The following is a 57464-nucleotide window of genomic DNA, read 5'->3' as shown; positions in this document are numbered from 1 at the left end:
TTTCTGATCATCCGCTCGGGGGTCCTCTGGCCATCTACGGCGCGCCCGCGGCCAAGCGCGAGGCCGGGGCGCTCGGCCGCCCCGAAACCACGCCACCGGCTGCGTAGCGGGCGCATGTTCCGTGATACTGGCCGGGCCAGGCGTGAACGAACAATGAAAATCCACAATGCGACACACGACAATCCGGCCAGCGTGGCGCAATTGCCAAGCCCGGCAAGGGCCCGGTGGCTTCCCCTAGCTGCCGGCTTCCGCCTTGAGGATCGCGGCGACCAGCTTTTGCGGGCGATAACCCTCGCGGCCCGGCGTCAGGCCCATGCGCACCACGACCGTATCGGCCGCGGGGATCACGGTGACGGTCTGGCCGTCATGCCCTTCCATCCAGTAGGTGCCTTCGGGCAACCCGTATTCGCGCTGGTCGCTTCCCGCCTTCATGTCGCCGTGGGGCCCGGCAAGCCAGAGCATCCCCTTGGAATAGACCGGATCGGCCGCCGAGGGCGTCACCATCGTCCGCACGAATCCCGCCGGCAGGATCTGCTGACCGTCCCAGACCCCGTCCTGCAACAGGAACTGCCCGAAGCGGGCCCAGTCGCGCGCGGTGGCGTACAGATAGGACCCGCCGACGAAGGTGCCGGCCGCGTCGGTTTCAAGCACCGCGCTGCCCATGCCGAGCGGCCCGAACAGCTTCTTGCGCGGCCAGGCCAGCGACGCGGCCTCGGACCCGACCGCGTTCTGCCAGATCCGCGACAGGATCACCGCGGTGCCGGTGGAATAGCTGAAATGCGTCCCCGGCGGGTGGTCAAGCGGCTGACCGGCCGCGAATTTAGCCATGTCGGGTTCCAGGAACAGCATCCGCGTCACGTCCGAGACATCGCCGTAATCCTCGTTGAAATGCAGCCCGCTGGACATCGACAGCAGATCCTCGACGGTGATCTTCGCGCGCCCGTCGCCGGCCCATTGCGGCAGCAGATGATCCTGGTCGAGACGCAGCTTGCCGGCCTTGATCACCGTCCCGGTCAGGGCGGCGGTCACCGATTTGGTCATCGACCATCCCAGCAGCGGCACCCTCGGGCCGAACCCCTTGCCATAACGTTCCGCCACGATGCGGCCATGGCGGACCACGACGATCGCGCGCATCCCCGGCCCGGCCAGCGCGTCATCGGCCAGGACCGCGGCCAGTTTCGCCTGCCCCGCCAGATCCACGGCGCTGCCTGCGGGCCAAAGCGCCGTGCTGGCCGAGGGGCCGGGGGCCGGCGGCGCCGATTGGTCGGCGGCGCGGGCGAGGTTGCCGTCAGGCGCCACCGCGCAGCCCAGCCCCGGGCGGCGCACCGATTCCACCGGCGCGATGAAGCGCAGGAACTCGGCATGGACCCGATCGCGCGCGCGATCGGTCTGGACATCGAGCAAACGAAGCAGGGGATTGCCGGGCGCCTGGACATCGGTTTCCAGCACCGTTTCCGGCCCCCGCCCGGACAGGAACGTGGACGAGCAGACGATCTTCGATGCATAGCCGTCGCCGACGCGCAGCAAGGTGGGCGGCACGACCATCATGTAGGCGTAGCCCGCGACCACAGCCACCACGACCAGCCCGGCCAGCACCCCGAGCCCGCGCCAGACGATCCGCATGTCACCCTCCCTGCCTTCGGCGGGCATGTCCCGCGGGGCCAAGTCTTCACAAGCCGCGCGCGCTTGCAAAGGCAATTTCGGGTGACGCGGGGTCATTGCGCTTGCCGCCCCGCCCCCCGCGGCGATCGCGGACAGGCGCCCGTGACGGCCGGGCCGCGTCAAACGCTGTCACGATCAGGCGAGACGGATGGACCGGAAGCGACGCGAATTCCCTGCCAAACGCCCGTGACGATGCACTTGTCGGGGTGCCCGCCGCTCACGCCGGGCGGGGCGTTCGGCGAACCGCCCGGTGTCCATCGGCCGCCCGCCCCCTAAATGGCCCCGCGGCGGGAACGAAACCTCTTGCCCCGCGTTCGACTAGAGAGATCCGCGCCAGCGCCCCATGGCAAGGACAAAAGACAGAACTGACGCCTTCGGAATTGCCCGACAGGCAGACCGACTGCCGATCCTGCCGTCCGCGCACCCGCGTGCCGCGCCTCATCAACTTGGAGCCGTGGCCCGGTCCTGAGGAAACGACAGATGACGACATCCGACTTTTCCGCCTTCATTTCCCGGCTTGATTTCGCCTGGATCACCTCCTTCCACATCATCTATCCGCCGCTGACGATCGGCCTGGCCGCGATGCTGTTCATCGCCGAATGGCGCTGGGTGGCGACCGAGGATCCGGGCTGGTACAGGCTGTGCCGCTTCTTCGAGAAGCTTTTCGTGGTGAACTTCGGCGCCGGCGTGGCCACCGGCGTGACGATGGAAATGGCCTTCGGCATCCTCTACGGGCCCTTCTCGCAGGCGGCGGGGCCGTTCTTCGGGCAGGTGCTGGGCTATGAAACGATCACCGCCTTCATGTACGAAGCCGGCTTTATCGGGCTGATGCTGTTCGGTTGGGGCAAGATCAGCCGCGGGATGCATCTGTTCGCCACCTTCAACGTGGCCTTCGCATCAGCGCTGTCGGCGTTCTGGATCATGGATGCGAATTCCTGGATGCAGACGCCCAGCGGCGTCGAATTGAAGGACGGGGTCTTTCAGATCACCGATTGGACGAAGGCGATCCTCAATCCCGATTTCCTTTACGCGATGCCGCATATGGTGGTGGCCTCGATCGAGTTGTCGCTGTGCTTCGTTGCTGCGGTGTCGGCCTGGTACGTCCTCGGGGGGCGCCATGTCGCGCTGTTTCGTCGCGCGCTCCTGTGGTCGGTACTGACACTGATCGTCGTCGCGCCGCTGCAGATCTGGCTGGGCGACGGGCTGGGAAGGACCGTGGCCCGCGACCAGCCGGCCGCCCTGGCGGCGATCGAGGGACATTACGACACCCTCACCCCCTCGGGTCGGCCCAACACCGGCTGGCATGTGGTGGCCTGGCCCAACGCGAAGGGCGACGGCACGGCATGGGCGATCACCATCCCGCATGTGCTGAGCCTGCTGGAAACCCACAGCTGGAACGGCACAGTGCCCGGCCTGAACGACTTCCCCAAGGATCAGCACCCGCCCGTGGTGATCCCTTTCTATGCCTTCCGCGCGATGGTCGCGGTCGGCGGGCTGCTGTTCCTGGTCGCGCTCTGGGCGGCTTGGCTGGCGGTCCGCGGCCGGCTGTCGGTGGCGCGCATCGCCTCGAACCGCTGGTTCCTGCGTGCCCTGATCGTGTCGGGCTTCCTGCCTTATCTGGCGATCTGGACCGGCTGGTGGACGCGCGAGATCGCGCGTCAGCCCTGGATCGTCTATGGCCTGATGCGCACCCGAGATGGTGTCAGCAACATGTCCGCCGCCACCGCGATCTTCTGGCTGGTCGGCTTCATGCTGTTCGAACTGATGGTCTGGGGCGGCGCCTGGTATTTCTTCGCCAAGGTGATCCGGCGCGGACCCGACATGGACAGCCCGATCCCCGCCCCGGGGAACGAATCCCTGGGACATCTGGAAACCAACCCCGAGGAGGCCGAGGATTCCGGCTACGTCCGCCCGGTCTGACCACCGGCGACCGGATGGCCCGGGAACAAGGAGATCCGAAGATGGACATGCTTTCCCGTACCCAGGACATGCTGGCCTTCGCCTGGTGGATCGCGCTCAGCGTCAGCGTCCTGTTCTACATCATGCTTGACGGCGCCGACCTGGGCGCGGGGATCCTGACCCTGTTCCTGGGGGACGAAGACGAACGCGGCGCGGTGATGGCGGCAATGGCCGGCACCTGGGACGCGAACGAGACCTGGCTGGTGGTCGCGGGCGGGGTGCTGTTCGGCACTTTCCCCTTCGTCTACGGCTCGGCCTTCAGCTATCTGATGGTGCCGCTGACGCTGGTGCTTTGGGGGATCATGACGCGCGCGGTGGCGCTGGAATTCCGCCACCTGGCCGAACCGAGATGGCGCCGCTTCTCGGACTGGGCCTTCGGCCTGTCGAGCCTGGCCACCACCTTCTTCGGTGGCATCGCCGTGGGCGCGGTGCTGGAAGGCTTTCCGCTGACCCATCCGGCGCACGGCATCCCCACCTATGTGGGTGGCGCGCTGCGCTTTCTCAGCCCGTTCAGCCTGTGGACCGGGGCCGCGGCGGTGCTGGCGGTGATGCTGGCGGGGGGCCTTTTCATCCGCGCCCGGTTCAAGCGCGGAGAACCGATCCGCGATCACGTCGCGCGCTGGACCGACCCTGCCTTCTATGCCGCGCTCGGCTGCGTGGCGATCACCCTGGGCTGGAGCGCGCTGATCTTCCCCTGGGCCGCGCAGAAATGGTTCGGCGCCCATTTCTGGATCTGGGGCCTGCTGCTGGTCGCCGCGCTTTTCTCGACCGCGAAGATGCGCCGTGCCACCCGCGGCGAACGGGACCTGGCCGCGATCTTGTGGTTCAACCTGACCGTCGCGATCCTGGGGGTGGCGATGATCGCCACGATGTATCCCTGGCTCGTGCCGAACACCTGGACAATCTATTCCGGCGCCAGCCCGCAGGTATCGCTGATCACCTTCACCTTGGCGATGGCCGGCTTCTTCCCGGTGATGGTGATGTACAACTGGTATCAGATCTGGGTCTTCCGCGCGCGGATTTCCAAGCTGGTGCGCTACCACGAATAGGGGCGCGGCGATGACGACCTTCTCGGCCCGGGCCCCCGACCGCGACACCGCCAGCGCGTCGGAGCGCTGGCTGCGTGCCCGCGCGCATTCGGTACGCGCGCCGATCGCGAGCGCTGCCCTTGCCGGGACGGCGGCGGCGGCGCTGCTGATCGGCCAGGCCTGGCTGCTGGCGCGGATCATCGACGGGGTCGTCATCCGCCATCACGATCTGGGCCAGATCCTGCCGCTTGTGCCGCCGCTTCTGGGCGTGATCGCGGCGCGGGCGCTGGTTTCGGGGCTGGTGCCCGTCGCGGCCTTTGCCGCCGGCGCCCGCATCCGCCGCGATCTGCGCCACCACTTGCAGACCCATATCACGGCGCTCGGCCCCGCCTGGGCCGGCACGGAACGGTCGGGCGATCTGGCGAACACCCTGGTCGACGGGGTCGACGAGGTGGAAAGATACTACGCCGATTACCTGCCGCAACGCTATCTGACAGCCCTGATCCCGCTGGCGATGCTGGCCGCGGTGGTGCCGTCGGATTGGGTGTCGGGGCTGATCCTGTGCCTCACCGCGCCGCTGATCCCGGCCTTCATGATCCTGATCGGCAAGGGCACCGAGGCGCTGAACCAGCGCCAGTGGCGGACGCTTGCGCGGATGAGCGCCCATGTCTTCGACGCGATCGAGGGTCTGACGACGCTGAAGCTGTTCAACGCCAGCCGGCAAGAGGCCGCCACGGTCGCACGGATCTCGGACGCCTACCGCCGCGCCACGATGCAGGTGCTGCGGGTGGCCTTCCTGTCGTCACTGATGCTGGAATTCCTTGCCACGCTGGCGATCGCACTGGTCGCCGTGTTCATCGGGTTTCGCCTTTACTACGCGCAGATGCATTTCCTGCCGGGTTTCTTCGTGCTGCTTCTGGCGCCCGAATTCTTCCGCCCGCTGCGCGACATGGGCAGCCAGTACCACGCAAGGATGGCCGCGATCGGCGCGGCCGAGCGGATCGTCGGCTGCCTGGAAACCCCGGCCCCCGACACCAGGGGGACCGCCCGACTTCAACAGGTCACCCTGATCACGTTCGACAGGGTCGGCTTCGCGCATGAAACGGGGGGCCAGGGCCTGTCTGGGATCACCCTCACCCTGGCCCGCGGGGAATGCCTGGCGGTGACGGGGGCGTCGGGGGCGGGCAAGACGACACTTGCCCATCTGGCGTTGGGCTTTCTGACACCTCAATCCGGCGCGCTGCGCATCGACGGCGCGGATCTGGGCTCGGTCGCGCTGGACGACTGGCTGGGCCATGTCGCCTGGCTGCCGCAATCGCCCACGCTGTTTCACGGCACGATCGCGGAAAACATCCGTCTGGGTTGGCCCGAAGCCCCGCCCGAGGCCGTCGAGGCCGCCGCCCGCGCGGCCGTGGCGCATGACTTCATCGCAACCCTTCCCGAAGGCTACGCCACGCGGCTTGGCGACGGCGGCGAAGGGCTATCGGGGGGTGAGCGGCGGCGGATCGCATTGGCGCGGGCGTTGCTGAAACCGGCCGAGGTGCTGATCCTCGACGAACCCACGGCGTCTCTTGATCAAGGCACCGCCGCGCGGGTCATCGCCACGATCCGCGACCGCGCCGCCCACCAGGCCGTGCTGCTGATCACCCATGATCCCGCCGCTGCCCGGGCCGCGGGCCGGATCCTGCGCCTTGACCGCGGCCGCCCGGTCCCCCCACCGCCGGCGGGAGAGGCCGCATGAAGGATCTGCGCCGCCTCTGGGCGCTGTACCGCCCCTACCGGTCCTGGATCGCGCTGGGCATCGCGTTGACGACCGCGACGGCGCTGTCGAATGTCGCGCTTCTGGCGCTGTCGGGCTGGTTCATCGCCTCGATGGCGCTGGCGGGCCTGGGCACCCAGTCGTTCAACTACTTCACCCCGGCGGCGGCCATCCGCGGGCTGGCCATCCTGCGCAGCCTGGCGCGCTACCTGGAGCGTCTGGTCACCCACGAAGCCACCTTGCGGCTTCTGTCCGAACTCAGGACCTGGTTCTACGAGCGGCTGGAGCCGCTGGCGCCCGCCGGGCTGCGCGCGCATCGCCGCGGCGATCTGCTCGGCCGGATCCGCGCCGATATCGACAGCCTCGACAATTTCTACCTGCGGGTGCTGGTGCCCGGCGCCTCGGCCACGATCAACCTTGTGCTGCTGACCGGGTTTCTGGCGACCTTTTCCCTGCCGGTCGCCGCGGTCACGGCGGTGGGGCTGTCGATCGCGGGCGTCGCGCTTCCCCTGCTGATGTTGCGCCTCGGGCGCGCGGCGGGGGCCCGGGCCGTGGCGATCCGCGGGGCGTTGCGGGCGGCGGTGACGGATGGCATCCGCGGCGCGGCCGAGTTGCGCGCGCTTGGCGCCAGCACCCGCCAGACAGCCCGCATCGATGGGCTCAGCGACGCGTTGATCGCCCAGCAGCGGCATCTTGCGCGTCTGAAGGCACTGTCTGTCGTGCTTTCGGGGCTGACCGCGCCGCTGGCCATGGTCGCGGCGCTTGTGCTGGCGATCCCGTTGGTCGGACAGGGCCGCCTTTCCCCTGCCGATACGGCGATGATCGCGCTGTTCGTGCTGGCCGCGTTCGAGGCCGTGGCGACCCTGCCCCCGGCGTTCCAGGCGATGGGGGAAACCCTGGCCGCCGCCCGCCGGATCTACGAGATCGCCGACACCCCCGCGCCGGTCGCCGACCCGGCCGTCCCGGCGCCCATGCCGCGGCGCCACGATATCAGGGCCGAGAACCTTTGCCTGCGCTACCACCCGCAGGATGCACCGGCGCTGGACCATCTGTCCTTTCATCTGCGCCAGGGCGAGGTGCTGGCGCTGAAGGGCGCGACGGGGGCGGGAAAGACAAGCCTTGTCAACGCGATCCTGCGCTTCCACGGCTACCAATCCGGCCAATTGACGATCGGCGGCACCGAGGTTCGCGCGCTCGGCGGCGCACAGGTCCGCAGCCTGTGCGCGGTGGTCGACCAGCATGCGCATCTGTTCAACGCGACGATCCGCGACAACCTGCGTCTCGCGCGCCCCGAGGCCGACGATGCGGCCCTGCGGCGCGTACTGGAGGACGCCGCGCTCTGGGATGAGGTGAGCACCTTTCCCCGCGGTCTGGAAACCTTCGTGGGAGAGGCCGGGGCACGGCTTTCGGGGGGGCAGGCGCGGCGACTGATCATCGCGCGGGCGCTGCTGAAGGACGCGCCGATCCTGCTGCTGGACGAGCCCACGGAAAACCTCGACGCCGCCGCCGAGGACCACGTCATCGCAGCGCTGCGCCGTCTGGTGGCCGGGCGCACGGTGCTGCTGATCAGCCATCGGCCGCGGACCCTGGCCCTGGCCGACCGGGTCGTGACGATCGAGAACGGGCGCGCCATACCGTCACCGCCATCCGCGCCCTGCCCGAAGTACGCCACCCGCGTCTAGCCGCACCGCCGCCGCCATGAAGCGGGTCGCCAGCGGCCGGGCGCCGCATCGTGCCGGCCATTGCACCCGGCTCTGCGCCGGCGCCGCGCTGCCGGCGCGGATCAGGCCGCGGCGCCGCGCATCTCGACCATGCGGGCGAAGAACGAGGCACCCACCGGCAGCGCCGCGTCGTCGAAGACGTAGCCGGGGTTGTGCAGCGGGACATTCCCGCCATGGCCCAGCGTGCAATAGGCACCTGGCACGACGCGCAGCATGTCGGCCATATCCTCGGATCCCATCACCAGATCGGTCTTGAGACGGGCGTTCTCGTCCCCCACCACGTTGCGCGCCGCCTCCAGCAGATCCTCGGCGCGCTGATCGTCGTTCATCAGCACGTCGAAGACATTGCGCAGATCAAGCTCGATCTGGCAGTCATGCGCCACCGCCAGGCCGCTGCACAACGCCCGCAGGCGCTTTTCCACCCGCGCCATGTCCTCGGGGTCGAAATAGCGCACGGTGCCAGCCATCGTGGCGGTTTCCGGGATCACGTTATAGGCGGTGCCGGCGTGGAACTGGGTGATCGAGACCACGACCGGATGGGTCGGCGCCAGGTTGCGCGACACGATCGACTGGATCTCGGACACCAGGCCCGCGCCGATCACCACCGGATCCTTGGATTCCTCGGGCCGCGCCGCATGGCTGCCCTGGCCGGTGATGGTGATGTCGAAGAAGCTTGCCCCCGCCATCGCCGGGCCCTTCTTCACGCCGAATTCGCCGGGCCCGTGGGACGGAGAATTGTGCAGGCCGTAAAGTTCGTCGCAAGGAAAGCGGTCGAACAGCCCGTCGGCGATCATCGCCCGCGCGCCGCCCAGGCCCTCTTCCGCAGGCTGGAAGATGAACACCGCGGTGCCGGCGAAATCGCGGGTTTCCGCCAGGTAGCGCGCGGCGCCCAGCAGCATCGTGGTGTGGCTGTCATGGCCGCAGGCATGCATGATGCCGGGGTTTTTCGACGCATAGGGCAGGTTCGTCTGCTCATGTATCGGCAGCGCGTCCATATCGGCGCGCAGCCCGATCGTGCGCCCCGGGCGATCGCCCTTCAGCACCCCCACCACGCCGGTCTTGCCGATGCCGCGGGTCACCTCGATCCCCCAGCCTTCCAGCATCTGGGCGACCTTGGCGGCGGTGCGGACCTCTTGAAACCCCAGTTCGGGATGTTCGTGGAAATCGCGGCGGATCGCGGTCAGATCGTCGGCAAAGGCTTCGATGCGGTCAAGCGTGGGCATGTGGGATCTCCGTGGATGTGCAGGCGCGGGTGTGGCTGGGCGGCACGGTCACCGGGTTCGGGCACCGGGCACGGATCGGCGGGGCGTTGCGCCACGATGGTCGGGCCGCGGCCGAGTCGCAAGCGCCGCGCCGGATCACAGCCGCGTCACCTCGACCAGGCAGCTTTGCGCGGCCGAACCCTGCGCCAGCCCCGACGTGCCGCGATCGGCGGTCAGCACATTGGGGTTGCCCGCCAGATCGCGGTCGCCCTCGGGGCGGAACCAGGCGCCGGTGGCCAGCCGCACGGTGCCCGCCATGATCCGGGCGTCGGGCCAGGCCCGGGCCAGGCTGCGCCCGCGCGAATTGGCGATCTCGACCAGATCGCCCCGTGCCAGCCCCCGCGCCGCCGCATCCGCGGGGCTGATCCAAAGCCGTTCGTGACCGTCGTGGCGCTCTGCCCGGCTGGCCGCACCGGCGTCAAGCTGGCTGTGCAGCTTGCCCCTGGGCTGGTCCGATAGCAGGTGCAGCGGCCAGGTTTCGGCCGCCGCCGCCCCCAGCCATTCGCGCGGAGGAAACCACATCGGATGCGGGCCGCAATCGGCAAGGCCCATCGCCGCGATCCGCTCGGAAGAGATCTCGATCCGCCCCGATGGCGTGTCCAGCGGGTGGGCGCGGGGATCGGCGCGGAAATCCTGCAACAGCACGATCGGATCATCAACGGGCAGTTTCACCAGCCCGGCTTCTCGGAAGCTGTCGAAATCGGGCAGGGCGACGCCTTCGCCCAGCATCCGCTGGCGGCTGTCGTCATAGAGATGGCGCAACCAGTCGTCGGCCGCGCGCCCCTCGGTGAAGTCCTGTTGGACGCCCAGCCGCCCGGCGAGCCCTGCGAAGATGGTGAAATCGTCGCGCGCCTCGGCCAGCGGCGGCGCGGCGCGGCTCATCCACACCAGATGCCCCTCAAGCCCCGCATAGCCGATATCCTCGCGCTCCAGCGCCAGAGTCGCGGGCAGGACGATATCGGCGTGGCGCGCGGTGGCGGTCCAATATTGCTCATTCACGACGATCGTGTCGGGCTTTGACCAGGCATGGCGCAGGCGGTTCAGATCCTGATGGTGGTGGAACGGGTTGCCGCCGGCCCAGTAGACCAGGCGGATATCGGGGTAGGTGCGGGTCTCGCCGTCATAGGGATAGCGAGCGCCGGGGTTCAGCAGCATGTCGGCGATGCGCGCCACCGGGATGAAATCCTGGACAGGGTTGTGCCCTTGGGGCAGCGTCGGGGCGGGCAGCCGGCGGCCGCGCCCGCCGATCACGTTGGCGGCGCCATAGCCGACGCCGAAGCCGCCGCCGGGCAGGCCGATCTGGCCCAACATCGCAGCCAGCGCGACCACCGCCCAGCAGGGCTGTTCGCCATGATCGGCGCGCTGCAGCGACCAGGCCATGTTCACCATTGTGCGCCGCGAAGCCATGCGCCGGGCCAGGCCACGGATCGACTGGGCCGGGGCGCCGGTGATCCGGGCCGCCCAATCGGGGGATTTGGGTTGGCCGTCCGCCTCGCCCCGCAGATAGGCCGCGAAGCGGTCGAAGCCCACGCAATGGCTGGCCAGGAAAGCGCGGTCGTGCAGGTCTTCCTCCAGCAGCACATGGGCCAGCGCCAGCATGAAGGCGGTATCGGTGTTGGGGCGGGCCGGGATCCATTCGGCCTGCGCGACCTTCGCGATATTGTCCGCGACCGGGCCGATATTGACGAATTCGACCCCGGCGGCACGCATGCGCCCCAGCGCGCCGGGCAGGTGGTGGCGCAGCACCCCTCCGGGCGAAACCTGGGCGTTCTTTTCCGGCACCCCGCCGAAGGTGACGAACAGCTCGCAATGTTCGGCGAGGGTCTGCCAATCGGTATGGGCCTCCATCAGCGTGCCCATCCGCATCACCACATGCGGCAAGATCACATGCGCCGCGCCCAGGCTGTAGCTGTTGCGATGCGCGACATAGCCGCCGATCGTGTTGAGGAAGCGGTGCAACTGGCCCTGCGCATGATGAAAGCGCCCGGCGCTGGCCCAGCCGTAGGAGCCGCCGTAGATCGCACCATTGCCATGGGTCTTGCGCACCCGGTCGAGTTCGGCCGCGACCAGATCCAGCGCCTGGTCCCATTCGACCTCGATGAAAGGCTCATTGCCGCGCTGTTCGCCCGCCGCACCGGGCCCGCCCTTCAGCCAGCTTTCACGCACGGCCGGGCGGCGCACGCGCAGCGATTGCAGATCGGGCGAAAGCTGGTCAAGGCCGATCGCACTTGGGTGCGGGTCCTCGTCGACCGGCCGCAGGACCGTGCCGCCCGCTTCCTCGACGATCTCGCGCAGGCCCCAATGGGTCGAGGTATAACGGCGCATCCCAGTCCCTCCCGAAAGCCCGTCACGCGGTCGCATCCGCACCACGGGCGATTCCCAATCGCGCGCCCCTGTCGCGCCCCGGGCACGATGGCATCCCTTGGCCGGCTTTCCTAGTCCCGCCCCGCCCGCGTCCAGGCCGTGCCCACCCGGCCTGGACGGGCGGCACCGGGCACAAGGCAGTCGCCCCGGATGCGCGCCGACTTGACTTGAGTGAGCGTTCCGGGAAATCCTGCGCCATCCAGCAAAGGCCCGCCATGTCCAGCGATCCCCTTCTTCAGCCCTACCGCCTGAAGCATCTGACGCTGCGCAACCGGATCATGACCACCAGCCACGAGCCCGCCTATCCCGAGGACGGGATGCCCAAGGCGCGTTATGTGGCCTATCACGCGGAACGCGCGAAGGCCGGGGTGGCGCTGGCGATGACGGCGGGTTCGGCCTCGGTCTCGCGCGACAGCCCGCCGGCCTTCAACAACATCCTCGCCTATCGCGACGACGTCGTCCCCCATATCCGCGCCCTCACCGACGCCTGCCATGAACACGGCTGCGCGGTGATGATCCAGCTTACCCATCTGGGCCGACGCACCGGCTGGGACCGGGGCGACTGGCTGCCCTCGGTGTCGTCGTCGAAGCACCGCGAACCGGCGCACAAGGCCTTTCCCAAACTGGCCGAGGATTGGGACATCGCCCGTATCATCGCCGATTTCGCCGATGCGGCCGAGCGGATGCAGGAAGGCGGCATGGACGGGATCGAGCTGGAGGTCTACGGCCACCTGCTTGATCAGTTCTGGTCGCCCCTGACCAATGACCTGGATGGCCCCTATGGCGGGCAGACGCTGGACAGCCGGATGAAGCTGGTGCGCGACGTTCTGGCCGGCATCCGGGCGCGCGTGGGCCAGGATTTCATCGTCGGCATCCGCTTCACCGCCGACGAGGCCGCGCCCGGCGGCATAACCACCGCCGAGGGGCTGGAGATCGCGAAGCGGCTGAAGGCCACCGGCATGGTCGATTTCCTCAACGTGATCCGTGGCCGCATCCATACCGACCCGGCGCTGACCGACGTGATCCCGGTGCAGGGAATGAAAGCGGCGCCGCATCTGGATTTCGCGGGCACTGTCCGGGCCGCGACCGGCATGCCCATCTTCCACGCGGCCCGCATCCCAGATGTGGCGACTGCGCGCCATGCGGTCGCGGCGGGGCTTTTGGACATGGTCGGCATGACCCGCGCCCACATGGCCGACCCGCATATCGTGGCGAAGGTCATGACGGGCCGCGAGGACGACATCCGCCCCTGTGTCGGCGCGACCTACTGCCTGGACCGGATCTATGCCGGCGGCGAGGCGCTGTGCATCCACAACCCTACGACGGGGCGCGAACTGACGATGCCGCATTCGATCGCCCCGGCGGAGACGCGCAAGAAGGTGGTGATCGTCGGCGCGGGGCCCGGAGGGCTGGAGGCCGCGCGCGTCGCCGCCGAACGCGGGCATGAGGTGACAGTGTTCGAGGCCCAGCCCGATCCCGGCGGGCAGGTGCGGCTGACCGCGCAATCCCCCCGTCGGCGCGAGATGATCGGCATCATCGACTGGCGGATGGCTCAATGCGCGGCCCGCGACGTGGCCTTCCGTTTCAACAGCTTCGCCGAGGCCGGGGACGTGACCGCGCTGGACCCCGACGTGGTGATCGTCGCGACCGGCGGCCTGCCCAACCTGGAACTGTTCGAAGCCGGCCATGACGCCCCCCATGTCGTCAGCGCCTGGGATCTGATCTCGGGCGATGTGAGGCCGGGGCAGGATGTGCTGATCTACGACGAAAGCGGCGACCATCCGGGCCTGATGGCGGCCGAGGTGGCGGCGCAGGCCGGTGCGAAGGTCGAGGTGATGACACCCGACCGCAACGTCGCCCCCGACATCATGGGCATGAACCTGGTGCCCTACATGCGGTCGCTGCAGGCGCGGGACGTGACCTTCTCCATCACCCGCCGCCTGATGGGCGTGGCCAGGGACGGCAACCGGCTGATGGCGACGATCGGCACCGACTACAGCGATATCACCTGGCGACAAAGCTACGATCAGGTGGTGGTGAACTATGGCACGATGCCGCTGGAGGATCTTTATTTCGCGCTGAGGCCGCTGTCGTCGAACCTGGGCGCGGTGGACCATGACGCACTGATCGCGGGCCGGCCGCAGGCGCTGGCGGTCAATCCCGCCGGCACCTTCCAGCTATTTCGCATCGGCGACGCCGTCAGCAGCCGCAACACCCATGCGGCGATCTACGATGCGCTGCGGCTGATGAAGGATCTCTAAGGCGCGCCGAGCGAACGCCTTTCTCCCCCGCTTGGCGCGCGTCGCGAAACCTTGCGCGCTGCGACGGCGGCGAACGCCAAGCAGCGCCCGGAACCGGCACGCAGCCCCCGACCTTGCCTCCCTCCATTGCAGGCCCGTTCGCGTCCTTGGCCCTTGCGGCACCAGGGGATCCACCGGCGGAACCGCCACACCTTCATGGCCTGTCAGGGTGGCACCGCCAGGGTGCAGGTCGCGAAGGCCGCTATCCGAAGTCCGCCGCGTGGATCCGTCCGCGCAGGTCGGGGCGCGCGGGCCCACCCGGGCCTCTTGCGCCAGAGCGGCGCGGCGAAGCCAGGGGGTCAGGCTTTGCCGCCGCCCCGGCCCCCGCGGACAGGCCCGGCGCGCGTTTCGCTCAGCGCCGCCAGTCGGAGAAGCGCAGGCCCTTCGCGGCGCACTCTTCGATGACCCGGCTTGGGCGCCAATCCAGCCCCGCCGCTTTCGCCTGGTCTTCGATCCCGGCGAGGATCGCCTTCGCACCCAGGGTATCGGCGTAATGCATCAGCCCGCCCCGCCAGCGCGGAAAGCCGGTCGCGAGAAGCGTGACCAGGTCGATATCGGCGGCGCGTTCGGCGATACCCTCGGCCAGGATTTCAGACGCCTCGTTGATCATCGCCAAAAGCAGCCGGCGGCGGATCTGATCGGCGCTGAATTCGCGCCGCGCGACCTTGGCAAAATAGGCCTCTTCGCGGATCAGATCCTCGATCAGCGGATCCAGCACCTTGCCGCCACCGCCCGGATAGCGATACCAGCCCACCGCCGTCTTGCGGCCCAGCCGCCCTTCGGCCACCATACGGTCGGAGATCGGGTTGCAGCGCCGCGCGGGGTCGCGGCCGGCATCCCTGCGCCGGCGATTGGCATGCGCGATGTCCAGCCCCGCCAGATCCTGCCGCTCGTAGGGGCCCATGGCATAGCCGAAATCCACCATCGCCTCGTCGATATCCCAGGGGGTACTGCCCTCGATCAGCAGGGCATCGGCTTCGTCATCGCAGCGCGCAAGGATGCGGTTGCCGATGAAGCCGTCGCAGACGCCGGCCAGCACGGGGGTCTTGCCCAGCGCCGCGGCCAGCGCGAAACCGGTGGCCAGCGTGCGGTCTGAACTGGCCGCGCCGCGAATGATCTCGACCAGCTTCGCGACAGGGGCGGGCGCGGGGGCGGCGGCGCAGAAATGCAGACCCAGCAGCCGCGCGGGATCCGCCAGCCCCGCGGCGATCAGGTTCAGATCCGGACGCGCGGTGGTGCTGGCCAGCACCGCATCGGGGCGCAGTACGGATTGCAGGCGGGCAAAGACCTGCCGCCTCTCCTCCATGCTCTCGCCCACCGCCTCGATCGCCAGATCGGCGCCGGCCGCGTCGGCATAATCGGCACTGACCGAGAAACCTGCGCGCCGTGACGCAGCATCGACCGCACCGATCCGGCCGCGGGCAAGGTCTGCCTCGATGAACTTCTCGCCATTGGCCCGCGCCCGCACCACGCCCTCGGTGTCGGCTTCCAGCAGCGTCACCCCAAGGCCCGCGTTCAAAAGCGCATAGGCAAGCCCCGCCGCCAAAATGCCGCCGCCAACCACCGCGACCTGGCGCAGCGGCGCCGGGCCGGCGCGCAGCCAGCCGGGCGCACGCGCGCTGCGCTCGGCAAAGAAGGCATGGCGCAACGCGCGCCCCTGGTCGGAGGCACGCAGTTCCAGAACGGTCGCGCGCTCGGCCTCAAGGCCCTGTGCCAGCGTGGCGGTGCATGACCGGGCGATCAACTCGATCGCGCGCAGCGGCGCCACCTGACCGCGCATCCGCCTGGCGGCCGTCCGGCGCGCGGCCTCGAACACCTCGGGCGGGGCGTCGCCGGGGTTCAGCTTTCCCACCGGCACCGCCAGGCCCAGCCGCGCGGCGCGAAGCGTCGCGGCCGCGGCCACGGGATCGTCGCCAAGCGCATCGACAAGGCCGATCCTCTTGGCCTCGACGCCCGAAACGACCCGGCCCGTGGCGATCAGATCCAGCGCCACCTCGATCCCCGAAAGGCGCGGCAGGCGCTGCGTGCCGCCGGCGCCGGGCACCATGCCCAGGGTCACATCGGGCAGGCCCAGGGTGGCGTCGGGGCGGGCGATGCGGTAGCGGCACGCCAGCGCGATCTCGGCCCCGCCGCCCAGCGCCTGGCCGTGAATTGCCGCGATCCAGGGCACATGGCTGCGCTCGATCCGGTCCAACACGTCGGACAGATGCGGCGGCTCGGGGGCCAGGTCGAATTCGCGCGCATCGACGCCGGCGGCAAAGGCACGCCCGGCGCCCGACAGGATCACCCGCTCCAGCCCCTCGGCCTCGGCCCAGTCGACCGCTTCCAGCAAGCCGCGCCGCACCGCGCGATCAATCCCGTTGATGGGGGGATTGTTCAGCTGGACATGGCCGCACATCCCGTCCCTGACCCGCGAAACCGCCATGTCACCCCCACCGACTTGATGGCGCCCTCACTCGCATTCGCCGCATTATCTTGCAACCGCGCCCAAGGCTTCCAGTCGCGGACAAGGTGCCTACCCGAGATCGAGAAAGCCGTGCGCGCGGATCAGATCCAGCAATTCCTGCACCGAGGTCTCAAGCGGCTTGCCCGAGGTGTCGAGCATCGCCTCGGCCCGCTGATACAGCGTGACGCGGCTTTGCAGGATGGATTTCAGCTGCTCCATCGCCTCGGGATTGCCAGCCATCGGCCGGGTGTCCCCCTGGGCGCGGACCCGGGACATATGTTCATCCGGCGCGGCCTTGATCCAGATCGTGTGGAACCGCGACAGAAGGGTCTTGTAGGTGTCCGGCTCGGCCACGATGCCGCCCGCCACCGCCAGGATCAGGCTGTCATGGGTGGCAATGATGCGGTCGATCGCCTGGGCCTCCAGCCGCCGATAGCCTTCCTGGCCGTACAGCGCCATAACCTCGGTCACCGCCATGCCGACGTGATCCTCGATCTCGCGGTTCAGCTCCACGAACGGCGCGCCCAGGCGCTGCCCGGCCAGGGCGCCCAGCGTCGACTTGCCCGCCCCGCGCAGGCCGATCAGGCAGATCCGCCGCGCCCGCAGGCGTTCGGGCGGCTCGGGCTCCAGCAGGTCCAGCACGCGCGCGCGCACCGCCGCCGGGGACGCGCGGTAAAGATCGGCGACCTTCAGCACCTCGGATGTCCAGGGGTCCTCTTCCGAGACCAGCCATTCGATGCGGTGGTCCAGCGCGATCGCGACCCGCTTGAGCAGCCCGATGGAAATGTTGCCTTCGCCCGCCTCAAGCTGCGCCAGATAGCGCGGCGAGACGCCCGAAAGCTCGGACACAACCCGCCGTGGCAGGCCCTTCAGTTCCCGCGCGCGGCGCACGCGTTCGCCGACGCTGCGGATCAGCGCCGCGACCTGCGCATCGGCCGGGACATCGGTCTCGGCACTGACCGTCTGACCCTGGAAATTCGTGATCTCGCTCATACCGACCAATTATGAATTATATTGCAAAGCCTACCGGGTTTCGGCCCCGGATCAATGGCTATCTGCCCACCCCAAGCGGAAAGCAGGGCACTGCCGGGTTCAGGTATCGGGGCGCAGATGGGCCTCGACGATGTCGCGGAAGGCCTTGGGCGGCTTTTGCTTGCGAAAGGCATCGGCAACGATGAAGACGCAGACGAAATTGCCTTCGAAACATAGCTTGCCGTCCTGCCGCCCCGCGACATGGAACCCCACCGAGGTCTCGCCCAGGCGGTTCGGCCAGACTTCGCAGATCAGCCGGTGCCGCGGCGTCACCGGCGCGCGGAAATCCATCTGCATGCTGACGAAGGGCGTGCCGAGGTTGTGGTCGATCTCCATCTGGTACCAGCCGGCGCCAATGTGATCCTCCCACCAGGCGTTGATCGCATCCAGCGCGAACCACGGCAGCCGGGCGGTATAGGCGATGCGGGCGGGATCGCAATCGCCCCAGGTCACCCGGATCTCGTGCTCATAAGCGCGGGCCGGCGCCTGTGGCCGGCCGCAATCAAGATCCTTCGACATCAATAGGTCTCGACGTGGTATCGGCCCTGTTCGCGCATCGCATCGCGCAGCGCATCCCATCGCGTTCCGCCGCTTTCCGCGATGCTTGCGAATGCTTTCTCCACGCCGTCCTCCATACCTTTCAGTCCGCAGATGTAGATATGGGTATCGGGATCGGATAGCAACTCGGCCACGGCATCGCGCTCGGCCATCATCCGGTCCTGCACATATTCCCTGGACGCGCCGGGGATGCGGCTGAAGACCAGGTGCTGGCGCAGCACCGATTGCGGCACCTTCTTGAGCGGGCCGAAATAGGGCAGGCTTTCGGGCGTGCGGGCGCCGAAGAACATGGTCATTCCACCATCAGGGCCGCCATCGGGGCCGCCGTCGGCCCTGCCCAGCGCGCGCTGGCGGCGCATGGTGAAGGCCCGCATCGGCGCCGAACCGGTGCCGGTGCAGATCATCAAAAGCCGCGCCGCCGGATCGTCGGGCAGCAGGAAGGTGGCGCCGAACGGCCCCGTGACCCGCACCCTGTCGCCCTTCTTCAGATCACAGACGTAGTTCGAGCAAAGGCCCTGCGCCTCGCGCTTCACCGTCAGCGAGACGTTGCCATAGCCGGGCCGTTCGCCGTCGCGCGGGCTGGAGACGGAATAGAGGCGCGGTAGATGCGGGCTGCCCTGGGCATCCGTTCCCGGCGGGATGATCCCCAGCGTCTGGCCTTCCAGCACCGGGAAGGGCCTGCCCTCGAAGCCGAGGATGATGTGACGCACGTCCGAGCCGCTGTCATCATGGGTCAGGCGGTAATTGCCCTGAACCACCGCCTCGACCGGATGGCCGAGAGTGTAGAGGTTCACCGTGGGCTTGGCCGCAGAGACCGGCGCACGGGCCTTGCCGCCGGCGCCCCTGTGCGCTTCGTCCAGCAGCCGCGCCACCGCATCGTCGATCGCCTCTGCATCCTCGGCCGCGCCGGCGACCGCGGTGCCAAGGTCCTGTTGCGCGGGCAGTTCCTCCCAGCCGAACTGTTCCTCGATCGAATAGGGATCCGGGACCATGCGCCAGTTGTCGATCGAGCCGGTGGGGCAGACCGGGATGCAGGACATGCAGTAATTGCACTTTCCGGCATCGACCACGACGTTGTTGTCGTCATGGGTGATCGCCTCCAGTTCGCAGGTCATCTCGCAGGTGTAGCAGCGGATGCAGATCTCGGGGTCGATCACATGCTGCTTCACCGGCGTCTTGAGGGGGGCATTCATGCGCGCGGCTCCGATCTGAGGATCACCTCGGGCAACCATAGCAGTTCGGCCAGTTCGGCGCAGCAACCGCGGCAGTCGGGGCAGCCGAGGCAGCAATCCGGCACCGGCCGCACCGGACGAAGGGGGCGGCCGGCGGGACCCGAGGGAATAGCGCGGCGTTTGATTTCCATGATCTCCTCGCGTGATGTCGGGCGCCGACCGCCCCGGCGGCTCGGCCCGGGCCTCAGGCCATGTGCAGCTTGACGTATTCGTAATCACCCGGCTTGTTGTCGATCCCGACCTTAGGCGGCGCGATCCAGCCGGCGAACTGGCCGGGTTCGTATTGCGGCTTCATCAGCGACTGGATGAAATCGCCATCGGCCTTGCTTGGCAGCCAGCCCGCACGGGCGGCGTCGTATTCGGCCTCGCCCAGCCGCCTGCCGGTCGGATCGAAGCGCCCGTTCGCGAACACCCCGATCGCACGATTGAAGCTTTCATGCGGCAAGACCAGCTGGAACTGGATCCCCGCCTTGTCGATGATCTTGTTCCAGCGCCCCACCCCGCCCGAGGCGTCGCGGGTGTAATCGTCGCGCAGCCGCATGTTGATCGCGGTCAGCGCCGGCACCTCCTTGCGCACGACTTTGCCATCCTCCAGATCCCAGACCATGTAGGTCGCGGACTGCAGCTTGTGGTCGTCGTCCAGCCGGTGCTCCATGTAGCGGCCCTTGATGCCGGCGTTAAAGGCGTTCGCGGCGTTGGTCGAGACCTCTTGCCCGAAGAGATCGAGCGACAGCGTGTAGTGCAGGTTCAGCTTCTTCTGGATCGTCGGCAGGTCGATGACACCCAGGGCGCGGATGCGGTCGATGTCATGGGGATCGTCGATGCCGTTTTCCTTCATCACCTGGCAGGTGCGTTCGATCACCCTTCCAACGCCGGTCTCGCCCACGAACATGTGGTGGGCTTCCTCGGTCAGCATGAAACGGCAGGTGCGGCTGAGCGGGTCGAAGCCCGATTGCGCCAGGCTTTCAAGCTGCATCTTGCCGTCGCGGTCGGTGAAATAGGTGAACATGAAGAACGACAACCAGTCCGGCGTCTCCTCGTTGAAGGCGCCCAGCATCCGCGGCGCCTCTTCGCTGCCCGACTGGCGGCGCAGCAGGTCGTCGGCCTCTTCGCGCCCGTCGGCGCCGAAATACTTGTGCAGCAGATAGACCATCGCCCAAAGGTGACGCCCCTCTTCGACATTCACCTGGAAGAGGTTGCGCAGATCGTAAAGCGACGGCGCGGTAAGCCCGAGGAAGCGCTGCTGTTCCACGCTTGCGGGCTCGGTGTCGCCCTGGATCACGATCAGACGCTTTAGCATGTTGCGATATTCGCCCGGAACCTCCTGCCAGGCGGGCTGGCCGGCGTGCTCGCCACAGGGGATCCTGCGGTCCTCGGCCTGGGGGGCAAGCAGGATGCCCCAGCGGTATTCGGGCATCTTCACATAATCGAACTTGGCCCAGCCCTTCGGGTCGACCGAGACGGCGGTACGCAGATAGACCAGCGATTGCTGGAAATTATCAGGGATAAGGTCGTTCCACCAGTTGATGTAGCCGGGGTGCCATTTCTCCAGCGCCTTCAGCACGCGCTTGTCGGAACTCAGCCCGACGTTGTTCGGGATCTGGGTGTCGTAGCTGACATTGATGAGATCGAGCATGTCGTTCCTCCTGCGGGTTCAGACCCGTTCCATGTTGTAATTGCCGCGCAGGCCGGTGCCGTAGCGCTGCAACGCGCCCTCGGCGCCCACCGCGTTGGGGCGCTGGAAGATCCAGTTCTGCCAGGCGGTCAGGCGGCCGAAGATGCGGGTTTCCATCGTCTCGGGTCCGGCGAAGCGCAGGTTCGCCTCCATCCCGGTCATCGCGTCGGGGCTGAACGAGGCGCGTTCTTCCATGAAGATGCGGATCTCGTCTTCCCAGTCGATGTCGTCATAGGCGAAGGTGACAAGCCCCGCCTCCATCGCCTCGGATGCCTCCATCGCCGCGCCGGTGCGGCCCTCCAGCGCCGTCACCGCCTCGGGCGTGCCAAGGAAGCGTGTCTGCAGCCGGGTCAGATCGTTGCCCATCGGGAAGGGCCCGAAATTCGCGGGCGAAAGGGTGACACTGGCCATCGGCCGGTTGTCGCCTTCGAATTCGTCCTCCATCATGTAGCTGCGATCGACAGCCCATAGAAGTTCGGCCAGAACCCCCGCGAAGCACGCCCCATGCTCGACCAGCGCGATCATCGAGCGCGAGGTCATGTCGACCCGCTTCAACACGCGCTTCCAATAGGCGAGGATCTCGTTCGCAAGCCAGTCCTCGCGGTTCTCCAGCAGCAGGCGTTCCTGCGCCAGCACGGCCTCGGGGTCGCCCTGGCTGCGGAAGACCAGAAGGCCCAGCTCACGTTCGTTCAGGCGCAGATGCAGGATCGCGTCGTCCAGCTCTCGCGCCAGGCGCAGCAGATAGGATTGATCGCCCCGCGCGTGCAGATCGGTCACCGAACCCGGCCCGGCCGCGTCCGGCCCCTTCAGCGTGATCGTCGCCTTGCGGCCGGGGCGGTCCAGTTCGACCTCGACCAGCGAATAGCTTACCGCGCCGCTCTTGTGGAAACTGCGCGCCAGCGGCCCCAGCGTGATCCCCGGGCCCGCGACCTTGCTCGAGGCGGCGGCGAATTCCTTCGCCCGCTGGGCCACGGCGTCGTCGAATTTCGAATTCGGGATTACCTCGTCGACCAGGCGCCAGTCCTTCGCGCGCTTGCCCTTCACGCCCTCTTCGGTCGAGCAGAAGATATCGGCCAGATCCCGGCGCACCTTGCGCTTGTCGGTCACCCGGGTCAGCCCGCCGGTCCCCGGCAGCACCGCCAGCAGCGGCACCTCGGGCAACGCGACCGAGGACGCGCTGTCGTCGGTCAGCATGATATGGTTGCACGCCAGCGCCAGTTCATAGCCGCCACCGGCACAGGCGCCCTTCACCGCGGCGATGTATTTCTGGCCCGAATCGGCCTCGGCCGCCTCGTAGGTATTGCGGGTCTCGTTTGTGAACTTGCAGAAATTCACCTTGTGGGCGTGGCTCGCCCCGCCCAGCATGCGGATGTTGGCGCCGGCGCAGAACACCCTGTCCTTGCCCGAGCGCATCACCACCACCTTCACTTCGGGATGTTCGAACCGCATCCGCTGCACGATGTCGGCCAGTTCGATATCGACGCCCAGATCGTAGGAATTCAGCTTCAGCTGATAGCCCTCGAAAAGGCCGCCGTTCTCGTCCACATCCATGAAAAGGTTTGCGACGTCGCCGTCATATTCCACCCGCCAGTGGCGGTATTTCGATGGGTCGGTCTGGAAATCAATGATCTTGGTCACGCGCGTCGCTCCACCTGGTCCCAACCCAGAGTGATGCACAATAATGCCTTATGCAATGACCAAGACGCAACTTTTCGCCGGAACCCACGCAAAATTGTGCTCAATTGCAAAAGTCACCCCGCCGATCACCCCTAGTCCATCACTTAAATTGCAGTATATTGCATATCGCGGTATGAATCGGGTGTCATCGGGCGGGACGGGCCGCGACATCGGCCTACGAGGGCGTCGCGCCCTACCCCTCGATCCGCTCTAGCCGGGTGACGAAAGCGGCGATGGCGGCGAGCGCCGCGTCGGGCTGGTCGAACTGCGGCGAATGGCGGCAGCCGTCCAGCATCGCGACTTCGACCGGGGCGTAACAGCGGCGGGTGAATTCCTCGACCTGCGCCTCGGTGCCGTATTGGTCCTGGCGGCCCTGGATCACCAGGGACGGGACGCGGATGTAGTCGATCACGTCGGAGACGTTCCAACTACGGAAACGAGGATCGAGCCAGGCGTCGTTCCAGCCGCGAAAAGTGGCCACGGGGTTGTCGTGGTACTTGGCCATCCGCTCGGCCAGATCGGTCGAGAGAAAGGCGTCGCGGGCGCGGGAGATCTCGTTGAGGCCCATGGGTTCGGTAAAGAAATGCGGCGCCATCAGGATCAGGCCACGGACACGGAAATCCTCGACCCGCCCCGCATATTCCGCGGCGATCGTGGCGCCGTCGGAATGGCCAAGCAGCAGATAACGCGTAGCCTCGATCCCCGCCAGCACGTCGGGCAGGACGGCCTCGGCCTCATGGGTCATGTAATCCAGCGACCGCGGCAGATCCGCCGCGTCGGACCGCCCGTAGCCCGCCCGCGAATAGGCAAGGACCGGAAGACCCGTGGCCTCGTTCACCCGGCGCGGAAAATCGCGCCACAGGGCGACGCATCCCAATCCTTCGTGCAACATCACGATCACCGGGCTTTCGCCCCGCGGCGGCCCGCCGAAAGCCGCCCATTCCAACCGCTTGCCCCCGGCAGAAAGGCTACCCGCCCCCGCCGCCCAGTCTATCGTGCCCACCCCAGCACTCCCTAACTCACCATGCGCAACCTGAAGCGCTGAATCTTACCCGTCGCAGTCTTGGGCAATTCTTCCACAATGTCGATCCATCGCGGATATTTCCACATCCCGACCCGGGCCTTGACGAATTCCTTCAACTCCTCGACCACCGCCGGATCGGTCCCGGGCTTGAGCACGATGAAGGCCGCGGGCTTTTCCAGCCCGTCCGCCGTCTTGCGCGGCACCACCGCGGCCTCCAGCACCGCGGGATGCGCGACAAGCGCCTGTTCCACCTCGAAGGGCGACAGCCAGATGCCCGAGACCTTGAACATGTCGTCGGCGCGGCCGCAGTAGACATAACGCCCGCCCTCGGTGCGCTCGTACTTGTCGCCGGTGCGCGTCCAATGACCAGCGAAGGTGGCACGCGACTTGTCGCGACGGTTCCAGTAGCCCTCGGCGCTGGAGGGGCCGCGCACCAGCAATTCCCCCACCTCGCCGTCGGCCACATCCTGGCCGTCTTCGCCCACCAGCCGCACCTCATAGCCCGGCACGGCCACGCCCGAGGTGCCGTAGACGATATCGCTGGGACGGTTCGAGAGGAAGATGTGCAGCATTTCGGTCGAGCCCACGCCATCGACGATCTCGGCCCCCCAGAGCGCCTGCCAGCGTTCGCCGATCTCTCGCGGCAGAGCCTCGCCGGCGGAGGTGCACAGCCGCAGGCAGTGCTCGGGCCGCCGACCCGCGGCCTCCTGCGCGTGGAGCATCGCGGCGTAGAGCGTGGGCACGCCGCAGAACAGCGTCGGCCGGTGGTCCTTCAGCACCCCGGCCACGGCCTCGGGGGTCGGGCGTCCGGCCAGCAGAACGGTGCCGGCGCCCACCGACATCGGGAAGGACATCGCATTGCCCAGCCCATAGGCGAAGAACATCTTGGCGGCGGAAAAGACGGTATCGGCCTCGGATATCCCCAGCACCTGCGCCGCGAAGGTGTCGCAGGTGGCCTTCAGCGCGGAATGGACATGGCGCACCCCCTTGGGCGTGCCGGTCGAGCCCGAGGAATACAGCCAGAAGGCCAGTTCGTCACCGCAGGCCTCGGCCACCGCGGCGGCCGGCGCGCCGGCCATGAAACCGGTGTAGGTTTCGCAGCCGTCGCGGCGGGCGCCGATCACCACCACGGCGCGCAGATGGCGGTTGCCTTCCAGCGCCGGGCGCAGGGTGTCCCACAGTTCCTCGGACAGGACCAGAAGCGAGGCGCGGCTGTCTTCCAGGATATTGGCGTAGATCTCGGTCGCAAGCAGCGTGTTGATCGGAACCGGGATCGCGCCCGCCTTCAACGCGCCCCAGAAGGCGACCGGAAATTCGATCTGGTCGCGGATGACCAGCGCCACGCGTTCCTCGCGCCGCACGCCCGCGCGGGCCAGCGCCCCGGCGAAACGCGCGGTCTGCTCCGCAAGCCCGGCATAGCTGAGCGCGCGCCGCGCGCCGTCGGCCTCGCGGAAGGCGATCTTGTCGCCGCGCCCCTCGGCCAGATGGCGGTCGACGAAAAACAGGGCGGCGTTCTCATTGGTGGTGCAATCCAAGCCAGTTCCTCCCTCAAGCCCAGGAATGCCCGCGCCAACACCCCACCGGGCATCCTCCTAGGCGCGACAAATATATGCGGTATAATGCACAACTTTCATACCCCGGCAACAAAAAGCTTCTCGTTCTGCATTTTGCTGCATAAATCACGAAAGCCGACCGCGAGAGGGAAACCTGACGACGCCGCGGGCCGGGGTTCCGGCCCGCGGATCGCGGCACGGGCCACTACATCTTGTTCGCCTTCTTGGCGAATTCGTTGGTGTAGGTGTCGGTGATATTCACATGCGCCTTCGCCACTTCGGGGTCACCCTCGGAAAAGACCTTGAGCACGGCCTCGGCGCCCTTCGGGTCCATCATCCCGTCCTTGGAATACATCGGGATCGTGTTGGTCAGCGCCGCCAGATAGGTCTTCTTGTTCTTGCCCACCATTTCGGGCGGCATCTTGGCCATGATCTGCTCGGGCGTATGGCTGTGGATCCATTTCAGGGTGTTGACCATGGCGTCGGTCATCATCTGGGCCTCCTTCTTGTGGGAATTCACCCAAGAGGCGCGGGCATAGAAGGCGCCGCCCGGGTAATTGCCGCCGAAGGTCGCGACCGTGTCCTTCTCGCTGCGGGTGTCGGACAGGATGCGCAGGTTCTTGTACTTGTTTTGCAGGATCGTCACCGCCGGATCCAGCATCACCGCCGCGTCGATGCGGCCCTGCTCCATCGCCGCGATCGCCGTGCCGCCCAGGCCCACGCCGATCACCGCCGCCGAATCCCGTTTCAGACCGGCCCGCGTCAGCAGGTACTTCAGGAAGAAATCGGTCGAGGACCCCGGCGCCGAGACGCCGACATGCTTGCCCGCCAGATCCTTGATCGAGGTGATCTTGTCCGTCTCCTTGGGCGAGACCACCAGCACCAGGCCGGGGAAGCGGTCATAGATCACGAAGGATTCCAGCTTTTGGTGCTTCGCGGCAAGCTCCACCGTGTGGTCGAAATAGCCCGACACCACGTCGGCCGAGCCCCCGATCACCGCCGTCAGCGCCTGGCTGCCGCCCTTGAAGTTGACCATGTTCACGTCCAGCCCGGCCTGCTTGTACATGCCAAGCTGCTTGGCCAGCACCGTGGGCAGGTAGCACAGGCAGCCCGCGCCCCCGATCGCCAGCGTCACCGTCGGCGCCGCCTGGGCGGCGCCTCCGAAACCCAGAAGCGCGGTCGCCGCTACGGCGAGCCATCTGGTCAGTTTGTTCATCTTCCATCTCCTCCTTGCAAGATGCGCCCTCTCCCCCCGGGGGCGCTTCGGATCTTGGCGGATCAGGACCCGCCATGAAGCTGCGGCCGCCACACCAGCAGGCGCCGCTCGATCAGCGTGACGCCGTAGTCGATGGCGATGACGAAGGCCGCCAGAACGAACATGCCCGCGAACACGCCGGCGACGTCGAACATGCCTTCGGCCTGCTGGATCAGATAGCCAAGCCCCGCGGCAGAGCCGAGATATTCCCCCACCACCGCGCCGACCACGGCGAAGCCGATCGAGGTGTGCAAAGACGAGAACACCCACGACAGCGCGGACGGCAGATAGACATGGCGCAGAAGCTGGCGTTCATTCATGCCCAGCATCCGGGCGTTCGACAGGATGGTCTTGTCGGCCTCGCGCACGCCCTGGACGACGTTGAAGAACACGATGAAGAAGACCAGCGTGAATCCCAGCGCCACCTTCGACCAGATCCCCAGCCCGAACCACAGCGTGAAGATCGGCGCCAGCACCACGCGGGGCATGGCGTTCGCGCCCTTGATATAGGGATCGAACACCGCCCCAAGCCGCGGCTTGCGCGCGAACCAGAACCCCAGCACCAGCGCCGCGAAGGCGCCGATCAGGAAGGACAGGATCGATTCCTCCAGCGTGATCCACAGGTTGTACCAGATCGAGCCGGTGGCGAACCAGGTCCAGATCTGCGCTGCCACGTCGCCCGGCGTCGAGAAGAAGAAGGCCAGATCCTGCGGATTGCCCACAAGATGCGTGGTGGTGGCGATCTGCCAGGCCAGCACTAGGAACACGGCAACCCCCACCTGCAGGACGATCAGCAGGGCGCGGTTCATGCGGTTCATGGCGTCTCTCTCATCGTCAGGTCGGGATAGGCCTTCAGCACCTCGGATTTCAGCAGGTGCCAGATGTCGCGGTGCAGCGCCTGGAATTCGGGCATCAGCTTGATCTCGGATATGTCGCGCGGGCGGGCCAGGCCGATCGGGAAATCGCCGATGATCCGCGCCGCCGGCCCGGCGGACATGATCACCACCCGATCGGCAAGGCTGATCGCTTCTTCCAGATCATGGGTGACGAACAGCACCGCCTTGCGGTTCTCCTGCCACAGCCGCAGCAGCAGGTCGCCCATGATCAGCCGGGTCTGGGCGTCAAGCGGGCCGAAGGGTTCGTCCATCAGCACGATGCGCGGATCGCGGATCAGCACCTGCGCCATCGCCACGCGCTTGCGCTGCCCGCCCGACAACATGTGCGGATAGCGATCGGCGAAGGGCGCCAGGCCCACCCGGCGCAGCCAGTCGCGGGCCCGGTCGCGGGCGGCGCGCTTTGGCGTGCCCGCGATCTCCAGCCCTATCGCCACGTTTTCGAGCGCCGTCTTCCACGGCATCAGCGCCTCAAGCTGGAACAGATACCCCGCGTCGCGATTGAGCCCCGCCAGCGGCGCGCCGAAGATCCGCACCTGCCCCGCCGCCGGCGTCAGCAGCCCCGCAGCCGCGTTCAAAAGTGTCGACTTCCCGCAGCCGGTAGGGCCGACGATCGCTACGAACTCCCCCTCGGCTACCGCCAGATCGGCGCCTTCCACGGCGCGAAACAGGGCTTGGCCGGTGCCGCCGAACTCGATCGTCACGCCCTCGAATGCGATCGCCCGGTGCGCGGCCCGCGGCGACGGCGCCCCCGGCGGCAGGCCCTGCGGCACCCCGCCCTGCGCGGCCTCGGCTGCCGCGCGCTTCAAGCCCCGGCGTCGCAGACCCGGCGGCCTGCGTCCCATCCCTTGCCGGTCATCGGCGTCTCCTCCCCTGGTGTGGTGCCCGACGCGGCCGCGCCGCCCGGACGATCCTGCCTCAATTCCTGTGCCGGTCTGCGACAAAATGCAACGCCCCATACGGACAGTAGCCGCACGTGCCGCACCGCCGGCGCTGCCGCAGCCAAGCCGATCGTCACGAAAACGTCACTTGTCCAGATCCAATAATTCGAAAATACATGAAATATGGAAATGTTGATTCCCCATCGGCTGACGACCCTGGGCCACCCGCAGCGGCTGGCATTGTTTCGGCTGCTGATGCGGCGCTATCCCGACCGGCTGCCTGCCGGAGAAATCGCCGAGGCGCTGGGTGTCAAGGCCAATACGCTGTCGAACTATCTTTCGGCCTTGATGCAGGCGGGGTTGATCACCCAGCACCGCGATGGCCGGTCGCTGCTTTATGCCATCGAGCTAGGGGCGGTGCGTGAAACCTTCGATTTCCTGCTGCACGATTGCTGCCGGGGACGGCCGGATATCTGCGCACCCATCTCGCCGCTTCCGGGCGAAGCCCCGGCGCCGGCGCCGGAGGCGGGACACAAGTACAACGTCCTCTTCATCTGCACCGGCAATTCGGCCCGCTCGATCTTCGCCGAGACGCTGCTGCGCGACCGGGCGGGCAACCGCTTCAACGCCTATTCCGCCGGCACCCGGCCCCATTCGAGCCTCAACCCCCTTGCGCTCGAAGTGATGAAGGCCCACGGCCATGACGTTTCGACCCTGCGCGCAAAGAACGTCGCGGAGGTTTCGGGCCCCGGCGCGCCGCGCTTCGATTTCGTCTTCACCGTCTGCAATCAGGCTGCGAACGAGGCCTGCCCCGCCTGGGAAGGCCAGCCTGTCAGCGGCCATTGGGGCGTGCCGGACCCGGTAAAGGCCGAAGGCAGCCCGGCCGAGCGGCGCCTGGCCTTTCACGCAGCCTACGGCGCGCTGAAACGCCGGATCGACGCCTTCGCGGCACTGCCGTTCGAAGCGCTCGACCGCATCGGCCTGCAATCCGCCGTCGACCGGATCGGACGCGATGATCCGCCCCCCGAAAAGGACCCGTCATGACCACCTATGCCCTGAACGGCCTTGGCCGGATCGGAAAGCTGGCGCTGAAACCGCTACTGGAACGCGGCGCCCGGATCGCCTGGATCAACGATGCGGCCGGCGATCCGGCGATGCACGCGCATCTGCTGGAATTCGACAGCGTCCACGGCCGCTGGCAGGCCGGGTTCTCGCATGACGACCGCGGCGTTACCATCGACGGCACGCGCCTGCCGTTCATCGGCACCGGCCGGATCGCGGATCTGCCGCTTGAGGATGTCGATGTGGTGATCGACTGCACCGGCGCGTTCAAGTCCGAGGCGAAGCTCGCCCCCTATTTCGAGGCCGGGGTGAAGCGGGTCGTGGTCTCGGCGCCGGTCAAGGACGGCCCCACGGCGAACATCGTCTATGGGGTGAACCACGAAAGCTACGACCCCGGCACCCACCGCATCGTCACCGCCGCGAGTTGCACCACCAATTGCCTGGCGCCCGTCGTGAAGGTGATCCACGAAGGGCTGGGGATCCGCCATGGGTCGATCACCACGATCCATGACGTGACCAACACCCAGACCATCGTGGACCGCCCCGCGAAGGATCTGCGCCGCGCCCGTTCGGCGCTGAATTCGCTGATCCCCACGACCACCGGCTCGGCCACCGCGATCACCCTGATCTACCCCGAGTTGAAGGGCCGGCTGAACGGCCATGCGGTGCGGGTGCCGCTGCTCAATGCCTCGCTCACCGATTGCGTCTTCGAGGTCGAACGCCCGACCGATCGCGAAGAGGTGAATTCGCTTTTGCGCGCCGCGGCCGAAGGGCCGCTGCGGGGCATCCTGGGCTATGAAACGCGGCCGCTGGTCTCGGCCGATTACGTCAACGACACCCGATCCGCGATCGTCGATGCGCAATCGACGATGGTGGTGAACGGCACCCAGGTGAAGATCTACGCCTGGTACGACAACGAGATGGGCTATGCCAACCGGCTGGTCGATGTGGCGCTGATGGCGGGGGCCGCGCCCTAGCCGCATCGAGCGCGCGCCGCCCCACCTTCCCTGATCCCGCCTACCCGCGACCCCGCCTTTCCGCGACCCCGCCTTTCCGCGACAAGGAGTTCCCATGAGCATCTTCGAACGCTTCCTGACCCTCTGGGTCGCCCTCGCCATGGTTGCGGGGATCGTGCTGGGCAATCTGCTGCCGGGCCTCGTGGGTGCGGTGGCAGCGGCGCAGGTCGCCAGCGTCAATCTGGTGGTCGCGGTGCTGATCTGGGCGATGGTCTATCCGATGATGGTGGGGGTGGAATTGTCGGCGCTGAAGAATGCGCTGCGCCAGCCGCGGGGGCTGGCGATCACCCTGGCGATGAACTGGCTGATCAAGCCCTTCAGCATGGCGGCCCTGGCGGTGGTGTTCTTCAACCACGTCTTCGCCGCCTGGCTGACGCCCGCGCAATCGGCGCAGTATACCGCCGGGCTGATCCTGCTGGCCGCCGCGCCCTGCACCGCGATGGTGTTCGTCTGGTCGCATCTGACGCGGGGTGACGAAAGCTATACCTTGCTGCAGGTGTCGGTGAACGACGTGGTGATGGTCTTCGCCTATGCCCCGATCGTGGCCTTCCTTCTGGGCGTGACGCAAATCGCGGTCCCATGGCAGACGCTGCTGCTGTCGGTCGTGCTGTTCGTGCTGTTGCCGCTGCTGGCCGGCGCCTGGACCCGGCGCAGGCTGGCCAGCCCAGAGCGGATCGCGGCCTTTCAGGGCCATGCCAAGGCCTGGTCGGTGGTCGGGCTGATCGTCACGGTGATGATCCTCTTTGGTCTGCAGGGGCAGGAAATCGTCGCCCACCCGGCCGTCATCGTGCTGATCGCGGTGCCGATCCTGATCCAGTCCTACGGGATCTTCGCGATCGGCTACGGCGCGGCCTTCGCGTTGAAGGTGCCGCACAAGATCGCCGCGCCCTGCGCGCTGATCGGAACCTCGAACTTCTTCGAGTTGGCGGTGGCGGTGGCGATTTCGCTGTTCGGGCTGTCGTCGGGGGCGGCGCTGGCCACGGTGGTCGGCGTGCTGGTCGAGGTGCCGGTGATGCTGTCGCTGGTGGCGGTGGCGAACCGCACCCGCGCCCATTTCCCAGGCCCGATGGCCTGACAGGCCGCCGTGTCATGAAGCCCATACCCAGCCATGCAGATCCGGGCTAGAAAAGGGCCGCACATAACACATCCTGGCTGGAGGGCCGAGGCTGACCGCATCATCCCGAAACACCGGCCGCCGCCCGGCCCGGCGCCGCATGTGCGTGGCGGCCGCTGCGGGCCTGGCGGCGGCGCTGCTGCCCGCGGCCGCGCGGGCCCATGCCTCGCAACAGGCGGTGATCTTGCTGCTCGACACCACCCCGGCGATCGTCGGCGCGGCGCTGGCGGTCGCCGCGACCGTGCTGCTGGGCGTCTGGGCCGGATGGGTGCCACGCTTCCGCGCCTGGCGTTTGGGTTCCTGGCCGGGCACCGGCACCGGGCTTAGCTGGCTGGGCTTCGGGCTGCTGGTCTTCCTGCTGGCGGTCGGCCAGTTCGGGCCGCACGATCCGCTGGGCAACCTGCTGCCATTGACGATCTGGACGGTGATCTGGGTGGCGATGACCGCCGCCGTGGCGCTTCTTGGCGACATCTGGCGGCCCATCGCCCCCTGGCGCGGGCCGGTGCGGCTGGCGCGGCGCCTCTTGCGCCGGCAAGGCGGCGTCGGGCTGGCACGGCTGGGCCATTGGCCCGCCGTCGCCGGCCTCTTCGCCATCGCCTGGTACGAATTGATCTCGCCCGCGCCTTCGGACCCGGCGGGTCTTGCGCGCGTGGCCGCGTTCTACTGGACGCTGGTCTTCGCCCTGGCGGTGCTGGAGGGCGAGGACTGGCTCGACCGGGGCGAGGCGCTGAGCCTCTATTTCCGGCTGACCGCCAAGATCGCCCCGCTGTGGCGCCGCGACGAAGGCAAGCGCCGGGCACTATGGATCGGCGTGCCCGGCGCGCAGATCGTCGCCATGGCGCCGCTGACGGCGGCCGAGGTCGCCTTCGTCACCCTGCTTCTGGCGACCGTCAGCTTCGACGGCCTCAGCGAGACGTTCTTCTGGCTGGGGCAGGTGGGGGTCAATCCGCTGAACTATCCCGGACGCACGGCGCTGATCGGGGTGAACAGCGCGGGCCTGCTGGCGGCCTGGGCGCTGACCGCGGCACTGATCCTGGGCGCGCTGGCCGCAAGCCGCCGGGGACGCGACCCGAACACCGGCCGGTCGCCCCTGCTGCTGGGTTTCCTGCCGATCGCGACGGCCTATCACGTCTCGCATTATCTGGTGACGCTGCTGACCCGGGGGCAATATGTCTTCACCGGCCTCAACGACCCGTTCGAGCGCGGCTGGTCACTGCTGGGGATCAATGACGACTGGGCCTCGTTCGGGTTCCTCAGCGACCCGCACGACGTTATGCTGATCTGGTCGGCGCAGGTGGCGCTGATCGTCGTGGCGCATGTGCTGGCGGTGCTGCTGACGCTGCGACTGGTGCCCGGTGGGCTGCGCACGCATCTGCCGGTCGGGGTGCTGATGGTAGGCTACACGATCTTCGGGCTGTGGCTGCTGGCGGCGCCTTCCATCGGATGACCGGGAAATAAGTTGCAACAAGGAACCGCCGCGCACATGCCTCTGATGAAGGCCTTGGCCAACTCAGAAAAATATGGACAGATCGTTTGCATGCATACATTCTATGCCTTGACCGGCCGTCAAGAGCCGCGCGGATGTTTCAAGAGGGAGTCACGACATGACCAACACACCAGGAACTTCCACGACACGCCGTCAATTGCTAGGCGGGCTGGCTGCAACCGGCGCCGCGGCGGGTCTTGCGACCGGACTGGGCACGCGGTTTGCCCAGGCGCAAAGTTCGGCGCCGCTGAAGCTGGGCTTTCAGCTGCATCGCACCGGCATCGGCGCCGCATACGGCCGCTGGTACGAACGCACCACGAAGGCCGCGCTGAAGGCCGTGAACGATGCCGGCGGCATCAACGGCCGCCCGGTCGAGGTGGTGTTCGAAGATGACGGCACCGACGCCGCCCGCGGCCCGCAGGTGCTGGACAAGCTGATCAACCAGGAGGGCTGCGAACTGGTCTTCGGCCCGCTGTTTTCCAACGTGGTCGTGGCGACCGCGCCGCGCGCGGCGGAACTGAAGATCCCCTATCTGGTCTGTTCGGAAACCCATTCAGTCGCCGCGGGCAAGTTGAACCGCTGGACCCTGCAGCCCGGCATCACCGACGTAAAATCCCAGGTCCGCGCCGTCGCGCCCTTCATCTTCGACAAGCTCGGCAAGAAGGTGACGATGATCTACCCCGATTACGCCTTCGGCTACGATCACCGCGATTTCTTCACCCAGGCCGCCAAGGAGGCCGGCGCCGAGATCGTCAAGCTGCTGCCGATCCCGGTGACCGAGACCTCCTTCACCCGCTATTTCGCGCAGATCCCCAGCTCGACCGAGGTGATCTATCACGTCATGGTCGGCCCCGGCGTGCTGACCTTCGTGAAGGAGCTGGGCGAGTTCTACGGCGCCAACCACCCCAAGCTGTTCGGCTTCATCGACTCGCTCGAGGCGGTGAACATCGCCACACCCAGCCTGAGCTTCCTGGAGGGCAGTCATTTCTGGGAAGGCGATTGCCGCTATGCCCAGCCCGACGAGACCGAATTCGACAAGGCCTATCGCAAGGCCGTGGGCGTGAACGACGAGGGCGCCGCGATCAACGACCCCAAGGAGATCTCGACCTACGCGCACATGTTCTCGTGCTGGGAGACGCTTTATGTGATCAAGGCCGGGATGGAGGCTGCCGATTACAAGGGCCCGCAGGACCGCCAGAAATTCGTCGAAGCCGTCGAGGCGATGTCGGACATGGCGGATTCGCTGCAACATCCGCAGGGCGCGAAGCGGTTCAACGGCAAGACCCATCAGGTCTTCGGCCATCAGAACATCTCGCAGGTGAAGGACGGCAAGCTGGCGCGGATCGAGCGCACCAGCATCGACGCAGGCCTTTACCCGGACGAGACGGATTATACCAAGATGTCCTTCTAGGCACGCGCGCCCGTGGGATTCTGGCCGATCTTCCTGCTGGCCCTGATGGAGGGGTTGGTATCCGCGGCGGTGCTGGCCATCACCGCCGCGGGGCTAAGCCTGGTGTTCGGGGTGATGCGGGTGGTGAACGTGGCCCATGGCGCGTTCTTCATGCTGGGCGCCGTGGGGGCGTGGTTCGTGACAACCTATGTCCCCGGCCCCCCGGCGCTGGTGTTCCTGGCCGCGATGATCCTGGCGCCGCTTTGCGTGGCGGCGCTGGCGGCGCTGGCCGATATCGGGGTTCTGAAGCGGCTGAACTACAACGCGGATGCCACGATCGTCGCCACGATCGGGCTGCTTTATATCCTGGAACAGGGCGCGCTAAGCTTCTTCGGCCCCAGCGCCCGGCCGGTGCCGGCGCCGTTTTCCGTCCGCATCCAGCTGCCGTGGTTCGGCTATTCGGGCTACAAGCTGGCGGTGGTGGGCGCGGCGGTGGTTCTGCTGGCGCTGCTATGGCTGGCGATCAACCGCACCCGGGCGGGCCTGGTGATGCGCGCCACCCAGTCCGACCGGGAAATCGCCCGCGCCTTCGGCATCGACACCGACAAGGTCTATGCCGGGGTCTTCGCCTTCGGGGCCGGGCTGGCGGCGCTGGCCGGTGTGCTGGTGGTGCCGATCCAGCAGGCCTATTACCTGATGGGCGAGGGGCCGCTGCTGATGTCGTTCATCGTGGTGATCATCGGGGGGCTGGGCAGTCTGCGCGGCACCTTGCTGGCGGCGCTGTTCATCGGGCTTTCCGACGGGGTGATCTCGATGTTCTTCTCGCCGACGTTGACCGAGATCCTGGCGACGCTGCTGGTTGCCTTCGTGCTGATCTTCCGCCCGCAGGGCCTGTTCGGCAGGGGCGCCGCATGAAGGCGCTTTCGCTGCATCTTGCCGTGCTGGCCGCGCTTCTGGCGCTGAACTTCCTGGCCCCCGCCTATCATCACGCGATGCTGGCGCGGATCATGGTGCTTGCGGTCTTCGGCCTGGGCTACAACATCGCCTTCGGCTACACGGGCCTTCTGTCGCTGGGCCATGCGCTATATTTCGCGGCCGGGCTTTACGCCACGGGCCTGATGTCGCAGGCGGGCTGGGGCGCCGGGCCGGCGCTGATCGCCGGTGTGCTGGCGGGCGGCGCGATGGCGCTGATCTCGGGGGCGCTGGCACTGCGCACGGCGGGCGTGTCCTTCATGATCGTGACGCTGATGTTCGCCCAGGCCTTTCATCAGACCATCCTCTACTACACCCCGATCACCCGCGGCGAAGAGGGCTTCAACCTGACCGACGCGGGCCGCATCCTGGGGCCGCTGAACCTGACCGAAGAGACACCGCGCTACCTGGCGGCACTGGCGCTGTTCTCCGTGGCGCTGCTGCTGAAGCTGGCGCTGGTGCGCTCGCGCCGGGGGCGGGTCATGGTGGCGGTGCGCGAGAACGAGGAACGCAGCCGCATGTTGGGATACGACGTGTTTCGCGTGAAGCTGGCGGCGCTGGTGCTTTCGGGCCTTTACGCGGGCGCGGCGGGGGCGGCCTGGGCGGTGCTGTTTGGCTATGTCGGCGCGGGCTTTGCGGGGATCCAGTATTCGATCCTGCCGCTGCTTTACACATTGCTGGGCGGCGCGGGCACGGTGCTGGGGCCGTTCCTGGGGGCACTGGCGATGTTCTATTTGATCGACCTGACCTCGGACGTCAGCCAATCCTACCTGTTCATGGTCGGCGCCAGCCTGCTGATCCTGATCGTCTTCGCGCCGAAGGGCATCCTGGGCACGCTGCGCGACAGGGGGCTGAAATGGCTGCCGTGACACTGCTGGAAGCACGCGGGCTGACCCACCGCTTCGGCGGGCTGACCGCCGTGCGCGGGGTGGATTTCGACCTGCAGCAGGGCGAATGCCACGCGCTGATCGGCCCTAACGGCGCCGGCAAGACCACGCTGGTCAGCCTGCTGTCGGGGCGCCTGCCCGTCCAGACCGGCGCGATCCGCTTCGCCGGCCAGGATATCACCCGCCTGCCCGCGCATCGGCGCGTGCGGCGCGGCATCGCCTATACGTTCCAGATCACCTCGGTCTACGCGGGCCTGAGCGTGGCCGAGAACGCGGGCCTGGCGATCCAGTCGCGCGGCGGGGCCGAGGCCGAGGTATCCGCCGCCCTGGCCCGCGTCGGGCTGCAGGACCTGGCCGAGACCCGCGCGGGTGCCCTCAGCTACGGTCACCAGCGGCTGCTGGAAGTGGCGATGGGGCTGGCGCTGCACCCGCGCCTGCTGATCCTCGACGAGCCGACCCAGGGCCTTGCCGCCGGCGAGATCGGGCGCTTCAAGGATCTGGTGGCGGGGCTGACGCCCGAGATCACCGTGCTGCTGATCGAGCACAACATGGAGGTCGTGATGGATCTTGCCCGCCGCATCACGGTGCTGAATTTCGGCGAGGTCCTGGCCACCGGCACGCCAGGGGCGATCCGGGCGAACGCGGCGGTGCAAGCCGCCTATCTGGGGGGCTGATGCTGGAGCTTCGCGATATCGAGGCAGGCTATGGCGCGGTGCGCGTGCTGCGCGGCGTCAGCCTAAGCGCCGCGGCGGGCGCGGTCACCTGCGTCATGGGCCGCAATGGCGCCGGCAAGTCGACGTTGATGAAGGCGATCATGGGGCTGATCCCGGTGGCCGCTGGGCATGTGCTGCTGGATGGCAACCCGATAGAGGCGCTTCCCGCCCATCAGGTGCCCCGCCGCGGCCTGGCCTATGTGCCCCAGGGCCGGCGCCTGTTCGCGGAACTGACGGTCGAGGAAAACCTTGGCGTGGGCCTGCTGGTACGGCGCGGCGACGCGGGGCTGCGCCGCCATGTGCTGGACCTTTTCCCGCGGCTCGAGGAACGGCTCGACCAGCAGGCCTGGACGCTGTCGGGCGGCGAACAGCAGATGCTGGCGATCGCCCGGGCGCTGTGCCTCGGCCCGCGGGTGTTGCTGCTGGATGAGCCGACCGAGGGACTGCAACCCTCGATGATCACCCTGATCCGCGACACGGTGCTGCGGCTGAAGGCCGAAGGCCTGGCGGTGGTGCTGGTCGAACAGCGGGTCGAGGCGGTGCTGGAAATGGCGGACCAGGTGGTGTTCATGGCCAACGGCCGCGTGGCCGAAACCGCCGCCACGCAGGGCCTTGCCCCCGACGCGCGGCAATTTCGCGATCACGTCGGGATCTGAGCAGGCCCGTCGGACCGGTGTCATCTGTCCCGGGCCGCCGGGCGGAATGCGGCCCCCCTCAGCCCGCGTGCCGGGCCTGGGCCACGCGCCGCGATGCCTCTGCGGATGCCAGCCGGTTCTGGCCGCGTTCGCACAGCGTCGCCTCCAGCGCAGCCTTTCCGGCCAGAAGCTGCGCCTTGGCGCGGTCGCGCAGCGGCTGGTCGAAGCTGCTGAGAATGCCGAAGACCGACAGCGAGAGGACCATGCGACCATCCGGCCCCGCGACCGGCACCGCGATCGCGCCGATCTCGGATTCGTTCTCGCCGAAATTGGTGGCAAAGCCCTTTCGCGCCACCTCCTGCGCCTCACGCTCGGCGCTCTCGGCGTCTTCCGCGCTCAGATCGGCACCGCGCCGCGCGGCCTCCTGGCGCAGACGAGCCTGGCGCTCGGCCGGGGCCATCTGCGCCAGGAACAACTTGCCCTGCGCCGTGGTCCGAAACGGCAGCGACGTGCCCACATCCACCGACACCCGGATCGGCCGCGGTGAGGGCGTGGAGGCGATGCAGACTGCCCCCTGCCGCCCCAGCCGACAGGCCATGACCGATTCCGTCAACTCTCGGCTGAGCGCCTCGACCACCGGCCGCGCCAGCGACGGCAGCGGGCTGACCTCAAACGCCAGCTTGCCCAGTTCCTCCAGCTTCTGGCCCAAGGTGAACTGGCCCCGGCGCGGGCTGACCAGCACGCCCGCATATTCCAACGTCAGCAGGAAGCGATGCGCGGTCTGCACCGTCATGTCCAGCCGGTCCACCACATCCCGGGCCGTCAGCGCTCGTTGCTCGACCGAGAAAAGGTCCAGAATTTCCAGAGCCTTGAGAAGCGATCTGTTCAGCTGCGTCGCCATTGCGCGGCTCCTTGGCTCCGGCGACGGATGGGGCGGCGCCGAAAGAATTGGGTTGACATACGGTCACTCTTCTATTGTGAGATATATATCTCTTATTTCAAGATATGTATCGAGTGGGAGACAACATGCGCAACACGGTTTTCGGCGCGGACCTGCGCGACCCTGCTCTTTGCGGGTTGCGCGGCGGGGCCAGGGACAAAGCCAGGACCTGCCGGACCTGCGGCGCGCGCAGGGTTGCCGCATGAAGGACCAGACGCGCGAAGTCTCCGCCGGTGGGGCGCTGTTTGGCAAGCTCAAGGCGCTGGGGGTGGATTACGTCTTCGCCAATTCCGGCACCGATTTCCCGCCGATCATCGAAGGGCTGATCGAGGCGCGCGACCGCGGGATGAAGCTGCCCACCGCGATCACCGTCCCGCATGAACATGTGGCCGTCGGCATGGCGCAGGGCTATGCCCAACTGACCGGCCGTGCCCAGGCGGTGATGCTGCACACCAACGTAGGGCTGGCGAATGGCGCGACCGGGGCGATCAACGCCGCCTGCGACCAGATCCCGATGCTGCTGATGTCCGGTCGCACCCCGGTGATGGAAAGCGGCCGTTTCGGCGCCCGCACCGTGCCGATCGGCTGGGGCCAGGAGATGCGCGACCAGACCGCGCTGGTGCGCGAGGCCTGCAAATGGGATTACGAGCTGCGCTTCCCCGAACAGCTGCCCGAAATGCTGGACCGGGGCTGGGCGATCGCCAATTCCACCCCCACCGGCCCGGTTTACATGAGCCTCCCCCGCGAGGTTCTGTGCGATCCCTGCCCGACCGAAATGATCGAGGCGCCGCCACGCATGCAGCCGGTGCGCACCGCCCCCGCCCCCGACGCGCTGGAAGAGGCCGCCGCGCTGCTGGCCGGGGCCGAACGGCCGTTGATCATCGCCCAGCGCGGCGCAGGATCCGAACAGGCGTTCCAGGCGCTCGCCGGCTTCGTTCAGGATTGGGCGATCCCGCTGTCGCATTACTGGGCCAATCAGATCGCGATCCCGATGTCGTCGCCCTGCCATGTGGAATGGATGCCCGAGGACCTGCTGCGCGAGGCCGATGTGATCCTGGTGCTGAACGCGCTGGCACCCTGGTGGCCCGACCGCGCCGCCCCGGCGCCCGGGGCGAAGGTGATCCACCTGGGCCCCGACCCGCTGTTCACCCGCTCGACCCCGATGCGCAACTTCCGCTCTGAAGTCGCCCTGGCGGGCGAAACCGCACCGACGATCCTGGCGCTGATCGCCGCGATGCGGGACCGCCCGCGCAACGCGTCCGTACTGGCCGCGCGGCGCGACCGGATCGCGGCCCGCGCCGACGCCAACCGCGCCGCCGTCACCGCCGCCGCCGAGCGCGGCGCGGGCGGGCCGATGACCAAGGAATGGGTCAGCCTTTGCCTGGGCCGCGCGATCCGCGCCCAGGACCGCCCCGCCAGCGTGTTCCACGAATTGGGCGCGCCGCTGGCGCCCCTGATGCTGGACGCCCATCAAAGCTATTTCCAGGAACCCCATTCCGGCGGCCTTGGCTGGGGCTTTCCGGCCGCGCTGGGGGCGCAACTGGCGGATCCCGAGCGGTTGATCTTCGCGACCATGGGCGACGGATCCTACATGTTCGCCAACCCCACCGTCTGCCATCAGGTCGCCGAGGCACAGGGGCTTCCGGTGATCACGCTGGTGCTGAACAACGAGGAATGGGGCGCAGTGCGCCATTCGGTTGAGGGCCTCTACAAGGGCGGCCGCGCGGCGCAGTCGAACGACGTGCCGCTGACCTCGCTGCGCCCCAGCCCGGATTTCACCAAGACGGCCGAGGCCAGCCGCGCCCATGCCGAGACCGTGACCGAGGGCCGCGATCTGCCCGCCGCGCTGACGCGCGCGATCCGCGTGGCCACCGAAGAACGCCGCCAGGTGCTGTTGAACATAGCGATCGCACGCGAGGGAGCGCTGTGAAACTTGGGGCCGGGAAGGCCCCGGCAAGGAGGAGGAGGAGACCCCATGCAAAGAAGAGCTTTCCTGACACTGACCGGCGCCACGCTGGCCGCGCCGCTGATCCTGCGCAAGGCCTATGCGGGCGACGCCGAAGTGACGCTGAAACTGCATCATTTCCTCGGGCCGAAATCACCGGCGCAGGTCAACATGCTGGAGCCCTGGTCCAAGCGTATCGAGGAAGACAGCAAGGGCCGGATCAAGATCGAGATCTACCCGTCGATGAGCCTGGGCGGCTCGCCCCCGCAGCTGTTTCGCCAATGCGCGACCGGCGTGGTCGACATCATCTGGGCGGTGAACGGCTATACCCCGGGCCTGTTCCCGCATTGCGAGGTGTTCGAACTGCCGACCGTCTTCACCAATGACATCGCCGCGACCAATCTGGCGATGCGGGCGATGTACAAGGATTACATCTCGAAGGATTACGGCGCGGTCCATCTGCTGTTCAACCATGTCCATGCGGGTCAGGCGATCCACATGGCGCGCAAGCCGGTGCATTCGATCAAGGACACCAAGGGCACGCGCCTGCGGGTGCCGGGGCCGACCGGTGTCGACGTGGTGAAGGCGATGGGGGCCACCCCGGTTTCGATGCCGGTGCCGGATCTGCCGCAGGCACTGTCCACCAACGTCGTCGACGGCGCGCTGATCCCGTGGGAGATCATCCCCGCGCTGCAATTGCAGGACGTGACCAAGTACCAGATCGAGGGGCCGGACATGAACCGTTTCGGCACCACGACCTTCCAGGTCTCGATGAACAAGAAGCGCTGGGAAGGGATGCCGAAGGATCTGCAGGAGGTCTTCAACAAGAACTGCAATGACGACTGGCTGCGCGAAGTCGCCAAGATCTGGCGCGATGACGACAATCACGGCATCGAGGTCGCGGTGAAGCACGGCAACGAACATATCGTGCTGACCCAGGCGGAAATGGACGGCTTCAACAAGGCGCTGGCACCGGTGGTCGACAAATGGGCCGGGGCGCACAAGTCGATCGACGGGGCGGCCCTGGTCGATACCGCACGCAAGACGATCGGGAAATACGCGTGAGCGGCCCAGACCAGCAGGCGCCGGGGGCATTCCCCGGCGCCGCCGTACCGCTGTCGGCGCGCTGCGCCCGCGGGGCGGCCAGCGTGATCCGCTGGTGGGCGGTTCTGGGTGGGCTGATCGTCTGCGGCCTGGCGGTGATGACCGCCTACAGCGCCACCATGCAGTTGCTGTTCAAGACGCCCTTCTCGGCCTCGTATGAACTGACGAAGCTGTTCATCGGCATCGCGATCTTCGCCTTCCTGCCCTATTGCCAGTTGACCGGCGCCAATGTCACCGTCGATATCTTCACCGAGGCCCTGAGCGCGCGCAAAAAGGCCTGGATGAGCATCCTCTCCGCCGTGCTTGCGGTCGCCTTCTCGGCCCTGCTTCTGCGGCAGATGTCGCTTGGCTTTCAGGATTACCTCAGCTTCCCAGAGGTCACGCCAATCCTGCAGGTCCCGCTGTGGACCGCCTTCCCGCCGATCCTGATCTCGCTGGCGCTGCTGCTGGCCGCCTCGCTGATCACGCTGACCGACGCGCTGCGGATCGCGCGCGGCAAACCACCCTTCGTCGACACCCTCACCGAACCCGTCAGCGAGTAACCGCCATGGATACCTTCACGCTTGGCCTGGTCGGCCTGACCGTCATGATCGGGCTGATCGTCGTGCGCGTCCCGGTGGCCTATTCCATGATCCTGGTCGGCATCGCCGGCACGATGATCGCGTCGGGCCCCGCGGTCCTGCTGAGCCAGCTTCACGATCTCGCCTTCTCGCAGTTTTCCAGCTACGACCTCAGCGTGCTGCCGATGTTCATCCTGATGGGGGGGCTGGCCTCGCGCTCGGGGCTTTCGTCGGATCTGTTCCGGGCCGGCAACGCCGTGCTCGGCCGCTTCAAGGGCGGCGTGGCGATGGCCGCGATCGCCGCCTGCGCGGGCTTCGGCGCGCTTTCGGGGTCTTCCACCGCGACCGCCTCGACCATGGCGCGGGTCGCGCTGCCGGAACTGCGGCGCTACAAGTTCTCGCCCGCGCTGGCGACCGGCGCGATTGCCGCGGGCGGCACCCTGGGCATCCTGATCCCGCCCTCGGTGGTGCTGATCGTCTATGCGGTGATCGTCGAGGCCAACATCGTCACGATGTTTGCCGCCGCGCTGATCCCCGGCATCCTGGCGACGCTGTTCTTCATGCTGGCGATCGCGGTCTATGTCCGCCTGGTGCCCGGCTCGGGCCCCGAGGGGCGCGCCGTTTCGCGGCAGGAATTCGTCGCGGCGATGCTGGGCGTGGTACCGGTGGTGGTGATCTTCGGCGTGGTGATCGGCGGCATCTACGCCGGGATCTATAACCCCACGCCGGCGGCCGGCGTCGGCGTGTTCCTGGTCGCGCTGTTCGGTCTGGCAAGTCGGCGGATGCATCTGCGTGACGTGCTGCAGGCAATCCTGGAAACCGCGCGCACCAGTGGCATGATCTTCCTGATCCTGCTGGGCGCGGAGCTTCTGAAGATCTTCATGGCGCGCGCGGGCGTGCCCCAGGCCGCGGCCCATGCGCTGCAGACCAGCGGCCTGCCGCCCTATGCGATCCTGGTGATGATCATCGTGATCTTCCTGATCTTCGGCTGCCTGATGGACAGCCTGTCGATGGTGATCCTGGCGATCCCGTTCTTCTGGCCGGTGGTTCTGGGCCTCGATTTCGGCCTTGGCCCGCAGGAACTGAAGGTCTGGTTCGGGATCATCATCTTGGTGGTGGTGGAACTGGGGCTGATCACCCCGCCCGTGGGGCTGAACGTGTTCATCATCAACGCGCTCGCCCCCGATGTGCCGATGCGCAAGACCTTCGCGGGCGTCCTGCCCTTCCTGGCGGTCGAGGCGATCCGCGTCACGTTGCTGGTGCTGTTCCCGATCCTCAGCCTGGGGCTGCCTAGGCTGTTGTCGGGCGGAGTGTTCTGATCATCCGCCCGATCCAGCGCGGCGGCGTGGCCTCAGCGCAGCGCCGCCGCGGCCCCCTGCCCCGCCAGCGCGCCGAAGGCCATCGCACTCAGCAGCCCGTTGCCCGAAAGATAGCCCGCCGGATCGGGCCCCGACACGCCCTGCGCCGCGCCGCCCGCCGCAAACAGGTTGGGCAGCCGCCCGCCATCCGCCGCCAGCACCCTGCCGCGGTCATCAATCCTCAACCCACCCTGGCTGTGAAACAACGCCCCCGTGACACGCACCGCGTAGAAGGGCGGCGCAAGGGCCGGCCCGATGGTGAAATCGCGCCCAAGCCGATCCCGGCCCCGCCCCTGGGCATGGGCCATGCAGGCGCCCAGGGTTTCCGCCAGCGCACCCGCGGGAAGGCCGGCGGCGCGGGCCAGAGACACGGCATTTGCGCCCTTCAGCACCGCTCCTGCCGACTCGGCCGTGCGGAAATCGGGGAAGGCCCGGGCCAGTTCCAGCAGCCGTTCGTCGAAGACGCACCAGGCGATGCCGCCGGGCTGCGCCAGCACGTCCAACGCCTGTTCGGAATAGCCGCGCGATTCATCGGCAAACCGGCGGCCTTCGGCGTTCACCTGAATGCCGCCCTCCGACATCAGCGCCCAGGTGATCAGCACGCCGTGCGGATGCGCGACCGAGCCATGCCCCTGACAGCCCGACAGATCCGCCACCGCCGCGCCCAGCGCCTGCCCCCACAAAAGCGCGTCGCCCCGGTTGCCCGGATGGCCGAAATAGGGCGCCGTGGCCATCGCCGGAATGTGCCGCGCGACCAGATCGCGATCGCCGCCATAGCCCGAGCAGGCCAGCACCAGCGCGCCGCAGCCGATCGCCTCGATCCGACCGTCGGGGCGCGTGACGCGGGCGCCCAGCACCTGCCGCCCCCGGGCATAGAGCGCGGTGACATGCGCGCCGGTCGCCACCGGCACGCCCTCGGCCGCCACCGCTGCGCCAAGCCGTGCCAGAAGCCCCGCACCATTGCGTTCGGGCACCGCGTGCATCCGATGCGCCGAATGGCCGGGATAGAGGAAATCGGTCAGCAGTTCCCATTCCAGCCCGTGCCGCGCGGCCAGCCAATCCAGCGTCGGCCCGATCGTGCGCGCGGCCAGATCGGCCAGCCGCGCGTCGCCGTGGCCGCCGTTCTTGCGACGGATGTCGGCGGCGAAGGCCACGGCACTGTCCGCCACCCCGGCCCGGGCCTGAGCCGCGGTGCCGGCCGCAGGGATGAAGCCCGACGACATCGCGGTGCTGCCCGCGGGACGCGGGTCGCGCTCTAGCACCAGGGTTTCGGCCCCCGCCTCGGCCAGCCGCAGCGCCGCCACCATCCCCGCGGCCCCCGCGCCGACCACCAGCACCCCGACATCCAGATCGAAGCGGTCGGGTGGAGGCAGGATCCGGCTCATGCCAGGCGCGCGGCCATCTCCGCGCAGGTCGCGGTTTCAGAGATCGTCGACAGGGCAGTCACGGTGGCTTCGTGCGCATGATCGGAGAAGGCCGCGCAGCCATCGGTCAGCAGTATGGTGTGCAGATCACGCACATGGGCGTCGCGCAGGGTCGAGGCGACGCCACCATTGGTGACGATACCGGCCACGATCAGCGTCTCGACCCCGGCCTTGCGCAGCAGCCATTCCAGACGCGTCTGATAAAAGGCCGAATAGGCGACCTTCTCGACGACCAGATCGGCGGGCTGCAAGTGTTCGACCAGTTGGTGCCCCCAGGCGCCGGGCTGGAAATCGCCCTTGCGCAGGAACGGCCGCAGACGCCGGAGATGGGGCGAAATCAGCGGCTCTCCGCCCTTCGCGGGCACCAGCGTGAACTGGGTCGAGACGATCCAGCCGCCGCGCGCGCGCAGTGCATCCGCCACCGGCTTGACCCGCGCGGGCAGCGCCGCGATTTCGGGGCTGGACTGTCCCGCGCGGCCATAGGCCCCGGCGGGATCCAGAAAATCGTTCTGCAGATCGACGATAAGAAGCGCGGTGCGCGCGGGGTCGAGATCGCTCATGTCTGATGCTCCAGGATCAGGTTTCCGAAGGCGTCGCAACGCCCGGTCAGGCCGGGATCGACGAAGATCGTCGTATCGGGCTGTTCCAGCACGCAGGGGCCGGCGACGGCCTCGTCCACCGCCAGCGACAGGCGGTCATAGATCGGCACCTCCTGCCAGGCGCCGGCGACGAAGACGCTACGCCAGCCGGTGATGCATTCTTGCGCCGCGCGGCCCTCGGCCGGGGCGAAGACGCGCATGTCGAAGGGCGGGCGGCGGCCGATCACCGCGACGCGCAGGTTCATCACTCGCTTGGGGATATTGTCCAGAAGCCGGCCGAACTCGGCCCCGTAGGCGGCATCGAAGGCCGCGGCGATCACATCCCGCGTCAGCCCGCCCGGCGGCAGGGTCAGCGGCACCGCGACGCTGTGGGTCTGGCCGAGGTAGAGCATGTCGAGCTCAAACATCTGCGCGACCCCGGCGAAGGCCACGCCGGCGCGGTCGAGCAATGTCTGAAGCTCCTGCGCGATGGCGGACATCTCCCGGCCCAGGGCCGGCGCGTCGAGATCGTCGAGCATCCGGTTGACGGTGCGCACCCGGTCGTGGCGCATGTCGGCCACCACGCAGCCCAGCGCCGAGGTCACGCCCGGATAGCGCGGCACCAACGCGCCCCGCAGCCCGCAATCCGCGATCAGCGCACCGACATGCAGCGCACCGCCACCGCCGAACGGCATGGCATGAAAGCGCGCCGGATCATGGCCGCGCTCGATCGAGACCAGGCGGATCGCCCCGGCCATCTTGGCGTTGGCGACGCGCAGCACCGCCTCGGCCGCCCGTTCGGGCGAAAGGCCCAGCGGATCGCCCACCGACCGCGCGATCGCGGCACGCGCCGCCTTCAGATCCAGCCGATCCAGCTTGCCGCCGATCGGCCGGGCGGCGTTGATCCGGCCCAGCACTAGGTTCGCATCGGTCAGTGTCGGGCGGTCATTGCCCAGCCCGTAGCAGACCGGCCCGGGGTTCGACCCCGCGCTTTCGGGACCCACCTGCAACAGCCCGCCCGCGTCGATCGACGCGATCGAGCCGCCCCCCGCGCCGATCGTGGTGATCTCGATCATCGGGGTGCGCACGACCATGCCGAAATCAATCGCCGTCTGTGCCGACAGCGCGGCCTCGCCGCCCGCGATCAGCGACACGTCGAAGGAGGTGCCGCCCAGATCGCAGGTGATGATATCGCCGATCTGCGCCGCCGCGGCGATCGCCTGCGCCGCGCGCACCCCCGCCGCCGGGCCCGACAGCGCGGTCCGCACCGGATAGGCGCGCGCGGTGTCGACCGACATCACCCCGCCGTTGGATTGCACGATCAGCAGGTCCCCGGCGAAGCCCCGCGCGCCAAGGCCCGCATCCAGTCGGTCCATGTAAGAGGAAACCACCGGCTGCAGATAGGCGTTGAGCGCCGCGGTCGAGACGCGCTCGAACTCGCGGATCTCGGGCAGGATTTCCGTGGCGCGGGTGACATAGGCATTGGGCCAGACGGCGCGCACGGCCTCGGCCGCGGCGCGCTCGTTGGCATCGTTGGCATAGGAATTGACGAAGAAGACGACGACCGAAGTACATCCCATCTCGATCAGCTTGCGCGCCGCGATCTGTACCTCTTGCGGGTCGATCGCGGTCACCACCGTGCCGTCGGCATGGGTACGCTCGGCCACCTCCAGCCGCCGGTCGCGGCGGATCACCGGGGTGTAGTCGCCGCGCAATCCCCAGGTGCGCGGCCTGTCGCGGCGGCGCATCTCCAACACGTCGCGGAAACCGGCCGAGGTGATCATCCCGGTCACCGCGCCCTTGCGTTCCAGCAGCGCGTTGGTTCCCGTCGTGGTGCCATGAATGACCGAGGCGATCGCGCCGAAATCGTCGATCTCGCGGGCGATCCCCTCGACCAGCCCACGCGACTGGTTGTCCAGGGTCGAGGGCAGCTTGGTGGTGGCCACCGCCCCGCTGACTTGGTCGACCACGAAGATATCGGTGAAGGTTCCGCCGACATCGACGCCCACGGCATAGGGTTTGGTGGTCATCGCTCAGCCCTTCGTCACATAGCCCAGATCGCGGTCGCGCCGGCGCGCGGCGGGGTCGCGCGCAGCGGGGTCGCCCCAGCCGCCGCCGCCCGGTGTTTCCAGCCGCACGCGGTCGCCACGCCCAAGCTTCGCGCCGTGCAGTTTCGAGGTCATCGCAGGCTTTGTCGCCGCGCCGCCGACCGGGTAGGTGAACCGGTTCATCGCCGCATCGCCGCCCCCGTTCACGCCGCGCGGCGGGTGGCGGCCGCGTTCACCGAACAGGAACAGATCGGCCTCTTTCTCCAGCAACTCGATCTCGTAGACGGCGCCAAGGCCGCCACGGTGGCACCCGTCGCCGCCCGAATCCGGCCGCAGCGCCCATTGGGTGAATTTCACCGGATAGGCGGCCTCCAGGATCTCGAGCGGCGGGATCGTGGCGGTGGAGATGGGGGCGTTGCCGTGGCTTAGCCCGTCGCCATCCGAAGTGCCGCCATGGCCGCCGCCGAAGAACGAGAACAGCACCCAGCGCCGCCCGTCGCCGCGCGTTCCGGCCATCGACAGCGCGTTGATCGTGCCATAGGCGCAGGCGGGCGCGCGGTCTGGCGCGATCTGGCCGATGGCCTGGAAAACCACGTCGATCAGCCGCAGGATCGTCTCGGTATAGCCACCCACCGGCTTCGGCGCCTCGACCGCAAGCAATGAGCCGGGATCGGTGATCACCTCGACCGGCGCCAGCACGCCGGCATTGGCGGGCACGTCGCCGAAGATGTGCTTGAGCGCCACATAACAGGCCGCAACCGTGGTGGTGCGGGCGATGTTCACCGGCCCCGCGCAGGCCGGCGACGAGCGCGAGAAATCCAGCGTCAGCGCGTCACCCGTGATCGTCATGTCCAGCGCGATCTTCAGCGCCTCGTCGCGGATCCCGTCGTTGTCGAGCCAGTCCTCGACGCTTACCCGGCCGTCCGGCAGCGATCGGATCTCGGCGCGCATGATCTCGGCCGCCGACGCCCGAAGCGCAGAAAAGGCCTCGGCGCAGGTCGCGTCGCCATATTCGTCGAGAAGCTGATGCATCCGCTTCTCGCCCAGCTCCAGCGCGTTGATCTGGCCGTTCAGATCGCCGTAAAGCGAACCGGGCAGCCGCGAATTGGCCGACAGGATCGCCACGATATCGGGCCGGTACTGGCCCGCATCGAAAAGCTTCACCGGGGGGATCAACATGCCTTCCTGGAAGCTTTCGGTCGCGACGGGATTGTAATTGCCCGGCACGTTGCCGCCCACATCGTGCCAATGCCCGACCGAGGCGAGGTAGCAAAACACGCGGCCGTCGCGAAAGAACGGCCGCACGAGGCGGAAATCCGACAGATGGGTGCCGCCAAGGTAGGGATCGTTGAAGATCCAGACATCGCCCTCCCTGGCGCCGCCTTCCTGTGCGGCGCGGTCGATCACCGCCTTCACGGCAAAGGCCATGACGCCCACGAAGATTGGCAGGCCCGATTTGCCCTGCGCCAGCGTCTCGCCGGTGTGCGCGTCATACAGCCCGTGGCTGGCATCATGCGCCTCGGCGATGATCGGGTTGAAGGCGGACCGGAACAGCGTCGCGTCCATCTCGTCGGCGATCTGCTCGAAACGGCCCTTGAGGATCGCCAGGGTCACGGGATCGAGGCTCATTGATCGTCTCCATAGCTGTCGCCGCGCGCCAGGATCTCGGGCGTGCCGATCAGGGCGTTCAGGCCTTTGAAATCGAACATCCGCGCGGCGAACGGCGCGTTGGTGCCGTGGGTCATGAGGCTGGCGTAATACTCCTGCAGCGTCCGGGCGATGGCGCGGACCGCGCCGCCGGGAAAGATCACCAGATCGAAGCCGAGCGCCTGCAACTCGGCGGCATCCGCGGCCGGGGTCTTGCCGCCTTCGACCATGTTGACCATCAGCGGGCAGCGCGGGCCCAGTTCCGCCACCGCGCGGCGCATCTGGTCCTGGTCGCGCAGCGCCTCGACGAACAGCATGTCCGCGCCGGCTTCGGCATAGGCATGGGCGCGGGCCAGGGCGGCCTCGAACCCCTCGACCGCGATCGCGTCGGTGCGGGCGATGATCAGGGTCTCTTCGCTGGTGCGCGCGTCCAGCGCCGCGCGGATCTTGCCGGTCATTTCCCCGGTCGGCACCAGCGTCTTGCCGTCGAGATGGCCGCAGCGCTTGGGAAGGGTCTGGTCCTCTAGCTGGATCGCATTCGCGCCGGCGCGCTCGAAGGTCCGCACGGTGCGCTGGACGTTAAGCGCGTTGCCAAAGCCCGTGTCGGCATCGACGATCACCGGCACCTCCACCCGGTCGCGGATCGCCGCCACGGCCTCGGCGACTTCGGACATGCCGACTAGCCCAAGGTCGGGCCCGCCGAAACGGGTATAGGCAAGCGAGGCGCCGGACAGATAGACGGCCTCGGCCCCCGACTGCGCCGCGACATGGGCGCTGAGCCCGTCATAAACCCCCGGGGCAACGAGGATTTCCGGCGCCCTCAGGCGGGTTTTCAAGCTCATCTGCGGCCCTCCCCGGCCAGTCTCTTTTCCAGATGCGGCACCAGGCCGCCGTCGCGGATCATCGCGATCAGGAAGTCGGGCAGCGGATCCAGCACCACCTCGCCGCCAGCGTGGCGCAGGCGTGCGGCCGCGACATCAAGGGTGGCTTCGGCGCCCGCTGCAGGCAGCGGGCCGGACGCAATGGTGAAGACCGGCAGCCCCAGATTGATCGCATTGCGGTGGAAGATCCCCGCAAAACTTTCCGCCACTACGCCCTGCAGCCCGCGGATCTTCAGCGCCTGCGCCGCCTGTTCGCGGCTGGACCCCATGCCGAAGTTGCGCCCCGCGACGATCACGTCGCCCGCGCCCGCGCCTTTCGCGAAATCGGGCGCCACGTCGATCAGGCAGTTTTGCGCCAGCTCCTCGATCGGGCGGTGCATGAACCGCCCCGGCGCCAGCGCGTCGGTGTCGATATCGTCGCCCAGCCGCCAGACCTTGCCCATCACGCGCCCTCCAGATGATTGCGGGGGTCGGCGATGCGCCCCTCGATCGCCGAGGCCGCCGCAGTATAGGGCGAGGCCAGCCAGACCCGGGACGAGGCATCCCCCATGCGCCCCCGAAAGTTGCGCGCGGTGGTGGACAGGCAGCGGATATCGGCCCCCAGCCGCGCCGCGCCATAGCCCGCGCAGATGCCGCAGGCATTGGGCAGGATCTTTGCGCCCGCCTCCTCGAAGACGGCCATGATGCCCTCGGCCTTGGCGCGGGCCTGATCGCGCGCCGAGGCGGGCGCGACCAGGATCTCGATCTCCTTCGCGGGCCGCTTGCCGCGCAGGATCTCGGCGGCGGCGGCAAGGTCGGTATACTTGGCCCCGGTGCAAGCGCCGATATAGATGACGTCAAGCCCCTGCCCCGCCTGCGCGCCCACGTCAGAGGCGTTGGCCGGCGAATGCGGCGCCGCCACCTGGGGCGCCAGCGCCGCGGCGTCGAAATCGTGCCGCTCGGCCGTGACTGCACCTTCGTCCCCACACCAATCCGCCCAGTCGCCCGGATCGCCCCCGGCGGCGGCGACATAGGCCGCCGTGGTCTGGTCCGGCGCGATCAGGCCGGCCTGGGCGCCCAGTTCGGCGGCCATGTTCGACAGGGTCATGCGTTCCTGCATTCCCAGCGCGCGGATCGCGGGGCCGGTGTATTCGACCGCCTGGTATCGGCCGCCGTCCATCCCCAGCCGGCCGCACATCGCCAGGATCATGTCCTTCGCCATCACTCCGCGCGGCAGCACGCCCTGCCAGTCGAGGCGGATCGTCTCGGGCACCTTCACCCAGATCTCGCCGGTCGCCAGCACGCCAGCCATCTCGGTCGCGCCGACGCCGAACATATAGGCCCCGAAGGCGCCGCCGGTAGGCGAATGGCTGTCGCCACCGACGATGAACATCCCCGGCGCGACATGGCCGCGTTCGGGCAGCACGACATGGCAGATGCCCTGCCCGTCGTGAAAGGTGACACCGTTCGCCTGCGCCCAGTCCCGCGTCAGTCGCAGGATCGCCGCGCCGTCGGGATCGTCGCCGGGGATGTAATGATCCGAGATCAGCACCACCCGCTCGCGGTCCCACAATCCCACGCCAAGCCGCTTCAGGATCGGCTCTACCCGCCGCGGCCCGCCGCTGTCGTGGATCATCGCCAGGTCGACGCGCGCGGTCACCACCTCGCCCGGGCGCACCGCCCCGCGCCCCGCCGCGCGGGCAATCAGCTTCTCGGCCAGGGTCATCCTCATCTCACACCCCCAGATAGCTGCGCTGCAGATCGGGATCGGCCAACAGGTCCTGCGCACGGCCCGAAGCGGTGATCGCACCGTTTTCCATGACAAAGCCGCGATGGGCGACTTCCAGCGACAAGCGCACATTTTGCTCGACCAGCAGGATCGCCAGCCCCTCGGCGTTCAGCCGACCGATCAGCGCGAACATCTCCTCGACCAGCAGCGGCGACAGGCCAAGCGAGGGCTCGTCGAGGATCAGCAGCCTTGGCTCGGCCATCAGGCCGCGGCCGATCGCCAGCATCTGCTGTTCCCCCCCCGACATGGTACCCGCGCGCTGGGTCAGCCGTTCGGCCAGGCGCGGAAAGGTTTCCAGCACCTGGTCAAGATTGCGCGCACGGTGCGCCCTGCCGCGCCGATAGCCGCCCAGCCACAGGTTTTCGTGCACCGTCAGGCTGGGGAAGATGTGCCGCCCCTCGGGCACCAGCACGAGGCCGGCATCGAGCGCGGCCCCGGTATCGCCCGGCGGCAGCGCCCGGCCCTCGAAAGTCACGCAGCCTTCCCAGGGTTTCAGAAGGCCCGAGAGCACACCGTTGAAGGTGGTCTTGCCGACGCCGTTCGCGCCCAGCAGCGCCACGATCTGGCCCGGCCCCAGGCCCAGCGAGACGCCGCGCAGCACCTCGACCCGGCCGTAGCCCGCGCGCAGGTTCTCGACCTCAAGCATGGGCGGCCCCCTTTGCCAGACGTTCGGCCATGCCGTGCCCCAGATAGGCCTCGATCACCGCCGGGTCGGAAGCCAGCGCGCGCGGCGCACCCGCCGCGATCAGCCGGCCCTGGTTCAGTACCCAGGCCTGATCGGACAGCTCCATCACTGCCTGCATGACATGCTCGATCAACAGGATGGTCACGCCGCGGTCGCGGATCGCCCGGATCACCGGGATCACGTCGCGGATCTCGGACGGGTTCAGTCCCGCCATCACCTCATCCAGCAGCAAAAGCTTCGGGTCGGTCGCCAGCGCGCGCGCCACCTCCAGCCGCTTGCGCCCCGCCACCGTCAGATCCGCCGCGTCGCGGTCGAGCCGGTCGGAAAGCCCCACCGCGCGGGCGACGTCTTCTGCCTTCGCCAGCGCCTCGGCACGGTCGGCCAGGTGCATATGCGCGCCCACGGCGATGTTCTCGCGCACCGTCTGCCCGGCGAAGGGCTGGACGATCTGGAAGGTCCGCACCATGCCCGCCCGGGCGATCCGGAACGGCTTTTCCCCGGTCAGGTCGCGGCCCAGAAAGCGCACGCTTCCGCCATCGGGGCGGTGAAAGCCGGTGATCAGCGCGAAAAGCGTGGTCTTGCCCGCCCCGTTCGGCCCGATCAGCGCCGAGATGCCGCCCTCGGGCAGCGACAGGTTCACCCCGTCGACCGCGACCAGCCCACCGAAGCGCTTGGTCAGATTGGCGACCTCAAGCATCCTTCGTCCTCCGCCGCCGGCGCCGCCGACCGCCCTGGCGAAGGCTGGTCAGCCCGCGCGGCAGGAACAGCACCATGGCGACAAGCACGGTGCCGTAGATCACCATGTTGGCGCCGGGCACGTCGCCCAGAACGCCTTGCGCCGCCTCGGCCAGAAGATGCAGCGCGAAGGCCCCCAGGAGCGGACCGAACAACGTGCCGATGCCACCGACGATGGCGACCAGAAGCGCCTCGACCGATTGCGCGGGACCGAAGGCCAGGCCCGGATCGAGATAGAGATAGCGCTGGGTGTAGAAGACCCCCGCCAGCCCCATGAAAAGCCCCGACAGCGCCATTGCCTTCAGCTTCACCGTGAAGGCATCGACGCCGACGGCGGCGGCCGCGTCCTCGTTGTCGCGCACCGCCTGCATCTGCGCGCCCAGCCGGCTGCGTTCCAGCCACCAGACCGTCAGGAAACAGGCGAAGGTCAGCCCCAGCAGCAACCAGTAATAGCCCGAGAGCGCCCTGAACTGCAGCATCGCGGGATGCGGATCAAGCGGGATCAGGATGCCTTCGCCGGCGCCGGTGAAGGGCACGGAATTGGCAAGGATGCGGAACACCTCGGCGAAGGCAAGCGTGACCAGCGCGAAATAGGATCCGCGCAGCCCGTAGCGGAAGGTCAGCCAGCCCAGCGCCGCGCCGGCGCCCGCGCCCAGCGCGCCGCCCACCGCCATCCCCAGCCAGGGGTTGATGCCCAGGTGCACCTGCAGCACCGCCACGGCGTAGCCACCAAGGCCGAAGAACAGCGCATGGCCAAAGCTGAACTGCCCCGCATAACCGCCGGCGATGTTCCAGGACTGCCCGATCAGCGCCGAGAACAGCGCAAGCATCACCGCGTTCAGCCAGAAATCCGATCGCAGCCCGATCGGCAGGACCGCCAGCGCCGCGAAGATCGCGACCAGAAGGGCAAGCGTTCTCATTGCGCCCTCCCCAGCAGGCCCTGGGGGCGCAGCAGCAGGATCAGGATGAAGATCACGAAAATGCCGATCTGGCCCAGGCTCTCGCCCAGGAAAAGTCCGCCCAGCGCCTCGACCACGCCGATGATGATGCCGCCGATCAGGGCTCCGACGAAACTTCCCATGCCGCCCAGCACGACGATGGTGAAGGCGATCAGCACGAAGCCGTGGCCCACGGTCGGGGTGACGTAGTAGCTGGGCATCAGCAGGCAGGCGGCAATCCCCAGCACGCCCACGCCGATGCCGAAGCTCATCGCATAGACATGGTTCACGTCGATGCCCACAAGCTGCGCGCCCTTCCTTTCCTTCGCGACCGCGCGGATCGCGCGGCCCAGATCGGTGCGCGCCATGAAGACCCAAAGCGCCAGGGCCGTCGCCACCGCGCCGCCGAAGGCCACCACCTTGGGCAGCGGCACGAAGGCGCCCAGCACATCAAGGGTGGAAAAGCCATAGGCGGTGTCGACCGTCCGGGTGTCGGACGAAAACGCCATCAGCGCCAGGTTTTCCAGGATGATCGAAAGGCCCAGCGTGACCAGCAGGATGTTTTCGTCGCGGCCATGCGCGGCCCGGGTGATCAGACCGCGCTGCAAGGCGTAGCCCAGGGCGAACATCGCCGGCGGCACGATCAGCAGCGAGACATAGGGATCAAGCCCCAGGAACCGCCACAGGAAATAGACGGCATAAAGCCCCACCATCAGCAGCGCCCCATGGGCGAAGTTGATGATGTGCAAGACGCCGTAGATCAGCGTCAACCCCAGCGCGATCAGCGCATAGAGCGCGCCCGTCGTCACCCCGTTCAGGATCGCGGGCCACAGGATCGTCATGTCCGGCATCGACGCCTTCCGCATAGTTCATGGGGACGGCCCGGCCCTGGCCGGGGCCGGACACCGGGCCGCCCGGACCGGATCAGACCATCGGGAACTTGACCTGGGCCTGCGCGAATTGGGCCGGGCGGATCACATCGATCTGCCCACCCTGCACCTGGGTGTTGACCGGCTGGGCGCCGGTGTTCTGGCCCTTGACCATCTTGGTCGGGCCATAGGGCATCCCGCTCTTGTCCCAGGTCGAGGCGTTGAGCGCCGCGATCACCTTGGCATGGTCGGTCGATCCGGCCCGCTCGATCGCATCGGCCAGAAGCGCCACCGCGTTGTAGGTCAGGTAGACCTCGTAGGTGTAGTAAAGCCCCTTTGCCTCGGTCGCCTTCTTGCGCTCTTGCGCGAGGTCGGACTTGGGGTTGAACCAGTGGTTGGTGTCCATCACCCCCTCGGCCGCCTCGGGGAAGTCCTTGACGAACTTGTAGGACGAGGCCGCGCCGCCCAGCACCGAATAGATCGCCATCGGCTTGATCCGCTGCTGGCGGATGGTGCGCGCGAAAAGGACGTATTCGTTGTAGTAGTTCGCCGGGATGATGATGTCGGGATTGGCCGCCTTCACCTGCAGCGCGATATTGGTGAAATCGCGCATCGGCGTCGGATGGGCGATCACCTTGAGGATCTTGAACCCGTGCTTGGGCAGTTCGGTCGACAGCAGCTTGGCGGTGCCGGTGCCGAAGGCGGAATCCTCATGCACGATCACCACGGTCTTGGCGGGCGACCCCGCCGCCTTGTTGATCGCGTCAAGCGAGGTGACCGCGTCGCGCGCGATCTTGCCGTAGCCCGGGCCGAAGCGGAAGGTGTTGGTCAGCCCGCGCTCCATGATGCTGTCGGCCACGCCCACGTCGACGACATGGGGGGTGTTGGTCTTCGCGGCCTCCTGAGTGGTGGCCAGGCAGATCGACGAGGCATAGCCCGCCACGATCCCCTTCGCGCCATCCTCGATCGCGCGCACGGTCTCCGACGCGCCGATCGCCGGTTTCGACTGGCTGTCGCCCAGGATCGCCTGCAACTTGGCGCCGCCCATGGATTTGATGCCGCCGGCCGCGTTGATGTCGGCGATCGCCATCTCGCCCCCGGCCCGGCACTGGTTGCCGGAATAGGACAGCGCCCCGGTCACCGGGTGGATCAGGCCGATCTTGATCGCCTCGGGCGCGGCGCGCAGAAGCGACGGCGCGGCCAGCAGGCCGGTTGCGGCGGCAGTGCCCGCCAGAAATGCACGGCGGGGAAGCCCGCCTTTCGTTCCATTCGTCATGATGCTTCCTCTCTGTTGTGGGCTCTCCGGCGGTTGATCCGCCTGTTTTTCGAATCTGGGGTTCAGGGATCCGGTATCGCCGCGGCTGCGGGGTCGACGGGCGGGCTTTCGGCTTCCCAGCGGGCGCCTTCGGCATCGGCGACGCGGGTCAGCTCCATCGCGAAACGGTAAAGATCGGGACGGTAGAGGATCGAGATAAGCTCGACCGGGCGGCCGCGGGTGTCGCGCACCAGACGGCGCACGTCCAGTAGCGCCGCCCCCGCCTGCACGCCCAGCGCCTGGGCGACCTGCGGCGTGGCCAGCCCCGCGCTGATCGTCTGCCGGGCCGAGGCGATGCGCGCCCCCGCGCGCTCCAGCAGGTGCAGCAGCGGCTGGGCCCCCATGTCCTGGGCGCTGTAGCTGCGGCCGATGTCCGCGGGCACCCAGGTCTCCAGCCAGGAAAGCGGCGTCCCCCCGTGCGAGCGCACGCGGATTGAGCGCTGAACCTCGGCGCCTTCAGGCAGATCGAGTTCCTGGGCGATGGCGCGCGGGGCGCGGCGGTAGCCGAATTCCAAGACCCGCACCTCGGTCATCCGCCCCATGCGCGAGATGTTCTCGATCCAGCCATCGACCGAAACCTCGAACGGCGCCATCGCGGCGCCCTCGGTCACGATGGTGCCCCGGCCGCGCGACCGGGTCACCAGACCCTCGGCGGCCAGTTCGTCCATCGCGCGTTTGGCGGTAATGCGCGAAACCCCGAAGCTGTCGCAAATCTCCGCCTCGGACGGCAGGCGCTCTCCTTCGGCATGGGCGCCAGAAAGGATGCGATCGCGCAAGATGACGGCAACCTGATGGAACAGCGGTATGCCGCTGCGCGCATCAAGCCCCGTCCCCGCGGCCATCCCCCTGGTCAGTTCCGTCCGCGACATCCCCACCCCTTCCCGCGCCACGCCCCGGGCCTGAAGGCCGGGAACGATTCCAATGCTATAATGACATATCGACATGTCAATAAGATTCGGTTGCTGTGAAAGGGGCGGGTCGGCCGTGACCCGGCGCCCATGGGCGAAACCGCACCGAGGCCCGTGACGTCGAGCGCAAAGCCGCCGTCACGCGCCGCCACCGCCTCCAGCACCTCGAGGCCCGCGGCCACCACCTCTGTGCCGATTCCGTCGC

The 57464-nt window shown here is 67.9% G+C and carries 47 protein-coding genes (1 of these 47 running past the window's edge); 18 read left to right on the top strand and 29 right to left on the bottom strand.

The genetic code is table 11. The features are described 5' to 3' along the window. Positions 1 to 11, bottom strand: the 5' portion of a protein-coding gene (locus tag BLV97_RS12195; protein WP_051646302.1) for a S8 family peptidase. 2221 nt of this gene lie to the left of the window's left edge; only the first 11 of its 2232 coding nucleotides appear in the window; the start codon lies at positions 9 to 11; its stop codon lies off the left edge, out of view. 223 nt (positions 12 to 234) lie between these two features. Continuing rightward, a complete protein-coding gene (locus BLV97_RS12190) occupies positions 235 to 1623 on the bottom strand; it encodes a serine hydrolase domain-containing protein (protein ID WP_035846347.1) in 1389 nt (462 codons plus the stop codon). A gap of 519 nt (positions 1624 to 2142) precedes the next feature. Between BLV97_RS12190 and BLV97_RS12185 the strand changes: the two genes are divergently transcribed. Genes BLV97_RS12185 through cydC form a run of 4 tightly spaced genes read left to right on the top strand, consistent with a single transcriptional unit; the run spans position 2143 to position 8090 of the window. Further along, on the top strand, positions 2143 to 3582 hold the full coding sequence (locus BLV97_RS12185; RefSeq protein WP_035846343.1) for a cytochrome ubiquinol oxidase subunit I: 1440 nt from the start codon (positions 2143 to 2145) through the stop codon (positions 3580 to 3582). Between the two features lie 41 nt (positions 3583 to 3623). Beyond that, complete coding sequence (gene cydB, locus BLV97_RS12180; protein WP_035846341.1) at positions 3624 to 4670, top strand: cytochrome d ubiquinol oxidase subunit II; 1047 nt, start codon at positions 3624 to 3626, stop codon at positions 4668 to 4670. Between the two features lie 10 nt (positions 4671 to 4680). Further along, on the top strand, positions 4681 to 6390 hold the full coding sequence (gene cydD / locus BLV97_RS12175; RefSeq protein WP_051646301.1) for a thiol reductant ABC exporter subunit CydD: 1710 nt from the start codon (positions 4681 to 4683) through the stop codon (positions 6388 to 6390). Next, a complete protein-coding gene (cydC, locus tag BLV97_RS12170) occupies positions 6387 to 8090 on the top strand; it encodes a thiol reductant ABC exporter subunit CydC (protein ID WP_092164080.1) in 1704 nt (567 codons plus the stop codon). The genes cydD and cydC overlap by 4 nt, the downstream gene beginning before the upstream one ends. 101 nt (positions 8091 to 8191) lie before the next feature. On the opposite strand, the gene BLV97_RS12165 is transcribed toward cydC, so the two are convergent. Both BLV97_RS12165 and BLV97_RS12160 read right to left on the bottom strand, forming a co-directional pair. Beyond that, entirely contained in the window at positions 8192 to 9352 is a 1161-nt protein-coding gene (locus BLV97_RS12165; RefSeq protein WP_035846317.1) for a M20 aminoacylase family protein, read from the bottom strand. A 135-nt stretch (positions 9353 to 9487) separates the two neighbouring features. Beyond that, positions 9488 to 11716 carry a molybdopterin-dependent oxidoreductase gene (locus BLV97_RS12160; protein ID WP_051646299.1) on the bottom strand — a complete coding sequence of 743 codons (2229 nt, stop codon included), beginning with the start codon at positions 11714 to 11716 and terminating at the stop codon, positions 9488 to 9490. 254 nt (positions 11717 to 11970) lie between these two features. Here BLV97_RS12160 and BLV97_RS12155 point away from each other — a divergent pair, with 254 nt between their 5' ends. Then, positions 11971 to 14016: an NADH:flavin oxidoreductase gene (locus tag BLV97_RS12155; protein WP_035846315.1), complete on the top strand. Its 2046-nt coding sequence runs from the start codon at positions 11971 to 11973 to the stop codon at positions 14014 to 14016. A gap of 391 nt (positions 14017 to 14407) precedes the next feature. On the opposite strand, the gene BLV97_RS12150 is transcribed toward BLV97_RS12155, so the two are convergent. The 11 genes from BLV97_RS12150 to BLV97_RS12100 form a co-directional block, all read right to left on the bottom strand. Then, complete coding sequence (locus BLV97_RS12150) at positions 14408 to 16480, bottom strand: 3-hydroxyacyl-CoA dehydrogenase NAD-binding domain-containing protein (protein WP_035846313.1); 2073 nt, start codon at positions 16478 to 16480, stop codon at positions 14408 to 14410. A 90-nt stretch (positions 16481 to 16570) separates the two neighbouring features. Continuing rightward, positions 16571 to 17494 carry a helix-turn-helix transcriptional regulator gene (locus BLV97_RS12145; protein WP_035846311.1) on the bottom strand — a complete coding sequence of 308 codons (924 nt, stop codon included), beginning with the start codon at positions 17492 to 17494 and terminating at the stop codon, positions 16571 to 16573. A 99-nt stretch (positions 17495 to 17593) separates the two neighbouring features. After that, a complete protein-coding gene (locus BLV97_RS12140; RefSeq protein ID WP_035846310.1) occupies positions 17594 to 18052 on the bottom strand; it encodes an acyl-CoA thioesterase in 459 nt (152 codons plus the stop codon). Beyond that, entirely contained in the window at positions 18052 to 19284 is a 1233-nt protein-coding gene (gene boxA / locus BLV97_RS12135; RefSeq protein WP_035846309.1) for a benzoyl-CoA 2,3-epoxidase subunit BoxA, read from the bottom strand. Before boxA ends, BLV97_RS12140 begins: the two co-directional genes overlap by 1 nt. A gap of 223 nt (positions 19285 to 19507) precedes the next feature. Next, complete coding sequence (gene boxB, locus BLV97_RS12130) at positions 19508 to 20959, bottom strand: benzoyl-CoA 2,3-epoxidase subunit BoxB (RefSeq protein WP_035846307.1); 1452 nt, start codon at positions 20957 to 20959, stop codon at positions 19508 to 19510. A gap of 18 nt (positions 20960 to 20977) precedes the next feature. Further along, the gene (gene boxC / locus BLV97_RS12125) at positions 20978 to 22636 is read right to left on the bottom strand and encodes a 2,3-epoxybenzoyl-CoA dihydrolase (RefSeq protein WP_035846305.1); all 1659 of its coding nucleotides are present in this window, start codon (positions 22634 to 22636) and stop codon (positions 20978 to 20980) included. 232 nt (positions 22637 to 22868) lie between these two features. Further along, on the bottom strand, positions 22869 to 23678 hold the full coding sequence (locus tag BLV97_RS12120; protein WP_051646297.1) for an alpha/beta fold hydrolase: 810 nt from the start codon (positions 23676 to 23678) through the stop codon (positions 22869 to 22871). An 11-nt stretch (positions 23679 to 23689) separates the two neighbouring features. Next, the gene (locus BLV97_RS12115) at positions 23690 to 25234 is read right to left on the bottom strand and encodes a benzoate-CoA ligase family protein (protein WP_035846303.1); all 1545 of its coding nucleotides are present in this window, start codon (positions 25232 to 25234) and stop codon (positions 23690 to 23692) included. 223 nt (positions 25235 to 25457) lie between these two features. Continuing rightward, entirely contained in the window at positions 25458 to 26468 is a 1011-nt protein-coding gene (locus tag BLV97_RS12110; protein WP_035846301.1) for an ABC transporter substrate-binding protein, read from the bottom strand. 62 nt (positions 26469 to 26530) lie between these two features. Further along, positions 26531 to 27325, bottom strand: a complete 795-nt coding sequence (locus BLV97_RS12105; protein WP_244521017.1) for an ABC transporter permease — start codon at positions 27323 to 27325, stop codon at positions 26531 to 26533. After that, on the bottom strand, positions 27322 to 28209 hold the full coding sequence (locus BLV97_RS12100) for an ABC transporter ATP-binding protein (protein ID WP_244521016.1): 888 nt from the start codon (positions 28207 to 28209) through the stop codon (positions 27322 to 27324). Before BLV97_RS12100 ends, BLV97_RS12105 begins: the two co-directional genes overlap by 4 nt. 255 nt (positions 28210 to 28464) lie before the next feature. Between BLV97_RS12100 and BLV97_RS12095 the strand changes: the two genes are divergently transcribed. The 9 genes from BLV97_RS12095 to BLV97_RS12055 all read left to right on the top strand — a co-directional run bounded on the left by BLV97_RS12095 (position 28465) and on the right by BLV97_RS12055 (position 37577). Next, positions 28465 to 29325: an arsenate reductase/protein-tyrosine-phosphatase family protein gene (locus BLV97_RS12095; RefSeq protein WP_035846300.1), complete on the top strand. Its 861-nt coding sequence runs from the start codon at positions 28465 to 28467 to the stop codon at positions 29323 to 29325. Continuing rightward, positions 29322 to 30320, top strand: coding sequence for an ArsJ-associated glyceraldehyde-3-phosphate dehydrogenase (locus BLV97_RS12090; protein WP_035846298.1), 999 nt, complete (start codon positions 29322 to 29324; stop codon positions 30318 to 30320). Before BLV97_RS12095 ends, BLV97_RS12090 begins: the two co-directional genes overlap by 4 nt. A gap of 94 nt (positions 30321 to 30414) precedes the next feature. Continuing rightward, positions 30415 to 31434 carry an ACR3 family arsenite efflux transporter gene (gene arsB, locus BLV97_RS12085; protein ID WP_035846297.1) on the top strand — a complete coding sequence of 340 codons (1020 nt, stop codon included), beginning with the start codon at positions 30415 to 30417 and terminating at the stop codon, positions 31432 to 31434. A gap of 145 nt (positions 31435 to 31579) precedes the next feature. After that, entirely contained in the window at positions 31580 to 32920 is a 1341-nt protein-coding gene (locus BLV97_RS12080; protein WP_160169202.1) for a hypothetical protein, read from the top strand. 157 nt (positions 32921 to 33077) lie between these two features. Continuing rightward, positions 33078 to 34370 carry an ABC transporter substrate-binding protein gene (locus BLV97_RS12075; RefSeq protein ID WP_035846295.1) on the top strand — a complete coding sequence of 431 codons (1293 nt, stop codon included), beginning with the start codon at positions 33078 to 33080 and terminating at the stop codon, positions 34368 to 34370. Between the two features lie 45 nt (positions 34371 to 34415). Continuing rightward, positions 34416 to 35264 (top strand): branched-chain amino acid ABC transporter permease, encoded by an 849-nt coding sequence (locus BLV97_RS12070; protein ID WP_092164084.1) that lies wholly within the window; start codon positions 34416 to 34418, stop codon positions 35262 to 35264. Beyond that, complete coding sequence (locus BLV97_RS12065) at positions 35261 to 36190, top strand: branched-chain amino acid ABC transporter permease (RefSeq protein WP_035846293.1); 930 nt, start codon at positions 35261 to 35263, stop codon at positions 36188 to 36190. The genes BLV97_RS12070 and BLV97_RS12065 overlap by 4 nt, the downstream gene beginning before the upstream one ends. Then, a complete protein-coding gene (locus BLV97_RS12060; RefSeq protein WP_081825193.1) occupies positions 36187 to 36882 on the top strand; it encodes an ABC transporter ATP-binding protein in 696 nt (231 codons plus the stop codon). The genes BLV97_RS12065 and BLV97_RS12060 overlap by 4 nt, the downstream gene beginning before the upstream one ends. Further along, positions 36882 to 37577, top strand: coding sequence for an ABC transporter ATP-binding protein (locus BLV97_RS12055; RefSeq protein WP_035846290.1), 696 nt, complete (start codon positions 36882 to 36884; stop codon positions 37575 to 37577). Before BLV97_RS12060 ends, BLV97_RS12055 begins: the two co-directional genes overlap by 1 nt. A gap of 58 nt (positions 37578 to 37635) precedes the next feature. Here the strand turns inward: BLV97_RS12055 and BLV97_RS12050 are convergent, their stop codons facing one another. Beyond that, the gene (locus BLV97_RS12050; RefSeq protein ID WP_035846289.1) at positions 37636 to 38457 is read right to left on the bottom strand and encodes an IclR family transcriptional regulator; all 822 of its coding nucleotides are present in this window, start codon (positions 38455 to 38457) and stop codon (positions 37636 to 37638) included. 241 nt (positions 38458 to 38698) lie between these two features. On the opposite strand from BLV97_RS12050, the gene BLV97_RS12045 reads away from it, so the two are divergent. Genes BLV97_RS12045 through BLV97_RS12030 form a run of 4 tightly spaced genes read left to right on the top strand, consistent with a single transcriptional unit; the run spans position 38699 to position 43424 of the window. Continuing rightward, on the top strand, positions 38699 to 40426 hold the full coding sequence (locus tag BLV97_RS12045) for a thiamine pyrophosphate-requiring protein (RefSeq protein ID WP_035846288.1): 1728 nt from the start codon (positions 38699 to 38701) through the stop codon (positions 40424 to 40426). Between the two features lie 45 nt (positions 40427 to 40471). Then, entirely contained in the window at positions 40472 to 41506 is a 1035-nt protein-coding gene (locus BLV97_RS12040) for a TRAP transporter substrate-binding protein (RefSeq protein ID WP_035846285.1), read from the top strand. After that, positions 41503 to 42087, top strand: a complete 585-nt coding sequence (locus BLV97_RS12035; protein ID WP_051646296.1) for a TRAP transporter small permease — start codon at positions 41503 to 41505, stop codon at positions 42085 to 42087. Before BLV97_RS12040 ends, BLV97_RS12035 begins: the two co-directional genes overlap by 4 nt. A 5-nt stretch (positions 42088 to 42092) precedes the next feature. Further along, the gene (locus BLV97_RS12030; RefSeq protein ID WP_035846284.1) at positions 42093 to 43424 is read left to right on the top strand and encodes a TRAP transporter large permease; all 1332 of its coding nucleotides are present in this window, start codon (positions 42093 to 42095) and stop codon (positions 43422 to 43424) included. A 32-nt stretch (positions 43425 to 43456) separates the two neighbouring features. Here the strand turns inward: BLV97_RS12030 and BLV97_RS12025 are convergent, their stop codons facing one another. The 13 genes from BLV97_RS12025 to BLV97_RS11965 form a co-directional block, all read right to left on the bottom strand. Next, positions 43457 to 44848 carry an FAD-dependent oxidoreductase gene (locus tag BLV97_RS12025; protein ID WP_051646295.1) on the bottom strand — a complete coding sequence of 464 codons (1392 nt, stop codon included), beginning with the start codon at positions 44846 to 44848 and terminating at the stop codon, positions 43457 to 43459. Beyond that, positions 44845 to 45447, bottom strand: a complete 603-nt coding sequence (locus BLV97_RS12020; protein ID WP_035846283.1) for a cysteine hydrolase family protein — start codon at positions 45445 to 45447, stop codon at positions 44845 to 44847. Before BLV97_RS12020 ends, BLV97_RS12025 begins: the two co-directional genes overlap by 4 nt. After that, entirely contained in the window at positions 45444 to 47495 is a 2052-nt protein-coding gene (locus tag BLV97_RS12015; RefSeq protein WP_035846282.1) for a hydantoinase/oxoprolinase family protein, read from the bottom strand. Before BLV97_RS12015 ends, BLV97_RS12020 begins: the two co-directional genes overlap by 4 nt. Positions 47496 to 47498: 3 nt before the next feature. Further along, entirely contained in the window at positions 47499 to 49142 is a 1644-nt protein-coding gene (locus BLV97_RS12010; protein WP_035846281.1) for a hydantoinase B/oxoprolinase family protein, read from the bottom strand. Continuing rightward, on the bottom strand, positions 49139 to 50002 hold the full coding sequence (locus BLV97_RS12005; protein WP_035846280.1) for an isocitrate lyase/PEP mutase family protein: 864 nt from the start codon (positions 50000 to 50002) through the stop codon (positions 49139 to 49141). Before BLV97_RS12005 ends, BLV97_RS12010 begins: the two co-directional genes overlap by 4 nt. Further along, entirely contained in the window at positions 49999 to 50484 is a 486-nt protein-coding gene (locus BLV97_RS12000) for a LeuD/DmdB family oxidoreductase small subunit (RefSeq protein WP_035846279.1), read from the bottom strand. The genes BLV97_RS12005 and BLV97_RS12000 overlap by 4 nt, the downstream gene beginning before the upstream one ends. Continuing rightward, a complete protein-coding gene (locus tag BLV97_RS11995) occupies positions 50484 to 51752 on the bottom strand; it encodes a 3-isopropylmalate dehydratase large subunit (protein ID WP_035846278.1) in 1269 nt (422 codons plus the stop codon). The genes BLV97_RS12000 and BLV97_RS11995 overlap by 1 nt, the downstream gene beginning before the upstream one ends. 1 nt (position 51753) lies before the next feature. Beyond that, entirely contained in the window at positions 51754 to 52455 is a 702-nt protein-coding gene (locus BLV97_RS11990; protein WP_035846277.1) for an ABC transporter ATP-binding protein, read from the bottom strand. Continuing rightward, positions 52448 to 53191: an ABC transporter ATP-binding protein gene (locus BLV97_RS11985; protein ID WP_035846276.1), complete on the bottom strand. Its 744-nt coding sequence runs from the start codon at positions 53189 to 53191 to the stop codon at positions 52448 to 52450. The genes BLV97_RS11990 and BLV97_RS11985 overlap by 8 nt, the downstream gene beginning before the upstream one ends. After that, positions 53184 to 54149 (bottom strand): branched-chain amino acid ABC transporter permease, encoded by a 966-nt coding sequence (locus BLV97_RS11980; protein WP_051646294.1) that lies wholly within the window; start codon positions 54147 to 54149, stop codon positions 53184 to 53186. The genes BLV97_RS11985 and BLV97_RS11980 overlap by 8 nt, the downstream gene beginning before the upstream one ends. Continuing rightward, on the bottom strand, positions 54146 to 55018 hold the full coding sequence (locus BLV97_RS11975; protein WP_035846321.1) for a branched-chain amino acid ABC transporter permease: 873 nt from the start codon (positions 55016 to 55018) through the stop codon (positions 54146 to 54148). Before BLV97_RS11975 ends, BLV97_RS11980 begins: the two co-directional genes overlap by 4 nt. Before the next feature lie 73 nt (positions 55019 to 55091). Continuing rightward, on the bottom strand, positions 55092 to 56312 hold the full coding sequence (locus tag BLV97_RS11970) for an ABC transporter substrate-binding protein (protein WP_035846274.1): 1221 nt from the start codon (positions 56310 to 56312) through the stop codon (positions 55092 to 55094). 62 nt (positions 56313 to 56374) lie between these two features. Then, a complete protein-coding gene (locus BLV97_RS11965) occupies positions 56375 to 57220 on the bottom strand; it encodes a GntR family transcriptional regulator (RefSeq protein WP_160169201.1) in 846 nt (281 codons plus the stop codon). Positions 57221 to 57464 lie beyond the last annotated feature (244 nt).

It is taken from the genome of Allgaiera indica (genome assembly GCF_900106675.1).
GTDB classification, from domain to species: Bacteria; Pseudomonadota; Alphaproteobacteria; order Rhodobacterales; family Rhodobacteraceae; genus Acidimangrovimonas; species Acidimangrovimonas indica.
The sequence above is the reverse complement of the archived record's forward strand: the minus strand, read 5'-3'. Positions and strand labels throughout refer to the sequence as shown.

What these genes read in the sequence shown, in the direction of transcription:
- BLV97_RS12000 (WP_035846279.1), bottom strand. Translation starts at nt 50,484, where the DNA reads ATGGGCAAGGTCTGGCGGCTGGGCGACGATATCGACACCGACGCGCTG.
- BLV97_RS12090 (WP_035846298.1), top strand. Translation starts at nt 29,322, where the DNA reads ATGACCACCTATGCCCTGAACGGCCTTGGCCGGATCGGAAAGCTGGCG.
- BLV97_RS12025 (WP_051646295.1), bottom strand. Translation starts at nt 44,848, where the DNA reads ATGAGCCGGATCCTGCCTCCACCCGACCGCTTCGATCTGGATGTCGGG.
- BLV97_RS11990 (WP_035846277.1), bottom strand. Translation starts at nt 52,455, where the DNA reads ATGCTTGAGGTCGAGAACCTGCGCGCGGGCTACGGCCGGGTCGAGGTG.
- BLV97_RS12165 (WP_035846317.1), bottom strand. Translation starts at nt 9,352, where the DNA reads ATGCCCACGCTTGACCGCATCGAAGCCTTTGCCGACGATCTGACCGCG.
- BLV97_RS12005 (WP_035846280.1), bottom strand. Translation starts at nt 50,002, where the DNA reads ATGAGCTTGAAAACCCGCCTGAGGGCGCCGGAAATCCTCGTTGCCCCG.
- boxB (WP_035846307.1), bottom strand. Translation starts at nt 20,959, where the DNA reads ATGCTCGATCTCATCAATGTCAGCTACGACACCCAGATCCCGAACAAC.
- BLV97_RS12155 (WP_035846315.1), top strand. Translation starts at nt 11,971, where the DNA reads ATGTCCAGCGATCCCCTTCTTCAGCCCTACCGCCTGAAGCATCTGACG.
- arsB (WP_035846297.1), top strand. Translation starts at nt 30,415, where the DNA reads ATGAGCATCTTCGAACGCTTCCTGACCCTCTGGGTCGCCCTCGCCATG.
- BLV97_RS11995 (WP_035846278.1), bottom strand. Translation starts at nt 51,752, where the DNA reads ATGAGGATGACCCTGGCCGAGAAGCTGATTGCCCGCGCGGCGGGGCGC.
- BLV97_RS12020 (WP_035846283.1), bottom strand. Translation starts at nt 45,447, where the DNA reads ATGAGCGATCTCGACCCCGCGCGCACCGCGCTTCTTATCGTCGATCTG.
- BLV97_RS11980 (WP_051646294.1), bottom strand. Translation starts at nt 54,149, where the DNA reads ATGAGAACGCTTGCCCTTCTGGTCGCGATCTTCGCGGCGCTGGCGGTC.
- BLV97_RS11985 (WP_035846276.1), bottom strand. Translation starts at nt 53,191, where the DNA reads ATGCTTGAGGTCGCCAATCTGACCAAGCGCTTCGGTGGGCTGGTCGCG.
- BLV97_RS11970 (WP_035846274.1), bottom strand. Translation starts at nt 56,312, where the DNA reads ATGACGAATGGAACGAAAGGCGGGCTTCCCCGCCGTGCATTTCTGGCG.
- BLV97_RS12040 (WP_035846285.1), top strand. Translation starts at nt 40,472, where the DNA reads ATGCAAAGAAGAGCTTTCCTGACACTGACCGGCGCCACGCTGGCCGCG.
- BLV97_RS12075 (WP_035846295.1), top strand. Translation starts at nt 33,078, where the DNA reads ATGACCAACACACCAGGAACTTCCACGACACGCCGTCAATTGCTAGGC.
- BLV97_RS12190 (WP_035846347.1), bottom strand. Translation starts at nt 1,623, where the DNA reads ATGCGGATCGTCTGGCGCGGGCTCGGGGTGCTGGCCGGGCTGGTCGTG.
- BLV97_RS12010 (WP_035846281.1), bottom strand. Translation starts at nt 49,142, where the DNA reads ATGAGCCTCGATCCCGTGACCCTGGCGATCCTCAAGGGCCGTTTCGAG.
- BLV97_RS12070 (WP_092164084.1), top strand. Translation starts at nt 34,416, where the DNA reads ATGGAGGGGTTGGTATCCGCGGCGGTGCTGGCCATCACCGCCGCGGGG.
- BLV97_RS12105 (WP_244521017.1), bottom strand. Translation starts at nt 27,325, where the DNA reads ATGAACCGCATGAACCGCGCCCTGCTGATCGTCCTGCAGGTGGGGGTT.
- boxA (WP_035846309.1), bottom strand. Translation starts at nt 19,284, where the DNA reads ATGAATGCCCCCCTCAAGACGCCGGTGAAGCAGCATGTGATCGACCCC.
- cydD (WP_051646301.1), top strand. Translation starts at nt 4,681, where the DNA reads ATGACGACCTTCTCGGCCCGGGCCCCCGACCGCGACACCGCCAGCGCG.
- BLV97_RS12050 (WP_035846289.1), bottom strand. Translation starts at nt 38,457, where the DNA reads ATGGCGACGCAGCTGAACAGATCGCTTCTCAAGGCTCTGGAAATTCTG.
- BLV97_RS12095 (WP_035846300.1), top strand. Translation starts at nt 28,465, where the DNA reads ATGGAAATGTTGATTCCCCATCGGCTGACGACCCTGGGCCACCCGCAG.
- cydB (WP_035846341.1), top strand. Translation starts at nt 3,624, where the DNA reads ATGGACATGCTTTCCCGTACCCAGGACATGCTGGCCTTCGCCTGGTGG.
- BLV97_RS12150 (WP_035846313.1), bottom strand. Translation starts at nt 16,480, where the DNA reads ATGGCGGTTTCGCGGGTCAGGGACGGGATGTGCGGCCATGTCCAGCTG.
- BLV97_RS11965 (WP_160169201.1), bottom strand. Translation starts at nt 57,220, where the DNA reads ATGTCGCGGACGGAACTGACCAGGGGGATGGCCGCGGGGACGGGGCTT.
- BLV97_RS12055 (WP_035846290.1), top strand. Translation starts at nt 36,882, where the DNA reads ATGCTGGAGCTTCGCGATATCGAGGCAGGCTATGGCGCGGTGCGCGTG.
- cydC (WP_092164080.1), top strand. Translation starts at nt 6,387, where the DNA reads ATGAAGGATCTGCGCCGCCTCTGGGCGCTGTACCGCCCCTACCGGTCC.
- BLV97_RS12030 (WP_035846284.1), top strand. Translation starts at nt 42,093, where the DNA reads ATGGATACCTTCACGCTTGGCCTGGTCGGCCTGACCGTCATGATCGGG.
- BLV97_RS12045 (WP_035846288.1), top strand. Translation starts at nt 38,699, where the DNA reads ATGAAGGACCAGACGCGCGAAGTCTCCGCCGGTGGGGCGCTGTTTGGC.
- BLV97_RS12065 (WP_035846293.1), top strand. Translation starts at nt 35,261, where the DNA reads ATGAAGGCGCTTTCGCTGCATCTTGCCGTGCTGGCCGCGCTTCTGGCG.
- BLV97_RS12140 (WP_035846310.1), bottom strand. Translation starts at nt 18,052, where the DNA reads ATGTCGAAGGATCTTGATTGCGGCCGGCCACAGGCGCCGGCCCGCGCT.
- BLV97_RS12185 (WP_035846343.1), top strand. Translation starts at nt 2,143, where the DNA reads ATGACGACATCCGACTTTTCCGCCTTCATTTCCCGGCTTGATTTCGCC.
- BLV97_RS12160 (WP_051646299.1), bottom strand. Translation starts at nt 11,716, where the DNA reads ATGCGCCGTTATACCTCGACCCATTGGGGCCTGCGCGAGATCGTCGAG.
- BLV97_RS12145 (WP_035846311.1), bottom strand. Translation starts at nt 17,494, where the DNA reads ATGAGCGAGATCACGAATTTCCAGGGTCAGACGGTCAGTGCCGAGACC.
- BLV97_RS12110 (WP_035846301.1), bottom strand. Translation starts at nt 26,468, where the DNA reads ATGAACAAACTGACCAGATGGCTCGCCGTAGCGGCGACCGCGCTTCTG.
- BLV97_RS11975 (WP_035846321.1), bottom strand. Translation starts at nt 55,018, where the DNA reads ATGCCGGACATGACGATCCTGTGGCCCGCGATCCTGAACGGGGTGACG.
- BLV97_RS12015 (WP_035846282.1), bottom strand. Translation starts at nt 47,495, where the DNA reads ATGACCACCAAACCCTATGCCGTGGGCGTCGATGTCGGCGGAACCTTC.